47 protein-coding genes and 1 pseudogene (1 of these 48 only partly in view) are annotated in these 57,671 nt (G+C 72.9%); 27 read left to right on the plus strand and 21 right to left on the minus strand.

Going from position 1 to position 57,671, the window contains the following annotated elements; translation table 11 throughout:
* The 5 genes from manD to DVK44_RS02195 form a co-directional block, all read left to right on the plus strand.
* Positions 1-106 carry the 3' end of a D-mannonate dehydratase ManD gene (gene manD / locus DVK44_RS02175; RefSeq protein WP_114658058.1) on the plus strand. The gene continues 1,166 nt to the left of window position 1, outside the view, so 106 of the gene's 1,272 nt are visible here — the last part of the coding sequence; the start codon falls outside the window, past its left edge; its stop codon occupies positions 104-106.
* Positions 107-111: 5 nt separating this feature from the next.
* Positions 112-1,731: a mannitol dehydrogenase family protein gene (locus DVK44_RS02180; RefSeq protein WP_228446956.1), complete on the plus strand. Its 1,620-nt coding sequence runs from the start codon at positions 112-114 to the stop codon at positions 1,729-1,731.
* Between the two features lie 62 nt (positions 1,732-1,793).
* Complete coding sequence (locus DVK44_RS02185) at positions 1,794-2,846, plus strand: NAD(P)-dependent alcohol dehydrogenase (protein ID WP_114658059.1); 1,053 nt, start codon at positions 1,794-1,796, stop codon at positions 2,844-2,846.
* Between the two features lie 109 nt (positions 2,847-2,955).
* Positions 2,956-4,347, plus strand: coding sequence for an MFS transporter (locus DVK44_RS02190; RefSeq protein WP_114658060.1), 1,392 nt, complete (start codon positions 2,956-2,958; stop codon positions 4,345-4,347).
* A 247-nt stretch (positions 4,348-4,594) separates the two neighbouring features.
* Positions 4,595-5,752: an ROK family protein gene (locus tag DVK44_RS02195; protein WP_114658061.1), complete on the plus strand. Its 1,158-nt coding sequence runs from the start codon at positions 4,595-4,597 to the stop codon at positions 5,750-5,752.
* 54 nt (positions 5,753-5,806) lie between these two features.
* On the opposite strand, the gene DVK44_RS02200 is transcribed toward DVK44_RS02195, so the two are convergent.
* The 3 genes from DVK44_RS02200 to DVK44_RS02210 all read right to left on the minus strand — a co-directional run bounded on the left by DVK44_RS02200 (position 5,807) and on the right by DVK44_RS02210 (position 8,589).
* Positions 5,807-6,583 (minus strand): GntR family transcriptional regulator, encoded by a 777-nt coding sequence (locus DVK44_RS02200; RefSeq protein ID WP_114658062.1) that lies wholly within the window; start codon positions 6,581-6,583, stop codon positions 5,807-5,809.
* Positions 6,584-6,734: 151 nt separating this feature from the next.
* Positions 6,735-7,631, minus strand: a complete 897-nt coding sequence (gene sigJ, locus DVK44_RS02205; RefSeq protein ID WP_114658063.1) for an RNA polymerase sigma factor SigJ — start codon at positions 7,629-7,631, stop codon at positions 6,735-6,737.
* A 37-nt stretch (positions 7,632-7,668) separates the two neighbouring features.
* The gene (locus DVK44_RS02210; protein WP_228447556.1) at positions 7,669-8,589 is read right to left on the minus strand and encodes a DMT family transporter; all 921 of its coding nucleotides are present in this window, start codon (positions 8,587-8,589) and stop codon (positions 7,669-7,671) included.
* Between the two features lie 184 nt (positions 8,590-8,773).
* Here DVK44_RS02210 and pdxR point away from each other — a divergent pair, with 184 nt between their 5' ends.
* From pdxR to DVK44_RS02240, 6 genes are all read left to right on the plus strand, one after another.
* Positions 8,774-10,231: a MocR-like pyridoxine biosynthesis transcription factor PdxR gene (gene pdxR / locus DVK44_RS02215; RefSeq protein ID WP_114658065.1), complete on the plus strand. Its 1,458-nt coding sequence runs from the start codon at positions 8,774-8,776 to the stop codon at positions 10,229-10,231.
* Positions 10,232-10,329: 98 nt separating this feature from the next.
* The gene (locus tag DVK44_RS02220) at positions 10,330-11,961 is read left to right on the plus strand and encodes an alkaline phosphatase D family protein (protein ID WP_114658066.1); all 1,632 of its coding nucleotides are present in this window, start codon (positions 10,330-10,332) and stop codon (positions 11,959-11,961) included.
* A gap of 78 nt (positions 11,962-12,039) precedes the next feature.
* Positions 12,040-13,488, plus strand: a complete 1,449-nt coding sequence (locus tag DVK44_RS02225) for an SWIM zinc finger family protein (protein ID WP_114658067.1) — start codon at positions 12,040-12,042, stop codon at positions 13,486-13,488.
* Positions 13,485-16,175 (plus strand): DUF7824 domain-containing protein, encoded by a 2,691-nt coding sequence (locus DVK44_RS02230; RefSeq protein ID WP_114658068.1) that lies wholly within the window; start codon positions 13,485-13,487, stop codon positions 16,173-16,175. Before DVK44_RS02225 ends, DVK44_RS02230 begins: the two co-directional genes overlap by 4 nt.
* 97 nt (positions 16,176-16,272) lie before the next feature.
* A complete protein-coding gene (locus tag DVK44_RS02235) occupies positions 16,273-17,643 on the plus strand; it encodes a GNAT family N-acetyltransferase (RefSeq protein ID WP_114658069.1) in 1,371 nt (456 codons plus the stop codon).
* Between the two features lie 83 nt (positions 17,644-17,726).
* Positions 17,727-19,418 carry a DUF885 domain-containing protein gene (locus DVK44_RS02240; RefSeq protein WP_114658070.1) on the plus strand — a complete coding sequence of 564 codons (1,692 nt, stop codon included), beginning with the start codon at positions 17,727-17,729 and terminating at the stop codon, positions 19,416-19,418.
* Between the two features lie 303 nt (positions 19,419-19,721).
* On the opposite strand, the gene DVK44_RS02245 is transcribed toward DVK44_RS02240, so the two are convergent.
* The 4 genes and pseudogenes from DVK44_RS02245 to DVK44_RS02265 form a co-directional block, all read right to left on the minus strand.
* Positions 19,722-20,393 (minus strand): TetR/AcrR family transcriptional regulator, encoded by a 672-nt coding sequence (locus tag DVK44_RS02245; protein WP_114658071.1) that lies wholly within the window; start codon positions 20,391-20,393, stop codon positions 19,722-19,724.
* Between the two features lie 1,126 nt (positions 20,394-21,519).
* Positions 21,520-24,504 (minus strand): annotated as a pseudogene (locus DVK44_RS02255) (AAA family ATPase); the annotation flags it as partial.
* Positions 24,501-25,694, minus strand: coding sequence for an exonuclease SbcCD subunit D (locus DVK44_RS02260; RefSeq protein WP_114658072.1), 1,194 nt, complete (start codon positions 25,692-25,694; stop codon positions 24,501-24,503). The gene DVK44_RS02260 and the pseudogene DVK44_RS02255, both read right to left, overlap by 4 nt.
* A 374-nt stretch (positions 25,695-26,068) precedes the next feature.
* Complete coding sequence (locus tag DVK44_RS02265) at positions 26,069-26,689, minus strand: YigZ family protein (protein WP_114658073.1); 621 nt, start codon at positions 26,687-26,689, stop codon at positions 26,069-26,071.
* A 62-nt stretch (positions 26,690-26,751) separates the two neighbouring features.
* Here DVK44_RS02265 and DVK44_RS02270 point away from each other — a divergent pair, with 62 nt between their 5' ends.
* Positions 26,752-27,174: a CoA-binding protein gene (locus DVK44_RS02270; RefSeq protein WP_114658074.1), complete on the plus strand. Its 423-nt coding sequence runs from the start codon at positions 26,752-26,754 to the stop codon at positions 27,172-27,174.
* A gap of 30 nt (positions 27,175-27,204) precedes the next feature.
* Here the strand turns inward: DVK44_RS02270 and DVK44_RS02275 are convergent, their stop codons facing one another.
* The 3 genes from DVK44_RS02275 to DVK44_RS02285 all read right to left on the minus strand — a co-directional run bounded on the left by DVK44_RS02275 (position 27,205) and on the right by DVK44_RS02285 (position 29,255).
* Positions 27,205-27,759 carry a YbaK/EbsC family protein gene (locus tag DVK44_RS02275; RefSeq protein WP_114658075.1) on the minus strand — a complete coding sequence of 185 codons (555 nt, stop codon included), beginning with the start codon at positions 27,757-27,759 and terminating at the stop codon, positions 27,205-27,207.
* Positions 27,760-27,802: 43 nt separating this feature from the next.
* Positions 27,803-28,375 (minus strand): helix-turn-helix domain-containing protein, encoded by a 573-nt coding sequence (locus DVK44_RS02280; protein ID WP_114658076.1) that lies wholly within the window; start codon positions 28,373-28,375, stop codon positions 27,803-27,805.
* A gap of 133 nt (positions 28,376-28,508) precedes the next feature.
* Complete coding sequence (locus tag DVK44_RS02285; protein ID WP_114664849.1) at positions 28,509-29,255, minus strand: acyltransferase; 747 nt, start codon at positions 29,253-29,255, stop codon at positions 28,509-28,511.
* A gap of 355 nt (positions 29,256-29,610) precedes the next feature.
* Between DVK44_RS02285 and DVK44_RS02290 the strand changes: the two genes are divergently transcribed.
* From DVK44_RS02290 to DVK44_RS02310, 5 genes are all read left to right on the plus strand, one after another.
* Positions 29,611-31,287 carry an ATP-binding protein gene (locus tag DVK44_RS02290; RefSeq protein WP_408055280.1) on the plus strand — a complete coding sequence of 559 codons (1,677 nt, stop codon included), beginning with the start codon at positions 29,611-29,613 and terminating at the stop codon, positions 31,285-31,287.
* A gap of 132 nt (positions 31,288-31,419) precedes the next feature.
* Positions 31,420-31,839: a roadblock/LC7 domain-containing protein gene (locus tag DVK44_RS02295; protein ID WP_114658078.1), complete on the plus strand. Its 420-nt coding sequence runs from the start codon at positions 31,420-31,422 to the stop codon at positions 31,837-31,839.
* A complete protein-coding gene (locus DVK44_RS02300) occupies positions 31,836-32,195 on the plus strand; it encodes a DUF742 domain-containing protein (protein WP_114658079.1) in 360 nt (119 codons plus the stop codon). The genes DVK44_RS02295 and DVK44_RS02300 overlap by 4 nt, the downstream gene beginning before the upstream one ends.
* Positions 32,176-32,793, plus strand: a complete 618-nt coding sequence (locus tag DVK44_RS02305; RefSeq protein ID WP_114658080.1) for a GTP-binding protein — start codon at positions 32,176-32,178, stop codon at positions 32,791-32,793. Before DVK44_RS02300 ends, DVK44_RS02305 begins: the two co-directional genes overlap by 20 nt.
* Positions 32,790-34,085: a cytochrome P450 gene (locus DVK44_RS02310; RefSeq protein WP_114658081.1), complete on the plus strand. Its 1,296-nt coding sequence runs from the start codon at positions 32,790-32,792 to the stop codon at positions 34,083-34,085. Before DVK44_RS02305 ends, DVK44_RS02310 begins: the two co-directional genes overlap by 4 nt.
* A gap of 16 nt (positions 34,086-34,101) precedes the next feature.
* Here DVK44_RS02310 and DVK44_RS02315 read toward each other — a convergent pair whose 3' ends face one another.
* Complete coding sequence (locus DVK44_RS02315) at positions 34,102-34,851, minus strand: DedA family protein (protein WP_114658082.1); 750 nt, start codon at positions 34,849-34,851, stop codon at positions 34,102-34,104.
* A gap of 87 nt (positions 34,852-34,938) precedes the next feature.
* A complete protein-coding gene (locus tag DVK44_RS02320; RefSeq protein ID WP_114658083.1) occupies positions 34,939-35,391 on the minus strand; it encodes a DUF4442 domain-containing protein in 453 nt (150 codons plus the stop codon).
* 93 nt (positions 35,392-35,484) lie between these two features.
* Between DVK44_RS02320 and DVK44_RS02325 the strand changes: the two genes are divergently transcribed.
* On the plus strand, positions 35,485-36,597 hold the full coding sequence (locus DVK44_RS02325) for a hypothetical protein (protein ID WP_114658084.1): 1,113 nt from the start codon (positions 35,485-35,487) through the stop codon (positions 36,595-36,597).
* A gap of 28 nt (positions 36,598-36,625) precedes the next feature.
* Here DVK44_RS02325 and DVK44_RS02330 read toward each other — a convergent pair whose 3' ends face one another.
* Both DVK44_RS02330 and tuf read right to left on the minus strand, forming a co-directional pair.
* Positions 36,626-37,471, minus strand: a complete 846-nt coding sequence (locus DVK44_RS02330; RefSeq protein WP_114658085.1) for a spermidine synthase — start codon at positions 37,469-37,471, stop codon at positions 36,626-36,628.
* A gap of 76 nt (positions 37,472-37,547) precedes the next feature.
* On the minus strand, positions 37,548-38,717 hold the full coding sequence (gene tuf, locus DVK44_RS02335; RefSeq protein ID WP_114658086.1) for an elongation factor Tu: 1,170 nt from the start codon (positions 38,715-38,717) through the stop codon (positions 37,548-37,550).
* Positions 38,718-39,008: 291 nt separating this feature from the next.
* On the opposite strand from tuf, the gene DVK44_RS02340 reads away from it, so the two are divergent.
* Positions 39,009-39,728 (plus strand): TVP38/TMEM64 family protein, encoded by a 720-nt coding sequence (locus DVK44_RS02340; protein WP_114658087.1) that lies wholly within the window; start codon positions 39,009-39,011, stop codon positions 39,726-39,728.
* Here DVK44_RS02340 and meaB read toward each other — a convergent pair.
* Genes meaB through DVK44_RS02355 form a run of 3 tightly spaced genes read right to left on the minus strand, consistent with a single transcriptional unit; the run spans position 39,639 to position 44,828 of the window.
* Positions 39,639-40,727, minus strand: a complete 1,089-nt coding sequence (gene meaB, locus DVK44_RS02345; RefSeq protein ID WP_114658088.1) for a methylmalonyl Co-A mutase-associated GTPase MeaB — start codon at positions 40,725-40,727, stop codon at positions 39,639-39,641. The genes DVK44_RS02340 and meaB overlap by 90 nt on opposite strands.
* A 4-nt stretch (positions 40,728-40,731) precedes the next feature.
* Positions 40,732-42,942, minus strand: a complete 2,211-nt coding sequence (gene scpA, locus DVK44_RS02350) for a methylmalonyl-CoA mutase (RefSeq protein WP_114658089.1) — start codon at positions 42,940-42,942, stop codon at positions 40,732-40,734.
* Positions 42,942-44,828 carry a methylmalonyl-CoA mutase family protein gene (locus tag DVK44_RS02355; protein ID WP_114658090.1) on the minus strand — a complete coding sequence of 629 codons (1,887 nt, stop codon included), beginning with the start codon at positions 44,826-44,828 and terminating at the stop codon, positions 42,942-42,944. The genes scpA and DVK44_RS02355 overlap by 1 nt, the downstream gene beginning before the upstream one ends.
* A gap of 280 nt (positions 44,829-45,108) precedes the next feature.
* Between DVK44_RS02355 and DVK44_RS02360 the strand changes: the two genes are divergently transcribed.
* From DVK44_RS02360 to DVK44_RS02365, 3 genes are all read left to right on the plus strand, one after another.
* A complete protein-coding gene (locus tag DVK44_RS02360) occupies positions 45,109-45,981 on the plus strand; it encodes an undecaprenyl-diphosphate phosphatase (RefSeq protein ID WP_114658091.1) in 873 nt (290 codons plus the stop codon).
* A gap of 125 nt (positions 45,982-46,106) precedes the next feature.
* Positions 46,107-46,277, plus strand: a complete 171-nt coding sequence (locus tag DVK44_RS36645) for a hypothetical protein (protein ID WP_181957384.1) — start codon at positions 46,107-46,109, stop codon at positions 46,275-46,277.
* Positions 46,278-46,539: 262 nt separating this feature from the next.
* The gene (locus DVK44_RS02365) at positions 46,540-47,421 is read left to right on the plus strand and encodes an eCIS core domain-containing protein (protein ID WP_114658092.1); all 882 of its coding nucleotides are present in this window, start codon (positions 46,540-46,542) and stop codon (positions 47,419-47,421) included.
* 94 nt (positions 47,422-47,515) lie between these two features.
* On the opposite strand, the gene DVK44_RS02370 is transcribed toward DVK44_RS02365, so the two are convergent.
* Positions 47,516-48,877 (minus strand): COG1470 family protein, encoded by a 1,362-nt coding sequence (locus DVK44_RS02370; protein ID WP_114658093.1) that lies wholly within the window; start codon positions 48,875-48,877, stop codon positions 47,516-47,518.
* 226 nt (positions 48,878-49,103) lie between these two features.
* Here DVK44_RS02370 and DVK44_RS02375 point away from each other — a divergent pair, with 226 nt between their 5' ends.
* From DVK44_RS02375 to DVK44_RS02390, 4 genes are all read left to right on the plus strand, one after another.
* Positions 49,104-49,733: a helix-turn-helix transcriptional regulator gene (locus DVK44_RS02375; RefSeq protein ID WP_114658094.1), complete on the plus strand. Its 630-nt coding sequence runs from the start codon at positions 49,104-49,106 to the stop codon at positions 49,731-49,733.
* Positions 49,734-49,997: 264 nt separating this feature from the next.
* Positions 49,998-52,070, plus strand: coding sequence for a VWA domain-containing protein (locus DVK44_RS02380; RefSeq protein ID WP_228446957.1), 2,073 nt, complete (start codon positions 49,998-50,000; stop codon positions 52,068-52,070).
* A gap of 47 nt (positions 52,071-52,117) precedes the next feature.
* Positions 52,118-52,837 carry a DUF4255 domain-containing protein gene (locus DVK44_RS02385; RefSeq protein WP_114658095.1) on the plus strand — a complete coding sequence of 240 codons (720 nt, stop codon included), beginning with the start codon at positions 52,118-52,120 and terminating at the stop codon, positions 52,835-52,837.
* Positions 52,830-54,875: an ATP-binding protein gene (locus tag DVK44_RS02390; protein ID WP_114658096.1), complete on the plus strand. Its 2,046-nt coding sequence runs from the start codon at positions 52,830-52,832 to the stop codon at positions 54,873-54,875. Before DVK44_RS02385 ends, DVK44_RS02390 begins: the two co-directional genes overlap by 8 nt.
* 23 nt (positions 54,876-54,898) lie before the next feature.
* Here the strand turns inward: DVK44_RS02390 and DVK44_RS02395 are convergent, their stop codons facing one another.
* From DVK44_RS02395 to DVK44_RS02405, 3 genes are read right to left on the minus strand one after another with little or no spacing between them, the layout of a single operon-like run.
* Positions 54,899-55,642 (minus strand): class I SAM-dependent methyltransferase, encoded by a 744-nt coding sequence (locus DVK44_RS02395; protein WP_114658097.1) that lies wholly within the window; start codon positions 55,640-55,642, stop codon positions 54,899-54,901.
* Between the two features lie 57 nt (positions 55,643-55,699).
* Positions 55,700-55,948: a DUF397 domain-containing protein gene (locus tag DVK44_RS02400; RefSeq protein ID WP_114658098.1), complete on the minus strand. Its 249-nt coding sequence runs from the start codon at positions 55,946-55,948 to the stop codon at positions 55,700-55,702.
* The gene (locus tag DVK44_RS02405) at positions 55,945-56,820 is read right to left on the minus strand and encodes a helix-turn-helix domain-containing protein (protein WP_162793630.1); all 876 of its coding nucleotides are present in this window, start codon (positions 56,818-56,820) and stop codon (positions 55,945-55,947) included. The genes DVK44_RS02400 and DVK44_RS02405 overlap by 4 nt, the downstream gene beginning before the upstream one ends.
* A gap of 212 nt (positions 56,821-57,032) precedes the next feature.
* On the opposite strand from DVK44_RS02405, the gene DVK44_RS02410 reads away from it, so the two are divergent.
* On the plus strand, positions 57,033-57,476 hold the full coding sequence (locus DVK44_RS02410) for an ATP-binding protein (RefSeq protein WP_181957385.1): 444 nt from the start codon (positions 57,033-57,035) through the stop codon (positions 57,474-57,476).
* Positions 57,477-57,671: the final 195 nt, after the last annotated feature.

Consider the following 57,671-nt stretch of genomic DNA (forward strand, 5'->3'; position numbering starts at 1 on the left):
CGGTATCGGGATCGAGGTCGACGAGAAGCTCGCGGCCCGCTACCCGTACGAGCCCGCCTACCTGCCGGTCGCGCGTCGGCGCGACGGCTCGATGACGGACTGGTGAGCGACGTGTCGACAGCTCTTCCCCGGACCACGGGGACCACGGGAACCACCGCTCCGATTGCCCCCCTCCCCCGGCTCGGTCCCTCGACCGTGCCCGCCGGCGCCGCGCTCAACGCGCGCCCGCCCGCCGAGACCGGCATCGTGCATCTGGGGCTCGGCAACTTCCACCGCGCCCACCAGGCCGTACACACGGCGGCGGCGCTGGCCCACACCGACGGTCCGTGGGGCATCCTCGGGGTGGCCGACCGCTCCACCGGGGTGGCCCGGGCGCTGCGCGAGCAGGAGATGCGGTACGCGGTCGTGGAGATCTCCCCGGAGCGCACCCGGATCACCGTGCCCGCCGTGCACACCGGCGCCCTGGTCGCGGCCGAGCGGCCGGACGCGGTGCTGGACGCCCTCGCGGCGCCGGACACGGCGATCATCACACTGACCGTGACCGAGCACGGCTACACGTTCTCGCCGCGCACCCACGGTCTGGACCTCGACGCGCCCGCCGTACGGGCGGACCTCCGGGGCGACGCGCCGCCGCGTACGACGATCGGCCGGATCGTGCGCGGGCTCCAGCGGCGGCGGCGCGCGCACGCGCGGCCGGTGACCGTGCTGAGCTGCGACAACCTGGTGGGCAACGGCGCGCAGACGCGGCGGCTGGTACGGGAGTTCGCGGAGGCGCTGCCCGCCGCCGAGCGGGACGATCTGGTGCCGTATCTGGAGAGCGCCGTGACGTTCCCCGGTTCGATGGTCGACCGGATCGTGCCCGCGACCACCGATGTCTACCGGGACGCGGTCGCCGCCGGGCTCGGGGTGCGGGACGCCGTACCGGTGCCGGCCGAACCGTTCTCGATGTGGGTCATGGAGGATCGTTTCTGCGCCGGGCGTCCGCGCTGGGAGCACAGCGGCGCGCTCTTCACCGACGACGTCGAACCGTACGAACTGCTCAAGCTCCGGCTGCTCAACGGCACACACTCGCTCATCGCGTATCTCGGCGCGCTGGACGGGCGGGCGACCATTCCGGAGTCGGTCGCCCGGCCGTTCGTCGCGGACGCGGCGCGCGCCGTGCTGTACGGCGACTACCTGCCGAGCCTGACCGTGCCCGCCGGTATCGATCCGGACGCGTACGTCGCCCAGCTCTTCGAGCGGTGGGCCAACACCGCGCTGGGGCACCGTACCCAGCAGGTCGGCTCGGACGGTTCGGTCAAGCTCCGCCAGCGGGTGCCGGAACCGGCGCTGCTGCATCTGCGCGCCGGGCGCATGCCGCACCATCTGGCGCTGACCGTCGCCGCGTACCTCTGCTGTGTGACACCGCCGCCCGGCTTCTCGCCCGGGCCGCACGCCACCGCCATGGTCGATCCGGCCCGCGAACGGCTGGCCGCGCTCGCGCGGCGCGCCCCGGCGGCCTCCGGCGCGTCCCGCGTGGCGGCCGTACTGGACAGCGGGCTGCTCGGGACCGGTCTGACGGAGTTCCCTGCCTTCGCCGCCCGGATCGCCGAGTTCGTCGATGTCATCGTCCGGCACGGACCCGGCGCGGCGGCGGCCGAAGCGGGCCGTGCGGCGGAGTCGGAGCCGAAGTCGGAGGCGAATTCGGATCCGAAGTCGGATCCGAAGTCGGAGCCGCTGCACGCGAGTTGACCCGCCGCTCTCGCTCTCTTCACCCCACCACTCCCGCCACTCGCTCACAAGGACGTGAGAACGTGCTCGCTCCCGAATCGACCCGCGCCGCCGTCCTGCACGGCCCGGACGACCTCCGTGTCGAGGACCGCCCACTGCGGCCCCTCGGCCCCGGCGATGTGCTCGTCGCGGTCGACGCCGTCGGTGTGTGCGGCTCCGACATGCACTACTTCGCCACCGGCCGCAACGGACAGAACGTACTGCGGCAGCCGACCGTCCTCGGTCACGAGGCGTCGGGAACCGTCGTCGCGACGGGCTCCGGCGTACGGCTCGACACCGGCACCCGGGTCGCGGTGGAGCCCGCCGTGGGCTGCGGCGACTGCGACACCTGCCGGTCCGGCCGCTACAACCTCTGCCCGGACGGCACCTGCTTCGGCTCGCCGCCGACCGACGGCACCTTCGCCGAGTACATCGTCGCGACGCGCCGTGCCGTACACCCGCTGCCGGACACACTCCCGCTGGAGACGGGCGCGCTGATCGAGCCGCTGGCCGTCGCGGTGTGGGCGGTACGGCGCGCCGGGGTCGCGTTCGGCGACCGGGTGCTGATCACCGGGGCCGGGCCGATCGGCATCCTCGTCGCGCAGGTGGCACGGGCCGCCGGGGCGACCGAGGTGATCGTCACCGATGTGCACGACGCCCGTCTCGACCGGGCGCGCGCGCTCGGCGCGACCGATGTCCTCAACACGGCGGACGGCGCGCCCCAACTGACCGGGATCGACCGGCTGCTGGAGTGCTCCGGCCATCCGGGCGCGCTGTGGCAGGGGCTGCGGACGCTGCGTCCGGCCGGGCGGGCGATCGTCGTCGGCCAGGCGGCGCCGGAGGTCGACGGGCTGCCGCTCGCGCATCTCCAGCGCTGGGAGATCGAGCTGTCCACGGCGTTCCGCTACGCCCATGCCTTCCCGACGGCGATCGCGCTGGCGGCCGACGGCCGGGTGGACCTCGGCGGTGTGCTCACCGGACGGTTCGCGCTCGACGAGGCGGCCGACGCGCTGCGGGCGCCGGTGAAGGATCCGACGCATCTCAAGGTCGTCGTACGGCCGGGTGACCGGTCGAGCCGGTCCGACCGGTCCGTCTGACGGATCAGTCACCCCCCTCGCCCCAAAAGAAGACCCCACAAGCCCCACCCACCATCCGTTCCACTCCGTCCCGCTCCGGACAACAGATCCGTTCAAGGAGGCATGGATCATGGCCAACACCACCACCCCGGCCGCAGTCCCCGACCCGCGCGCCGTCAAGCGCGCGGCGTGGGCCGGTCTCATCGGCACCGCGCTCGAACAGTACGACTTCGTGATCTACGGAACCGCTTCCGCGCTGATCTTCAGCGAGCTGTTCTTCCCCAATGTGTCGGCGTCGGTCGGCATCCTCGCCAGTTTCAGTACGTACGCGGTCGGGTTCGCCGCGCGCCCGCTCGGCGGGCTCTTCTTCTCCCGGTACGGCGACCGCCTCGGCCGCAAGTGGGTGCTGGTCGCGACGCTGCTGCTGATGGGCGGCTCCACACTGGCCATCGGACTGCTGCCGACCTACGGACAGGTGGGGCTGCTCGCCCCGATCCTGCTGCTGATCTGTCGTATGGGCCAGGGCTTCGGCGCCGGCGCAGAACAGTCGGGAGCCGCCTCCCTGCTCACCGAGACGGCGGCCAAAGGCCGCAGGGGCAGGCTGTCGTCCCTGGTCATGACGGGCGCGGCGCTGGGCACCGCGATGGGCGCGGTGGCCTGGATCCTCGCGCAACGGCTCTCCGACGACGCGCTGATGACCTGGGGCTGGCGGCTGGTCTTCGGCAGCAGCCTGGTGGTGACCGTCGCCGCGATGGTCATCCGGCGCAAGCTCCACGAGAGCCCGGTCTTCCAGGAGTTGAAGGAGAAGCGGGAGCGGCCCTCCTCGCCGGTGAAGGAGGTGCTGACGACAGGCCGGAAGCCGATGCTCCTGGTGCTCTTCATGAACTGGGGTATCAGCACACAGTCGTACACCTACCAGGTCTTCATGGCCTCCTATCTGGTGACGACGGTCGGCGTGGACAAGAAGTTCGTGCCGGAGGTGCTGCTGCTGGGCGCCATCTGCGGCGGTATAGCGGCGATCGCGTTCGGAACGCTCTCGGACCGCTTCGGGCGCAGGCCCGTCTACACGACGATCCTCAGCGCGCTGGTGCTGCTGCCGGTGCCGACCTTCGTCGCGCTCAACTCCGGTTCCAAGGTGGCGATCACCGTGGCGATCGTCATCGGCTTCATCCTGGCCTGTCAGGGCGCGGTCGGCGTCCAGATGAGCTTCTTCCCCGAGCTGTTCGGCAGCCGCTACCGGTACGCGGGGGTCACGCTGGGCCGGGAGTTCTCCTCGGTGATCGGCGGCGGGGTCGCGCCGCTGATCTGCACCGCGCTGGTCACCGCGTTCTCCGGGTCGTGGATTCCGGTCGCCGTCTACATGATGCTGATCACGGCGGTCAGTCTGATCGCCACCCGGATGGCGCCGGAGACGCTCGACCGGGATCTGTCCCTGCCCACCGACGCCACCGACCCCGGCGCGGCCCGCGCCCGGCAGGAACAGGCCCTGCCCGGCGGCCGGTTGGAGAAGGTCGGCGACTGACCCCGCGCCCACGCCACCGCCCGGCGGCCCCCGGTGCTTTCCGGGCGGCGGCCGGGCGGCGGCGCGCCGCATTCGGGCACCCTCCGAGCGTCCTGCGGGCGTTCTCCGGGCAGCCGCCTTCGTACGGCCCTCATCTGACCCTCAGTCAGCTGAGGGCCGTTCGCGGGAAGGCGGTACGAGCCCTCGCCGCCCCGTCGGGCACCGAGTAGCATCCGCCTCACGAGCGTTGCGAGCTGGGAGGACACCCGTGAGCCGGCTGACCGGCGGAGACCCGTCCCTGCTGCGGCGGATCAACTCCGCCGTGGTACTGCGCGCCCTGCGCGACTCCGGATCGCTCACCCTCACGGATCTCACCCACCTCACCGGGCTCTCCCGGCCCACCGTCGAGGGGGTCGTGGAGGGGCTCATCGAGACGGGGCTCGTCGCCGAATCCGCGCCGGAGGAAGGCGAGACCCGTAAACAGGGCCGCCCCGCGCGACGGTTCAGATTCCTGGCCGAGGCCGGGCATCTGCTGGGCATCGAGATCGGCTCGCACCGGGTGGCCGCGCGGGTCTCCGGTCTGGACGGCCGGATCGTCGGCAGTGGCTCGCGCGAGGTCGCGCGGACCGCCGACGCGGACACCCGTCTGGAGCGCGTCGCGCTCCTCGTCGCGGACGTCCTGCGCGACGCCGGGGTGGCGCGCGGCTCCCTGTGGGCCGTCGGCGTCGGCAGCCCCGGCATCGTGGAGGCCGACGGGACCGTACGGCTCGGCACGGCGCTGCCGCAGTGGACCGGGCTCGCGCTCGGCGAACGGCTGCGCCGCTCGTTCAGCTGTCCCGTACTGGTCGAGAACGACGCCAACGCGGCGGCGGTGGCCGAGCAGTGGCAGGGCGCGGCCGTCGACTCCGACGACGTGGTCTTCGTCCTGGCGGGGCTCAGCCCCGGCGCGGGTGCCCTGATCGGCGGACGGCTGCACCGCGGTTTCGGCGGCGCGGCGGGCGAGATCGGGGCGCTGCATCTGCTGGGCCGCGGGGCGACCCCGGAGAAGCTGCTGTCGACGACGGACGAGCCGCTGCATCCGCTCGACGAGCAGGCGGTGGCCGCGGTCTTCGCGCGGGCCAAGGGCGGTGACGTACGCGCCGGGGAGGCCGTGGAGCGCTTCGCGCAGCGGCTGCTGCACGATGTGGCGGCGCTGGTGCTGGCGCTGGATCCGGAGCTGGTGGTGATCGGCGGCTGGGCGGCCGGGCTCGACGGGGTCCTCGATCCGCTCCGCCGCGAGCTGTCGCGCTTCTGTCTGCGTCCGCCGCGCGTGACGCTCTCTCTGCTCGGCGAGGCGGCGGTGGCGACGGGCGCGCTGCGCCTGGCGCTCGACCATGTCGAGGAGCGGCTCTTCACGGTGGAGGGCACGGCGCCGGCCCGCCGCTGAGCGACGGGCCGGGGAGAACGGGCGAGCCGGAAAAAGGCGGGTGGGACCCGGGGCTCAGGAGGCCCGGCGCTCCTGCGGCCCGTCGCGGTCGCTGATCTCCAGGTCGCCGGAGTCCCCGAAGGTGAGCCGGCAGGTGTCCGCGCGGTACGTCGCCACCGAGACGGCGGCGACCCGGCCCGCCACCACATAGCGCGTGGTGACCACCAGGACCGGGGCGCCGGGCAGACGGTCCAGCTCCTTGGCGTCGTCCGCGCGCGCGGAGCCCAGTTCGACCGCGCGGTCCTGGCCGTCGAGCCCGAGCCGCTGGAGTTCGCGCAGAACGCTCCGGGCGCGGGCGGGTCCGGAGGGCGCGTCGATGGCCGACAGCTCGGGCACCGAGGCGTCCGGTACGTAGATCAGCTCGGCGGCGACGGTCTGGCCGTGGGTGATCCGGACCCGGCGGACGGTGTGCACCTCGGCGGGGCCGGTCTCCAGCAGCCGGAGCACGGCGGCGGGCGCGGGGGCGAGGACGCAGTCGCGGGGGCGCCAGGAAGCGGCGTCGTCCTGGTCGTCGCCCGGCCACTCGTGCCGGGGCGTGGAGACGTCGACGCCCACCCGGGGCGGTGCGACGGTCGTACCGACGCCGCGGCGGCGCTGGAGCCTGCCCTCCAGCTCCAGTTGTTCGAGCGCCTGGCGCAGGGTGGCGCGGGCGACTCCGAAGCGGGCGGCGAGTTCACGCTCGTTGGGCAGGATCTCCCCCACCGCGAACTCGGTGTCGAGGGCCTCGGCGAGCACGTTCCTCAGATGCCAGTACTTGGGTTCCGGCACCGTCTCCAGTCGCGTGGTCCCCACCCTGATCCTCCGCAATCGCCGTTCGCCGGCGGGTTTTCCGTGCCCTTGTTTATTAAAGGTTCCTGCACTAAAAAGTGACCATAGGACGACCCAGCGTGTTGGTCAAGACCAATCCGGTGTGATGGCGGCGGCCCCGGCGGGCCCCGCCGCGCTACAGCGCCGGCCGCCCGGGATCCGTTCCGGCGAGCTTGTCCGGGTTGCGCATGAGGTAGACGCACTCCACCAGGCCGGCCACCAGCTCCAGCTGAAGTACGAGATCCGGGCCGCCCTCGCCGAGGACCAGCGCCGCGGGAGCCCCGTTGAACTCCATGAGCCGGACCGAGAAGCGCGCCGCGTCGGCCCCGACGGCGATGACGAACCTGCCCACCTTGTCGGACCCCTCCAGGATCCGCAGGGGCGCCTTGGCCTTGCCGCCGCCGTCACCGATCAGCCGCACGTCCGGCGCGAGCAGGGCGAGCAGCTCGTCGAGATCGCCCCCGCCGGCCGCCGCGAGGAAGCGCTCGGTCACCCCGCGGCGCTCGGCCGGGTCGACGTCGTACCGCGGTCTGCGCTCCCCGACATGGCGGCGGGCCCGGCCCGCGAGCTGCCGTACGGCCGGCTCGGACCGTTCGAGGACGGTGGCGATCTCCGCGTACGGGAAGCCGAACGCCTCCCGGAGCACGAAGACCGCCCGCTCCAGGGGCGAGAGCGACTCCAGGACGACCAGGACGGCGAGCGACACCGAGTCGGCGAGGACGGCGCGTTCGGCGGTGTCGGGCGCGACCGGCCCGTAGTCGGTGACGACCGGCTCGGGCAGCCAGGGACCGACGTACGCCTCGCGGTGGGTGCGCGCCAGGCGCAGCCGGTCGATGGCCAGGCGGGTGGCGATCCGTACGAGATACGCGCGCGGCTCGCGGACGTCCGACGTGTCGTGGGCGCTCCAGCGCAGCCAGGTCTCCTGCACCACGTCCTCGGCGTCGGCGACCCCGCCGAGCATGCGGTAGGCCACGGCGGTCAGCACGCCCCGGTGCGCCTCGAACTCGTCGCTGTCCACGGTGTTGGTCGCCACCCCGCCATCCCAGCGGACGGCGCCCGCGCTGTCCAGATCAGCCGCGCGCCACGGGCGGCCTGTTCCGCACCGTCCGCCGCGCCGCCCGCCGGGCCGCCCGCCGCTGCGTCAGCACTCCGGATCCGACCGCCACCCCCACTCCCACCAGCAGACTTCCGGCCGCCTGCCCAGCGCCGAAGGTTCCGGTACCGACCAGGGGCGCGGTGAGCGCGGCCGAGACGGGGATCAGTCCGGAGCAGAGCGTGGCGCGCTCGGTGCCGATGCGCCGCATCCCCATGTACCAGCAGACGAAACCGATCACGGTCACCACGACCGACTGCCACAGCAGCGCCGCGGCCTCGGGCCGGGTCGGCACCCGCAGCGCGCCGCCGCCGTCCAGGAGGAGCGCGAGGACGAGGGACTCGACGGCCGCGACGGCGCAGACCACGGCGGACAGCAGCCGGGGTCCGAGCGGCCTCAGGACCGGCGCCGCGAGGACAGCGAAGCCGGTCTCCCCGACCAGCGCGCCCACCGACCAGGCGAGTCCCGCCGCGTCCGTGCGCCCCCACCCCTGGACGACGCAGGCGCCGCCGGCCACGAGGAGCGCCCCGTGGACCGCGGGCCGCGCCGGGCGGCGCCCGTTCAGCAGCGGGATGAGTACGGCGACCATGATCGGCGCGCAGCCGACGAGAACGCCGGGCACGGCGGGCTCCGCGCTGCGCTCGGCGGCCAGAACCGCCAGGTTGAAGCCCACCATGCCGATGGCCGCGAGCGCCGCGAGCCGCCCCCACTGGCGGCCGGTCAGCGGGCGCAGCGCGGCCGGGGCGCCGCGGGCCACGAGCGGCAGGAGGAGCAGGGCCGCGATCCCGTAGCGCAGGGCCTGGCCGCCGGCGTGGGGGTAGTCGCCGAGCACGCTGTTGGCGGTGAACGAGGCGCCGACGAGGACACAGGCCAGCCCGGCGAGGAGCGCGCCACGCAGGATCTCGGCGGCGGACGTGGGCGGGGCGGGAACAGGGGCGGAAGCGGAAGCGGGGTGGTGCACGGTCGGAAGGGGCTCGGGCAGGTGGAGCACGGCCGGAGGGGGCTCGGGCAGGTGGGGCTCGGTCGAGTGGTTCACGGACCGACCGTAGAAAGCGGGGCGGTCCGGTTTAAGGTCCACTTCCATGGCGTCTTCAAGGACCAATCCGCCCCCGGGGACCGGACCACCGCCCGGCCGCGCCGCCTGGGAGCTGCTGCTGCCGGCCGCCGCGGCGCCCGCCCGGGGCCGGGGCCGCGCGCTGCGGGCCGCGCTGCGCGAGGCCGTCAGATCCGGCCGGCTCGGCGCCGGGACGCGGCTGCCCGCCAGCCGTGAACTCGCCGCCGATCTCGGGGTGTCGCGCGGTCTGGTCACGGAGGCGTACGAGCAGCTGACCGCCGAGGGCTATCTGCGCAGCGGTCGCGGCGCGGGCACCTGGGTGGGCGACGCGGTACGGGCGGCGGACCGGCCCGCCCGCGATCTGGCCCCGCGGCCGCCCGGCGCGCGGGCCGACTTCCGTCCCGGCACCCCGGATCCGGCGCTCTTCCCGCGCGCCGCCTGGTCCGCCGCGTACCGGTCCGTGCTGGCCACGCTGGAGAACGACGCGCTCGGCTACCCCGACCCGCGCGGGCTGCCCGCGCTCCGTACCGCCCTGGCCGCGCTGCTCACCCGGCGGCGCGGGGTCGCCGCCGATCCGGAGCGGCTGGTGGTCTGCTCCGGGGTGGCGCAGGCGACGACGCTCTTCGGGGCCGTGCTGTACGGGCGCGGGCTGCGCGCGATCGGCGCCGAGGACCCGGGCAGCCCGGAGCACACGGCGCTGTTCCGCGCGGCCGGGCTCGTCTCCGTACCGCTGCCGCTGGACACGGCGGGGCTGGCCCCGGAGCCGCTGGTCCGGTCGGGGGTACGGGCCGTGGCGACCACCCCCGCCCATCAGTTCCCGTCCGGAATCGCCTACTCCGCGGAGCGCCGCGCCGAACTCCTCGCCTGGGCGCGGGCCGTGGACGGCTACATCCTGGAGGACGACTACGACGGCGATTTCCGTTACGACCGGGCGCCCGTCGGCGCGCTTCAGGGGCTGGACCCGGAGCGCGTCGTGTACACGGGCTCGGTCAGCAAGTCGCTCGCCCCCGGGCTGCGGCTCGGCTGGCTGCTGGCCCCCGGGGAGCTGCTGGACGAACTCGTCGAGCGCAAGCGGACGATGGACCTGGGCAACCCCGCGCTCGACCAGGCCGTGCTCGCGGATTTCATCGTACGCGGCGGGTACGACAGCCAGTTGCGACGCTGTCAGCGCGCCTACCGGGAGCGGCGGGACGCCCTGGTCGCGGCCCTGGACACGCACTTCCCCGGCACGGAGGTCAGCGGTATCGCGGCCGGGCTCCATGTCATCGCGCGGCTGCCCTCGCGGTACGGCCCCGAGGAGCGTTTCCTGCGCCGGGCGGCGGAGGCGGGGGTCGCGCTGCGCCCGCTGACGGCCCACGGTGCGGCCGGGCCTCGGGACGGCCGCGTACGGCTGGTACTGGGGTACGCGCAGCTGTCGCCCGCCCGGATCGGGAGCGGGGTGCGGCTGCTGGCCGAGGCGGTCCGGACGGCCGGAAATGACAGGTGACCAGGGGCTGTTCATACGGGGTTCGCGTGATCGTTGTCGCCGGGCGTTAGTCATGGGGGGACACCCCGGCGTTCCGACCCCGCCCAGGAGGTACCCCCATGCCGTACGACCGCAGGACCCCCGCCGACCCCGCCCCCACCGCTCCCTCCGCCGGCGCCCCCGGCGGCCCGGGGCGCCGCAGTGTGCTGCGCGGCTCGGTCGCCGCCTCGGCGGCGCTGGCCCTGCCCGGCGGCGCGCTGGCCGTGGCCGCCGCGCCCGCGCAGGCGCTCTCCGGCCGGCCGCGGGCCGCCTGGGGTGTGCAGGCGGGCGATGTCACCTCGTCGTCCGGGCTGGTGTGGGTACGGTCGGACCGGCCCGCCCGGATGATCGTCGAGACCTCCGCGACCTCCTCGTTCCGCAGTTCCCGCCCCTGGCACGGCCCGCTGCTCGGGGCCGGTACGGACTTCACGGGGACGGTGCCGCTGCACGGTCTGCCGGCCGGTGAGCAGGTGCACTACCGGGTGACGCTGGCCGACCCGGACGACCCGCGCCGTACGGGCGAGCCGGTGTACGGCACCTTCCGTACCGCGCCCGCGAAACGCCGCCAGGACGTCCGCTTCGTCTGGTCGGGCGACATCGCGGGCCAGGGCTGGGGCATCAACCCGGACATCGGCGGCTACCGGGTGTACGACGAGATGCGCCGGCTGAACCCGGACTTCTTCCTCTCCAGCGGCGACAACATCTACGCGGACGGGCCGATCGCGTCGAGCGTGACGCTGCCCGACGGGCGGGTGTGGCGCAACATCACCACGGACGAGAAGGCGAAGGTCGCGGAGACCCTCGCCGAGTACCGGGGCAACTTCCGCTACAACCTGCTCGACGCGAACGTACGGCGCTTCAACGCCGAGGTCCCCTCGATCACCCAGTGGGACGACCACGAGGTGCGCAACAACTGGTACCCGGGCCAGATCCTGGACGACGTCCGGTACACGGAGAAGCGCATCGACGTGCTCGCCCGGCGCGCGAGCCAGGCGTTCCGCGAGTACTACCCCGTTTCGACGCTGCACGCGCGCGGGGCCGACCAGCGCGTCCACCGGGTGATCGGCCACGGTCCGCTGCTCGACGTGTTCGTCCTGGACATGCGGACGTACCGGAACGCCAACTCGCCGGGCCGGCAGAGCGACGACACCACCGGCATCCTGGGCGCGGAGCAGCTCGGCTGGCTGAAGCGGGAGCTGGCGAAGTCGCGCGCCGTGTGGAAGGTGATCGCCGCCGACATGCCGCTGGGGCTGGTCGTGCCGGACGGCGCGACGGACATCGAGGCGGTCGCGCAGGGCGACCCGGGCGCGCCGCTCGGCCGGGAACTCCAGATCGCGGAGCTGCTGCGGTACATCAAGCACCGGCGGATCACCGGCACGCTGTGGCTGACGGCGGACGTCCACCACACCTCGGCGCAGCACTACTCGCCCGAGCGGGCGGCGTTCAAGGACTTCGAGCCGTTCTGGGAGTTCGTCACGGGCCCGCTGGCTGCGGGTCAGTTCCCGGCCAACGAGCTGGACGCCACCTTCGGTCCCGACAGGGTCTTCGTGAAGGCGCCCACGCGGCAGAACGTCTCCCCGCTGGAGGCGCCGCCGCTCTACGGCGAGGTGGCGATCGACGGCGGCAGCGGTGAGCTGACGGTCCGTCTGCGCGAGCAGGGCGGCACGGTGCTGTTCACGAAGGTGCTCCAGCCGGGCAGGGTCGGTCAGTAGAACCGCCGATGAGTCAATAGCCGCAGGTCAGCGCCGTGTTCGGGGTCATTGTCAGTGGTGGGCCCTACCGTATTTTCCATGACGCGATCCGTACAGGCGCTTGCCTATTCCCGTCCGTCCGCTCTGGAGAGTGTCCAGGGCGGACGGCTGCTCGGTCTGGAGACATCCGGTGGGCGCACGCCCCGGGGCGCCGAGGCCAGCCCCCGGTTCTTCTCGGGGTTCCTCGATTCGCCGCGGACCGCCGCCCGGGGGCTGCTGGCGGTGGCCGATGTGGCGGGCGCGCGGTATTACCGGCCGCAGCTCGGCGCGTCGCGCGACCCGGTGGTGACGGGGAACGGAGACCGGCTGCGCTTCGAGTCGTTCTCCGCCTGCTGCGGGGTGTACGCGCGGCTGGACGTCCTGCGGGACGGACTGGGCGGCGCGGAGACCGGACACGGCACGACGAATGTGGATGTGAACAACCCGCTGCGCGAGGCCCTTTCCCGGCTGACCGGTGACGATCCGCTCCATCTGCGGGTGGGCCCGGACGAGTTGGCCGTGACGACACTGGCCGGTGCGGTGGTGGAGAAGAAGGTCCCGCTGCCCGAGCGCTGGCTGCGCGGCTTCGCCGAGGCGCAGGTCGTCTCGGCCGGTTTCGATCTGCGGGCCGAGCTGACCGCCGCCGAGGCGGTGCGCTTCCTGCGGACGCTGCCGCGCGGCGGGGGCAGTGCCTCGCGCGGCGCGACCTGGGTCGTACCGGCGGGGCGGACCCTGCGGCCGACGACGCGGCCGGTGCCGGGGGCGGTCTGTCTGCCGGGCCCCGAGCGGCTGGCGGCGCTGGGCCGGGTGCTGCGGGACGCGACGGCGCTGCGGGTGTACGGGCCGGTGGCCGAGGGCCCGGCGGTGGCGAGCGCCTGGGAGGTGGTGCTGCCGGGGATGCGGCTGACACTCACGCTGTCGCCGGACGCGGCGCGCGGGTTCTCCGGCGAGGGCGGTGTGCTGGAGGCGCTGGCGACGGAGGAGGCCGCGGCGGACGCCGAGCTGGTCTCCGTACTGCTGGCGTGGGAGCCGCGGGTCGATCCGGGCGAGCTGGCGGAGCGGGCGGGGCTGCCGGTGGAGCGGGTGCGGGCGGCGCTGACCCGGCTGGGGACAGCCGGCCGGGTGGGGTACGACATCGCGGACGCGGCGTACTTCCACCGGGAGCTGCCGTACGGCGGGGACCTCGCCGAGCGGCACAATCCGCGGCTGGTCGCGGCGCGCGGCCTGCTCGCGGCCGGGGCGGTGACGCTCGACGGGGACCTGGCGTCGGTGGCCTCGGGCGAACGGCGGTATCAGGTAAGGGAGTCGGCCGGGGTGCTGAGCTGCACCTGCCAGTGGTGGGCGGACTACCGGGGGCGGCGCGGCCCGTGCAAGCACGCGCTGGCGGTGCGGATGGCACGCCGGGGGGTGGTGGTGCCGCCACCTGAGGCTGCTGGGGCCTCTGTTTCTGCTGTACCCGATGTTTCTGCTGTTACCGCTGTGGAGAACGCTGCCGGAGGTGCGCGATGAGTGAACTGCTGACCGCTGTACGGGCGGCGCGTGCCGCGGACATCCCCGGCATCGTCAAGCCGCTGACCGGCGCCGAGCGCAAGACGGAGCTGGCCGCGCTGAAGGCGCTCCGCGCGGAGCTGCGCGACTGGTCGTGGAAGCGGTGGCGGGAGCGGAACCGGGTGGGCCAGGCGCTGGTGGTGGCAGGGGCCGGCTGTATCACGGGGGCGGCGGCCGCGGCCGACTGGATCGGCGCCCGCGAGCTGCGGGAGAACGTCCATGTGTCCCATCCGCTCCTTCTCGACATCCTGGCGGAGCGGGATCCGGCGTGGCTCGGCGATCTGGCCCACCGGCTGGCGCGCCGCCCGGCCACCGGGGAGCTGGACTACCGGCTGATCTCCGGGCTGGTCGCGCTGGCGGGCTGCCCCGCGCCGGCCGACGACTCCTATGTGTACGGCTGGGTGGAGTCGTTGCCGACGCACGGGCGGCTGCTGCCCGCGCTCCGGGCCGATCCCGGGGTGGCGGCCATGGTGCCGCGGCTGTTCGAGGCGGCGGAGACACCGGCGTCGTTCGGCTGGCAGGTGGACACCACCGATCCGCACCACTGGCCGACGGCGCTCACCGTCCTCGCCGAGGAAGGGGTGCTGGAGCGCCGGGTGCTGGTGGACGGCGCCGTCGCGCGGCTGCTGCGCGGGGGCGCCCCGGGGGACGCGGTGTTCTTCCTGAATCTGCTGGTCCGGCTGGAGCTGACGCCGGACGAGGAGCGCGACCGGCTGCCGGACTGGACGGGCATGGCGGCGGACGGGATCTCGACGGTGGCCGGGCACGCGCAGGCGGTTGTCTCCCGGCTGGCGCTCGGCGGCGGGCTGTCCGCCCGGAGTCTCGCGGATGTGTCAGGCGCGCTGCTGTTCCGGCCGGAGAAGAAGCTGGTGCGGGCCCAGCTCATCCTGCTCGGCAAGGTCCTGCGCGCGGACCCGGGCGCGGCCGGTGAGCTGCTGCCCGTGATCGCCGAGACCTTCGGGCACGAGGACACCGCTCTCCAGGAGCGGGCGCTGAAGCTGGTCGCCCGTCATCTGCCCGCCGTGGACGAGGACATACGGTCGGACCTCGCCGCGTCCGCCGGTCTGCTGGCGACGGTGCACCGGGCGCGGGCCGTCGAGGTCTTCGGTGCGGACGCGATGGCGGCCGAGTCCGTTCCGTACGAGGAGATCCTGCCGCCCGTACCGCTCCCGGTGCGGACGGAGCCCGCTCCGGCGGACCTGGCCGAGCTGGTCGAGGAGGTGGCGGCGCTGATCAGTGCCCGCGGTGGCCCGGCGTCGTTCGAGCGGGCGCTGGACGGGCTGGTGCGTCACGCGTACCGGGACCGGACGGCGCTGGCCGACGCCCTGCGCGTGACGCTGGCGGACTGCTGGTGGCTGAACGACCTGCGGGAGTACGACCCGGAAGAGGACTTCGCCCGGGAGACCTACGGGGTGGAGGTGGTGGCCGCCTCGCTCTGCGAGCGGATCTCCCTCACGTCACTGCGGGACGCGGGGAAGCGTGCGGCGGTCCGGCACCCCTGTGCGCACACCGTGCTGGACGGGGTGCTCGACGCGCGGCTCCGGGAGGCCGCGTATCTGGTGCGTACGCGCCCGCTGCCGTTCCTGCTCGCGGCTCCGACCTGGGAGACGGGCGCGCTCGACCCGGAGGTCCTGGTGGAGCGGCTGGCCGAGTACCGCCGGCTGGGCGCCGACCCGGCCCCGGTCGACTTCGCGCAGGCCCTTCTGCGGGTACGGCGCGACGGGCCGCCGGAAGCGGCGCGCGCGGCGGCGGCGCTCGGCACCCCGGAGGGCGACCGGCTCGCGGCCTGGCTCACCGGCGAGGGCCCCGCGCTGCCCGCGCCGGCGTCCGCCGGGGAGCGGGAGCCGCGCAAGGAGGGCGGGTCCCCGGAGCCGGGCCGCTCGTGGCTGGGGTCGCTGGCCGAGCCGGTGCGCCGGCTCGCCGCGCGCCGGGCGCGGCTGGCGGCGGCCCGGGAGTTCCCCCCGGTCTTCCACCCGCTGGGCCACCCCGACCGGCTGTCCTGCTCCAACTGCTACCGCTGGGAGGGGAACCGGAATGTGAACTGGACGGCGGTCCTGCCCGAGGACCGGGACACCCTCGCCGGCTGGCTCGTGTACGACGTGGCGGAGTGCGCGCTGGCGGACCAGCGGGGCGGGGCCTGGTGGCTGCCGCTGGTCGCGGAGAGCGGCGGCCCGGCGGGCGTGTCGCTGCACCGGGCGGTGGCGTACGGGCTGGGCTCGCGGCATCCGCAGGACCGGCTGGCGGCCGTGGACGCGCTGCTGGTGCTGGCGGCCCGGGGCGATCTCGACGGGCGGTCGCTGGGCGAGGAGCTGGCCGCGCTGGTGGCGGCGGGCGACGTCAAGCCCAACCGGCTGGCGGACTCGGCCCGTACGGCAGCCGGGACCGGCGCGTACGCCACGGTCTGGTCCGTGCTGGGCGCGGCGCTCCCGGAGCTGCTGGCGAAGGCGGCGGCCGGGCCGGGTGCGGCCCGCGCCGGGCTGGGCGAGATACTGTCCGTGGCCGCCGACTGCGCGGAGCGGTGCCGGGCGACGGCGGAGATATCCGGCCTGGCGGAGCTGGCGGAGCGGGGCGGCAGCTCACGGGCGGCGACCCAGGCCGTACGGCTACTGGCCACAGTGCGCCATGGAAGCGATCATTCCGCGCCATAAAAGATCGAAGGTGGCTCAAAATGGAACATTTGCATCCTTAACCCATCAGTCACAAACCGTTCGTGATCACGCAACACCATGCGGTCAGAGTGAGGTCATGACCCATGTGACTTCCGCGAAGAGCGCCCGCCGTCCGCACCACTGGCGGCGGGACGTGGTCGAGCTGGCAGCCCTGTTCACCGCGGTGGCTGTCGCCGACGCCCTGGCGAACATGATCGCGCACGGACCCGACGGTACGTTCCTGCTGGTCGCGTCGGCCGTGGCACTCATCGCCACGGCCATGTTCCACACCTGGTGGGCCCGCCGCCACGGCCATGCGCCACCCGCCCCGGGGGCCGGGCCCACCCCCGACGCCCCCACGCCCTCCCCCCTGGAGCAGGACGGCGCCGCCCCCGGGGAGACGGTCCTGTGGCGGATGCGGACCACCGTCCGTGACGAGCCGGGCAGCCTCGCCGCGCTCTGCGCCGCGTTCGCCGCCCACCGGGTAGACATCCTCACCCTCCAGACGCATCCGCTGGCCGACGGCACGGTCGACGAGTTTTTGCTGCGCGCCCCCGCCGCCCTCCAGGCCAAGGACCTGACCCGCCAGGTCGCGGACGCCGGCGGCAGCGACACCTGGATCGAGCGCGCCGACGCCCACGACCTGGTGGACACCCCGACCCGGGTGCTGGGCCTCGCCACCCGCACCGCGCTGGACGCCGCCGAACTCCCGCTCGCACTGCGCCAGTTGCTCGGCCGCTGCACGATCCGCTCCCGGCCCGCCGGATCGTCCGGCGACCACCCCTTCGACGGGACCGCGCCCGTCGAAGGCGTACTGGAAGACACCGAGATGCGGCTGCGCGACCCGAACGGCGGCAGCATCACCGTCGAGCGCCCCTACCTCCCCTTCACCCCCACCGAGTTCGCCCGCGCCCGCGCGCTGGTCGAGCTGGACGCGCGGCTCGGCCCCCGTATCCCCCGCGGCAAGGACACCCTGACCCTCCCCGAGGGCGAGGAGATCACCGTCCGGCGCGCCGACAGCGACGACCTCGAAGCCGCCCTCGCCCTGCACGGCCGCTGCTCCGACCGCACCCTCGGCCTGCGCTACCACGGCCCGGCGGCCGACGCCGACCGCTACCTCGACCATCTGCTGAGCCCGCGCTTCGGACGCACCCTCACGGTCCAGACGGCCTCCGGACGGCTGATCGCCCTCGGCCATCTGCTCTGGGACGGCGACGAGACGGAGGTCGCGCTGATCGTTGAGGACGCCTGGCAGCGCCGGGGCATCGGCTCCGAACTGCTCGGCCGGCTGGTGGCCCTCGCGGTCGAGGCCCGCTGCGGCAGCGTGTACGCCGTCACCCAGGCGTCCAACACGGGCATGGTCGCCACCATGCGCGATCTCGGTCTGCCGCTGGACTACCAGATCGACGAGGGCACGCTCGTCATCACGGCCCGGCTGGAGACGGTGGCCGCACGGTCCCTCCCGTAAGGACCGACCGGATTCGGCCAATGCCGGGCGCCCGGCCCGGAAAACCCGTGTGACGAGGGACTTCCGGTGGGGAAGATGGCCGTATGTCAGACACCAACGGCAGCGCACTGCCCCGCCAGGTCGCCGACGCGTACGTCGACGCACTCATCGAACTCGACCCCATCACCGGCACCTACCTCGGGGTGGCGGAGTCCTCCCGCCGCCTCCCCGACTACTCCCCCGCCGGGCAGCAGGCCCTCGCCGACCTCGGCCGCGCCACCCTCGCGCGGCTCGACGAGGCCGAGACCCTGCCGGGCGCGGACAGCGAGGCCGAGCGGCGCTGCGGCCGGCTGCTGCGCGAGCGCCTGACCGCCGAACTCGCCGTCCACGACGCCGAGGAGGGGCTGCGCGTCGTCAGCAACATCCACTCGCCCGCGCACCACGTCCGCGAGGTGTTCACCGTCACACCGGCCGACACCGAGGACGACTGGGCCGCCCTCGCCGACCGACTGCGCGCGGTGCCCGCGGCACTGGCCGGATACCGCTCCTCGCTCGCCCTCGGGCTGGAGCGCAAACTGCCCGCCGGCCCCCGCCCCACCGCGACCTTCGTCGGACAGCTCACCGAATGGGCGGGCGACGGCGCCGGGGTCCGCGGCTGGTTCGAGGAGTTCGCCTCGGCGGGCCCCGAGTCGCTCCGTACCGAACTCGAGGCGGCGTCCGCCGCCGCCACCGCCGCCGTCGCGGAACTGCGCGACTGGATGCGCGACGTGTACGCCCCGGCCATCGAGGACGCGCCCGACACCGTGGGCCGCGAGCGGTACGCCCGCTGGGCGCGCTACTTCAACGGCACGGACCTCGACCTCGACGAGGCGTACGCGTACGGCTGGTCCGAGTACCACCGGCTGCGCACCGAGATGCGCGCCGAGGCCGAGAAGATCCTGCCCGGCGCGAGCCCCTGGGAGGCGCTCGCCCATCTCGATGTGCACGGCGAGCACATCGAGGGCGTGGAAGAGGTCCGGGTATGGCTCCAGAGCCTGATGGACGAGGCGATCGAGGCCCTGGACGGCACCCACTTCGAACTGGCCGAGCGGGTACGGAAGGTGGAGTCCCGCATCGCCCCGCCCGGCGGCGCCGCCGCCCCCTACTACACCGGCCCCTCCGAGGACTTCTCCCGCCCCGGCCGCACCTGGCTGCCGACCATGGGCGAGACCCGCTTCCCGGTGTACGACCTGGTCTCGACCTGGTACCACGAGGGCGTCCCCGGCCACCACCTCCAGATCGCCCAGTGGACCCACGTCGCCGACCAGCTCTCCCGCTACCAGGCGTCCGTCGGCCAGGTCAGCGCCAACGCGGAGGGCTGGGCGCTGTACGCGGAACGGCTCATGGACGAACTCGGCTTCCTGCCGGACCCGGAGCGCCGGATCGGCTACCTCGACGCGCAGATGATGCGGGCCTGCCGGGTGATCGTGGACATCGGCATGCACCTCGAACTCGACATCCCGGCGGAGTCCCCGTTCCACCCGGGCGAGCGCTGGACGCCCGCGCTGGCCCAGGAGTTCTTCGGCAACCACAGCGGCCGCCCGGCGGACTTCGTCGAAAGCGAACTCACCCGCTACCTGTCGATGCCGGGCCAGGCCATCGGCTACAAGCTGGGCGAACGCGCATGGCTCCTCGGCCGCGAGAACGCCCGCAAGGCGCATGGCGACGCGTTCGACGCGAAGGCGTGGCACATGGCGGCGCTGTCGCAGGGGTCGCTGGGGCTGGACGACTTGGTGGACGAGCTGTCGAAGCTTTAAGCCTCCCGGCGGGGTCGCCTCCCGGCTGGGGGTCGTGGTCTGGAGTGGTTGCGGGGTTCGGCCGGTTGTTTCTGTGCCGGGGGCCGGGGCACTCCGGAGGCGCATCCCCGGATGCATGATTTACGCCGCCGCGCGGGCCGGTTCTTTGACTGCGGACCGTTCAGCGGCACAAATCACGCTCTACATCCGGGGACGTCGCCTCCTGCGACCCCGGCCCCCTCCGGTAGGTGGACAGCCCGCGCTCAGACGTCCTCGGCCGGGCTCGGTGGGTCTGTGCGGGGCACAGACCCACCGGGCCTCCTCTTAGCCGAGCGCCGTGAATGTCGCGGCCATTACCGTCTCGTGCAGGCGTGGTAGCTCCGGGTCGTTCGGTTCCAGGAGTTCCTGGCTGGTCATTCCCTCCCGTACGGCGATCATCGCTCGGGTGACGCGCTCCAGTTGTGCGTCGGCCGGGTCGTGGCCGAGGTTGCGCATTGCCGCGCGGACAACGGGGATCAGCGCCTCGCGGAGGGTGCGCCGGTGGGTGACGAATGCCTCGGCGGCTTCCGGGTGGCGGATCGCGTGGGCGGTGAACTCCAGGTGGAGGAGATGGGCCTCGCGGTTGACGGTGAGTGTGGCGACCACGCGGGTCACGGCCTCGACCAGCTGTGCCGCACCGGCGGGGCCCGGGGCGGCGGTGGATCTCAGCTCGGTGACCGCCTCGTTCGCGGCGGCCTCCACGAGGGCGATCAGCTCCGTGGCGCGGGCCGCGTAGAGCGCGAGGATCAGTTCGTCGAGGGTCTTGAAGTTGGAGTAGAAGGCCCCGCGGGTGTACCCGGCCCGCGCGCACACGTCGTCGATCGAGGCCCGGCCCAGCCCCTTCCGCGCGAACACCTCCGCCGCCGCGGCGAGCAGCTGGGACCGGGTCTCGGCCCGGCGTTTGGTGACGCGCGGGGGCTTTCTCGGGGCTTCGGACTGGTTCGGGACAGCAGGCATCGTCGCACTCCAACTTGCGATTCACTTTTGAATCGGATACATAATCGTATTCGATGACCGAACCCGGCAGGGACGGTCGCCCCATCCCGTACCGGAGGACTCCATCATGAGCACGCCAGACGAACCACTGCCCCAGCCCGCGCCGCGGGGCTTCCGGGCCGAGCTGCGGGACGCCGTACAGCTCCGCACGATACTGCTCATCGTTGGCGTCCTTCTGCTCCAACTCGGCTTCATCCTGTCGTACATAGGCGCCTTCCATGCCCCGAAGCCGCAGGGCATCCCGGTCGCCGTCGTCGCGCCCGCGCAGGTGTCGGCGAGCACCGTCACCGCGCTGAACGGCATCGACGGCGGCCCGGTCACGGCCGAGGCCGTCGCCTCCCGGGCCAACGCCGAGAGCATGCTGCGTACGGGCGAGACCTCGGCGGTGCTCCTCGTCGACGCGGGCGGCACCGAGGACACCCTGCTGGTGGCGTCCGGCGGCGGCAAGGCCGAGGCCGACGCCGTCACAACGGTGATCACCCGGGCCGACGCGACGCGGCAGCGGACCGTGACCACCGAGGACATCGTCCCGCTCCAGTCCGGCGACGGCCGGGGACTCAGCGGCTTCTACCTCGTCACCGGCTGGATCGTCGGCGGCTATCTCGTCGCGGCCGCGCTCAGCATCGCCGCCCCCGGCCGGCCGCTCACCGCGCGGGGCGCGCTCCTGCGGCTCGGCGCTATCACGCCGTACGCGATCCTCTCGGGGCTCGGCGGCGCGCTCTTCGCGGACCAGGTGCTCGGGGCGCTGACCGGGCACTTCCTGGCGCTGTCGGGCATCGGCGCGCTGCTGGTCGTCTCGGCGGCGGCGGTCACCATGGCGTTCCAGGCGCTCTTCGGGGTCATCGGGATCGGGATCACCGTGCTCGTCTTCGTCGTCCTCGGCAATCCGTCGGCGGGCGGCGCGTACCAGTCGACCCTGCTGCCGCCCTTCTGGCGGGCGCTGTCCGACGCGCTGCCGAACGGCGCGGGGACCGACGCCGTGCGGCACATCGTCTACTTCGGCGCCCACGGCATCACCGGCCCGCTGCTCGTGATCAGCGCGTACGCCGCGGCCGGGGCGCTGCTGGCCGTACTCGTGCCCGCTCTCCGCGCGCTGCCGGACCACCGAGCCCCGCCGGTCCTTGACGATCTCCAGCCGGGCCGGGATCCGGCGGCGCAGATCGGCGACATGGCTGACGATGCCGACGCTGCGGTCGCGCTCCCGCAGCGAGTCCAGTACGTCGAGGACCTCGTCCAGCGCCTGTTCGTCCAGGCTGCCGAAGCCCTCGTCAATGAAAAGCGTGTCCAGCCGGACGCCCCCCGCCTCGTCCGTGACCACATCGGCCAGCCCGAGCGCGAGGGCGAGCGACGCGAAGAACGTCTCACCGCCGGAGAGCGTCGCGGTGTCCCGCTCCCGGCCGGTCCACGCGTCGACCACCTGGAGCCCCAGCCCGGACCGCCCGCGGCCACCGGCGCGCGCGGCGGAGTGGACCAGCGTGTAGCGGCCGGAGGACATGCGCCGCAGCCGTACGGAGGCCGCCGCCGCGACCTGTTCGAGCCGGGCCGCCAGCACATACGACTCCAGGCGCATCCGGCGCGCGTTGTCGCTGGAGGTGCCCGCGGTCAGCCCGGCGAGCCGGGCCACCCGGTCGTACTCCGCGCGCACCGGCCCCAGCCCGCGCACCTCCGTCCCGGCCTGCCGGGAGAGTCCGGCCAGCTCGCCCCGGCGCTCACGCGCGGCGGCGACGGCGGAGGCCGCGGCGCGCAGGGCGCGTTCGGCCGTGTCGTGGGCCCGCTGGGCGGCCTCGGTGTCGGCCGGCGGCAGCGCGGCGGCGGCGCGGGCCGCCGGCTCCCGGCGCCGCTCGGCCAGCGCGTGGGCCTCCCGCTGCCACGCGTCGATCAGGTGCTGCGCCGCACTCCGGTCGTTATCGGGGAGGAGGGCCTCGGCGGCGGCCCGGGGAGTGTCGAACCCGGCCCGGAACGCGGCGTTCGCCAGCCGGCCGTCGGCCTCCTTCCGCGCGAGCGCGGTGCTCTCGACGGCGCGTACGGACTCGGCGGCCCCGGCCAGCAGACCGATCCGCTCGGCCAGTTGCCGGGCGCGCTCCGCGACACTGGCCGCCGCTCCTCTGGCCCGGTCCAACTCCCCCCGGTTTCTGGCCTGTTCGGCTTCGAGCGCCTCGCGCGCCGAGGTACGGGCGGCCACCCGGTCCCGCACCTCGCGCTGCGCGTCCAGCCGGTTGCCGTGCTCGCGCTCGGCCTGCGCGAGGGCCTCGCGGGCCGCGTGCGTGCCGGCGGCGAGGCGGTGCGCCTCCGCATAGTCGCGCTCCAACTCCGCCGCGAGCGAGGTGAGTTCGGTGACCGTTTCCGTGCCCGCCCGGCCATGGGCCGCCGCGTGCTCCTCCCGTACGGCCGTGTGCGCGTCCCGTGCCGCGTTCCGCACCTCCTCGGCCGTCCGGTACGCGGCGAGTGCGGCGTCCTCCGCGGCCTGGTCCACCTGCCCCTCGGCGGCCCGGGCGGGCGCGGGATGCTCGGCGGAGCCGCAGACCTCGCAGGGTGCGCCGGCGGCGAGCCGGGCGGCCAGCTCGGCCGCCATCCCCCGCAGCCGCCGTTCCCGGAGGTCGAGCCAGACCTTCTGGGCCTCGTTGGTGCGGGCCTCGGCGCCGTTCTGCCGCTCCCACGCCGCCGCCAGACCCGCTTCGAGCGCGTCGCGTCGACGGGCCGCGTCGAGCCGCTGACGGGCCGGGCCGAGCTGCTCGGCGAGGCGCTCGGCCGCGTCCACGGCTTTCTGAGTCTCCGTCAGATGACTCTGAAGGGCCGCCCGTTGGGTGTCCCAGCCGTTGAGCCACTCCGCGGTCTCCGCGAGGTTCTCCTCGTCGTGCCGGGCCTCCCGGTCCAGCGCGGCCAGCTCCCGGCCGATCTCCCCGTCGCGTTCCTCCATGCGCCGCGCCGCGTCGAGAGCGCCCAGCTCCTGACTCATCGTCCGCTCCAGCGCGATTAGTTGCTCCGCGCCGGCCTCCGCGAAGTCCGCCGGGAGGAGATTCCGGGCCCGCTCACGGTCCCCCTGCGCCGCGCGGTGTGCCCGCTCCGCGTCGTCGCGCAGGGCGAGCGCCGGGGCCACCAACTCCGCCCGGTGGGCGCGCTTCAGCCGCTTCTCGGCCTCCTCGAACGCCGGGCGCCGCTCTTCGAGCGCCTCCTCGCGTCGCAGTGTCTCCGCGAACCGGCGCTGTGCTTCGGCCAGTTCGTGCGCGGTGTCCAGAGCCTGCCGCGCCGCCCACTGCCGCTCCTCCGCCGAGGCCAGTGCCAACTCCGCTATGTCGTAACGCTCCTGGGCCTCGGAACGGGCCACCGCCGCCCACTCCAGCACGGCCGCCGCCAGCCCCGCATCCCCCGGCCGGACCTCCGGAATCGCGTGAGCGCCGCCCGCCGCCTGCGCGATGCGCTGCGCGACCCCGAGCAGCCGCTCGTCCCCGGCCCGTACCCGCTGCTCGGCCGCGCGGCGCAGTTCGGCGAGGCGCTCCTCGACCGCCGCGAACCGGCGGGTGTCGAAGAGCCTGCCGAGAAGCTTGCCGCGCGCCTCCGCGTCGGCCCGCAGGAACCGCGCGAACTCGCCCTGCGGCAGCAGCACCACCTGGCAGAACTGCTCCTGGCTCATCCCCAGCAGCTGGGCGACCTCCTCACCGATCTCCTGGTGGGACCGGCTCACCCCGCGCCAGCCGCCGGCCTCCGCGTCGTACTCCCGCAGCTCGCTCCGCGCCTTCTCCGTGGTGAGCCCGGCGCCCCGCTTCTTCGGGCGCGACTGCGCGGGCCGCCGCGTGAACTCCAACCGCCTTCCGCCGACGGTCAGTTCGAGCGTCACCTCGGTCGCCGTACCGGCCTGCGCGTAGTCGCTGCGCAGCACGACCCCGAGGCTCTGCCGGGCGCCCGGCACCGCGCCGTACAGCGCGTAACACACCGCGTCGAGCACCGAGGTCTTGCCCGCGCCCGTCGGACCGTGCAGCAGGAAGATCCCGGCGGCCGACAGCGCGTCGAAGTCCACCTCCTGCGTCGCCGCGAAGGGCCCGAAGGCCGTCAGCGTCAGCCGGTGCAGCCTCACGGCGTCACCTCGCGCACCGTCGCGTCGACCCGTACCTCGTCGAGGACCCCCCGCAGCACCGCCCGCTCCGGCCCGTCCGCGCCCGCCCCGCCCCGTACATGCGCCACGAAGTCCTCCGCGATCTGCTGGTCCGTACGGCCCGCCAGCCGCCGCGCGTACGAGGCGTGCGGATCGTCCTCGCCGTGCTCCGGCTCGAAGACCAGGCTCAGTGTGTACGGGAACCGCTCCGCCAGCCGCGCCATCGGCTCGTACGGCCGGGCCGCGTCCGTGAGCGTCGCCTCCACCCATGCCTCCTCGTGCCGCGCCAGCCCCGGATCCGCCAGCAGATCGTCCAGCCGCCCCCGGATCCGCGCCAGCGCGCGCGGCACCGGACAGTCGATGCGCTCCGCGCCGACCGCGCCGTCCGGCCCCAGCTCCACCAGCCACACCGTCTTGCGGTGCGTCGCCTCCGAGAACGAGTACGCGAGCGGTGACCCCGAGTAGCGGACGCGCTCGGTGAGCGTCTGCGCGCCGTGCAGATGCCCCAGCGCGACGTAGTCGACTCCGTCGAACACCCCCGCCGGTACGAACGCGACGCCGCCGACCGTGATGTCCCGCTCGCTCTCGCTCGGCACACCCCCGACGACGAACGCGTGCGCGAGCACCACCGACCGGGTGCCGGCCGCGCGCCCGGCGAGGTCCGCCCGTACCCGGTCCATCGCGGCGCCGAGCACGGCCTCGTGCCCCACCGGCTGCCCCGCGCGGTCCGGCCTCGCGGCCAGCTCCTCGAACTCCTCGCGTACCAGCGCCGGTTCCAGATACGGCAGCCCGTAGAACGCCACGTCCCCGTGCCGGTCCGCCAGCACCACGGGCTCACCGCACCCCGCCGGATCCGTCCGCAGATGGATCCCCGCGCGGCCCATGAGCCCGGCGCCGACGCCTAGCCGGCGGGCGCTGTCGTGGTTCCCGGAGATCATCACGGCCGGCACCCCCGCGTCGGCGAGCCGGTGCAGCGTCCGGTCGAACAGCTCCACCGCACCGAGCGACGGCACGGCGCGGTCGTACACGTCCCCGGCGACGACCACGACGTCTACGTCGTGGGTACGGACGGTGGCGACGAGGTGGTCGAGGAAGGCGGCCTGCGCGTCGAGCAGGCCGACGCGGTGGAACGACCGCCCGAGGTGCCAGTCCGACGTGTGCAGAATCCTCACGAGTTCCCCCCGTATCCGAAGCCCCTTACGTTATCTCCTCCCGCCGAGGTCGCCTCCCGGCGGTTGCGCCTCCCGGCTGGGGGTCGTGGTCTGGGGCGGGTGGGGGTACGGCCGGTGCGTTTCGTGACGGGGGCCGGGGCACTCCGGAGGCGCATCCCCGGATGCATGATTTACGCCGCCGCGCGGCGGCGTTCTTCGACTGCGGGCCGTACAGCGGCACAAATCACGCTCTACATCCGGGGACGTCACCTCCTGCGACCCCGGCCCCCTCCGCCCGGTGGACGGCCGGGCCACGAACTCCCCGGGCCGAGCCCGGTGGGGTCCGGGGCTCGCCCCGGATTCGGGAAGGGGCGGGTCGGGGAAGAGCCGCGCGGTCAGACGAACACCTCGTCGCCCGGCTCCAGCGTCGCCGTGCCTGCCGTGGTGTCCGCCAGCCATGTGCTGAACGTCGTCATCTCCGCGTCCGGCAGGCCCACCGTGATCGTCACGTGCTCGCCGTAGCGGACCTCCCGGACCTCGCGGCCCGTCGCGCGGAGGTCGTTCTCCAGGCGGCCCGCGCGGGCGTGGTCGACGGTGATCGTGGCGAGGCGGAAGCGGCGGCGGGTGAGGGTGCCGAGGGTGTCGAGGGCCTCGCCGACCGCTCCGCCGTACGCCCGGATCAGACCGCCCGCGCCGAGTTTGGTCCCGCCGTAGTAGCGGGTGACGACGGCGGCCGTGTAGCGGACCTCGCGGCGCAGCAGCATCTGGAGCATCGGGACGCCCGCCGTGCCGCCGGGCTCGCCGTCGTCGCTGGCCTTCTGTACGGAGGCGTCGGCGCCGAGGACGTAGGCGTAGCAGTGGTGGGTGGCGGCCGGGTGCTCCGCGCGGACGCGGGCGATCAGTGCCTGGGCCTCGGCCTCCGTGGCGACGGGGGCCAGCGCGCACAGGAAGCGGGACCGGTTGACCTCGGTCTCGTGGGTGCCGGCGCGGGCGACGGTGCGGTACTGCTCCTGCATCCGGCCACCCTATGCGGGCCCCGGCCGGGGAATGGCGCGGGTCCCGGAGCCGTTGCCCGGGCATGGACACAGAGACGTACGCGGACGACGAGACGGTCCGTTCGATCCTGACCGGGACCGGGGACACCTGGGCCGTGGTGGGGCTGTCCACCAATCCGTCGCGGGCGGCGTACGGGGTCGCGGCCGTGCTCCAGCGGTTCGGGAAGCGGGTGGTGCCGGTGCATCCGAAGGCGGAGACGGTGCACGGCGAGCGCGGCTACGCCTCGCTCGCGGAGATCCCGTTCCCGGTGGACGTGGTGGATGTGTTCGTGAACAGCGCGCTGGCCGGGGCGGTCGCGGACGAGGCGGTGGCGATCGGCGCGCGGGCCGTCTGGTTCCAGCTGGGGGTGGTCGACGCGCGCGCGTACGAGCGGACGCGCGCCGCCGGGCTGGCGATGGTGATGGACCGCTGCCCCGCCATCGAGATCCCGCGGCTGGGGAGTTGAGCGGCGGCGCCGCTCACCCGGCAGCGCCGTTCAGACGCCCAGGCCCTCCAGCACCACCGCGCCCGGCAGCCCGCCGAGCGCCTTGCCGGGAACGATGAGCTTGCCCCGGCGGCGGCCGCTGCCGATCAGGACCCATTCGGTGTCGAGTACGGCGGAGTCGATGAGCAGCGGCCAGTCGGCGGGCAGCCCGATCGGGGTGATGCCGCCGTACTCCATGCCGGTCTCGCCGACGGCGGTGTCCATCGGCGCGAACGACGCCTTGCGGGCGCCGAGCCACTTGCGGGCGGTTCCGTTGACGTCGACCCGGGCGGCCGAGAGTACGACGCACGCCGCGAGGGTGGTCTCGCCGCCGCGCTTGCCCGCGACGACGACGCAGTTGGCGGACTGGTCGAAGAGATCGGGGCCGTAGTGCGCGGCGAAGACGGCGGTGTCGGCCAGCTCCGGGTCGGTGTCGACGAAGACCAGCTGCTCGGCGGGGACATCGCCGCGCCAGCCGCGTACGGCGTCGGCGACGGGAGCCGTCAGCAGGTCGAGGCACTCAGGTGCGGGTCGGGCATGGTCGAAGTCTCCGAGGGGCGCGCGCATCCCGTCACCGTAACAGCCTGGCGCACCGGTCCTGCCTGGGGTTTCAGCGGGCGGGCGGGATGGCTACGGACATGATCATCTCGGTGGTTTCCGTGCCGTCGTTGCGGTAGCTGTGCGGGACGTTCGCCTCGAAGGTGGCGGAGGCTCCGGCGGGTACGGAGTGGGCGGCGCCGTCGACGACGAGCGTCAGCTCGCCCGCGGTGACCCGGAGCAGTTCGGTCGTGCCGGGCGGGTGCGGGTCGGAGGTGAAGCCGTCGCCCGGCGCCAGTGTCCAGGACCACAGCTCGACCGGGCCCCGGGCGTCGGTGCCGATGAGCATCATGGCGCGGCTGCCGGCCTCGGTGGACCACAGCCGTACGGCCTCGGACTCGGGCACGATCCTGACCTGGGGGCCCTGCTCGAAGTCGAGGAGGGTGGCGAGGGAGACACCGAGCGCGTCGGCGAGCTTGACCGTGGTGCCGACGCTGGGGTTGGTGCGGGCCTGCTCGATCTGGATGATCATGCCGCGGCTGACCCCCGCGCGGGTGGCGAGGGCATCGAGGGTGAAGCCCCGTTCACCGCGCCAGCGCTTCAGGTTGCGGGCGAGTGACTGGGTGAGCTGGTCGAGATCCGACACATTCCGTCCATGTTCGCGAGGTTCAACATATTCAATTGGGCGGGCCGGGGAGCTACGGCGTGCCGCACCCGGCCGTTCAGCGCACTGTACTGCGCAGGCCGTCGCCGTGTGGCGGTCGCGAGATGTCCTGGCGTCAGGCGTCCGGGCTCAACTCCCGCAGGGCCAGGAGCTGTTCGTGGGTGATCCCCTCCGGGATGGGTACCGGCGCCGGGGTGCGCAGCGGTGGCTGCCAGCCCCGCTCGCCGTCCCAGCTGCGGACGATCCGGGCGGGCGCGCCGGCCACCACCGCGTGGTCGGGGACGGCGCCCCGGACGACGGATCCGGCGGCGACCACCACGTTCCGGCCGAGCCGGGCGCCGGGGAGGATCACCGCGCCGGTGCCGAGCCAGCAGCCGGGGCCTATCTCCACCGGTTCCGTGCGCGGCCACTGCTTGCCGACGGGGGTCTTCGGATCGTCGTAACTGTGATTGGTCGACGTGATGTAGACGTACGGGCCGCAGTACGTATCGGGGCCTATGGTCACCGTCGTATCGGCGATGACATGGCTGCCGCGGCCGAGCACCACGCCGTCGCCCAGGGTGAGGACCTTCTCGGGGCCGAGGTCGAGTCCGGGCATCATGCCGGCGGTGAGGGTGACCTGTTCGCCGATGACGCAGTGGTCGCCCAGCTCGATCCACGGTTCACCGAAGACCGTGCCCTGGGGGAAGGCGAGCCGGGTGCCGGTGCCGATCCGCCGGAAGCGCAGCCGGCCCGGCCGCTCGGCGCTGACCGCGCCGGTCTCCTGGACCCAGCGCCAGCCGCGCTGGACGGCCCGTGAGGCGAGCGAGCGCCGCCAGGTGGTCAGCGAGTCGAACGCGTTGCTTCTCGGCTTCTTCGGCACGCGGACACCGTAGTCGGCGGGGCCCCCGGCAACCGCGCCCACCTGCTGTGACGTTCACCCTACGAGTCCGGAATCAGCTGGTATGACCGGCGGTCGAAGGCGGCCGCGCTTACCACGTCACCGGGCGCCGGTGGGTTACTTCGGGGCGAAATCCCCCGTTGTGTGGGCTCCGGCCGTCAAGAGGCTTCCGGCACGTTCTCGCGTGGCAGCATGAGCGCCTCATGAGGTGCGGCGGACCCGCCAGGTCGGTCGCGCGCCCGCAGTCGAGACTCCCCCACCGCACTCAAGTACGAGGGACCGCGGAATGTCAGTGCCTGTCGCCCCCCGCCCGCGCCGCATACGCGAAGCACGGCCGTTGTCACTCGCCCTCCCCCTGGCCCTGCTGGTCGTGGCGGGCGCCGCCGGGGCCGCGGCGGCGGTGACCGCGCCCGTGGCGGCGCGCACCTGGGTCGCGGCCACCGCCGCCGTCGCCTGGGGCGCCCTGGTGGTCGCCGTCGTCACCGCCACGCTGCTGCTGCGGCGCGGCCGGCGCGGCGCGGTCGTGACGGAGAGCCGGAGCAGGACCGCGCAGACGCTGCTGACCCAGGTCGGCGCGGACTCCGCGCAGCTGCTCAACGTCACACTGCCCGCGGTGGTCAAGCGGCTGCGGGACGGCGCGAGCCATCAGGAGGCGCTGGCCGCGGCCCCCTCGCCGTACGACGACGGGCTCCGCCGGGTCCTGGAGGTCTTCGCCACCGAGGTGGCCCTCTCCGAGACCCGCGCGACCCGGGCGGAGGAGGAGCGGGAAGCCGCCGTGGAGCGGCTGAGGAAGGCGGCCGACGACCTGGATCTGCTGACCACCAGGACGCTCCCCGGCGCGCTCGACGGGCTGCGCTCCGGCGGCTCCGCCGATACGGTGCTCGCGACCGTCGACCCGCCCGCGGATCCGCGGCTGCGGGTGCTGGTGGACACGGTGGTCAGGGACTTCGCGCTCAGCGAGCGGCGGGCGGTCGCCGCGCAGATGGCCAGCGCCAAGGCGCTCAGCCGGGTGCAGGCGAAGGCCGTCAGCATGCTGGCCGATCTGCGGGAGATGCAGGACCGGCACGGCGAGGAGGTCTTCGGCGACCTCCTGCGGCTCGACCACAACACCTCCCAGCTCGGGCTGCTCACCGACCGGCTGGCGCTGCTGATGGGCGGCCGGCCCAGCCGGTCCTGGAACAAGCCGATCCGGATGGAGTCCATCCTGCGCGGCGCCGTGGGCCGGATCGCCGCGTACCAGCGGGTCCGGCTGCACTGCTCCAGCACCGCGGCCATCGCCGGGTTCGCCGCCGAACCCGTGATGCACCTGCTGGCCGAACTCATGGACAACGCGGCGAACTTCTCGCCGCCGATCGACGAGGTCCATGTGTATGTGGAGGAGCGCACCGCGGGCATCGTGGTGACCATCGAGGACAGCGGCCTCAAGATGGCCACCGCCGCCATGCGCCGGGCCGAGGAGTCCGTGTCGGGCCGCGTCACCGACCTGGCGTATCTCCGCAGCACCCGGCTCGGTCTCGCCGTGGTCGGCCGGCTGGCCGCCAAGTACCACATCAGCGTCAACTACCGGCCCTCGTCCCGCGGCGGTACGGGCGTGGTCGTGCTCGTCCCGCCCCCGCTCCTCGCCCAGCAGCGCGGGATGCCTCCGGAGCAGTCCCTGCGGCGGCCGGATCCGGAGACGACGATGCCCTCACCGCCCGTGCCCCGGGTCGCTCCCGCCGCGTACCGGGCCCCGGCGTCCGAGGCCCCCGCGGTCCCGCCGGTCCCGGTGGCCGACCGGTGGCCGGCCGCCCCGGTCGCGCGGGGCGGCGGTCCCCGGGTGGCCACGCCCAACGGCCTGCCGGTGCGCCCGCCCGGCCGGACCATGGCGGCGGCCGACCGGGACCGGCCGCTGCCCGGCACCCGGTCGGAGGACGACGGTACGGGGGCCGGCCGCGACGCGGGCTCGCAGTTCGGCGCCTTCCACCGGAGCCGGGCGCGCCGGTCCGCCGACGGGCCGTCCGGGACGGAGTCATGACCGCCGTACGGGAGGGAGCCACGACCGGCGGCGGTGCCCCCGCCGCGGCGGGACGCCCCCACTCACCGAGAACGCCAGATTGGAGAAAAGGGCAGGTGACCTGCTTACCCGGGGCCACCCGCCCCACCCACCATGCAGACCACTGACAACAGCCTGACCTGGCTCCTGGAGAGCCTGCTGGAACGCACCCCCGGCACCCGGCACGCGCTGGTCCTCTCCCGCGACGGGCTCAAGCTCTGCTGGAGCCGCCATCTCACCCTCGACCAGGCCGACCAGCTGGCGGCCATCTGCTCGGGCATCCAGGCGCTCGCGCAGGGCGCCTCGGTCGAATTCGGCAACGGCAGCGGCGGGGTACGGCACTCGATGACCGAATTCCACGGCGGGCTGCTCTTCATCGTCGAGGCGGGCATCGGCGCGCATCTCGCCGTCGTCGCCGAGGACGGCGCCGACCCCGGGGTGGTGGGGCATCAGATGACGGAGCTGATCGAGCAGATCGGTGAACATCTGCGGGCCGCGCCGCGCAACGCGGTCCCGGAGAGTTCCCCGTCATGACCCGGCGGCCCGTCGACACCGGGGATCCCGATCGGCTGTACACCGTCACCGCCGGCCGCAGCCGGGTCGACGACACCTCGTTCGACCTGGTGACCCTGATCGTCGGCGAGTGCGAACCGACGCCGGGGATGCAGTCGGAGCATGTCCGGATCCTGGAACTGTGCCGTCATCCCACCGCGGTGGTCGAGATCTCCGCGGAGCTGAACCTGCCGGTGACGGTCGTCCGGATCCTCCTCGGCGATCTGCTCGCGACCGGCCGGATCACCGCCCGGCATCCGCGCGCCGCGCGCTCCGTCGCCGACATGCCCGATTCCGCCCTCTTGAAGGAGGTGCTCCATGGACTCCGCAACCTCTGAACTCCCCGCCCGCCGAACCCCGTTGCCCGCCGCCGCGGAGACCGGTCTGAAGATCGTCATCGTGGGCGGGTTCGGGGTCGGCAAGACCACCCTCGTCCGTTCGGTCAGCGAGATCAGGCCCCTCAACACCGAGGAGGTGATGACCCAGGCCGGCATCGGCGTGGACGAGACGGCCGGGCTGACCACCAAGACCACCACCACGGTGGCCTTCGACTTCGGCCGGATCAGCCTCAACGACCGGATGGTCCTCTATCTCTTCGGGGCGCCCGGGCAGGAGCGGTTCTGGTTCCTGTGGAACCGGCTCTTCTCGGGGACGCTGGGCGCGGTCGTGCTGGTCGACACCCGGCGGATGAGCGAGTCGTGGTACGCGGTCGACCGGCTCGAACACCACCGGACGCCCTTCGTGGTCGCGGTCAACCGGTTCGACGACGATGTCTCGGCCTTCTCGCTGGCGGAGATCCGGCAGGCGCTCTCGCTGCCCGCGCACGTACCGCTGATCGACTGCGACGCGCGGGTGCGCGCGTCGGGCAAGAACGTACTGATCACCCTCGTGGACCACCTCTACGAACTGGCCGTGGCCAGGGAGCTGACACCATGACCGACCCAGCAGACCCTGCGGAACCCACCACATCCGCCCCCGGCGCCGCCGGGCCGGCGGCCGCTCCCCCGGAGTGTCCGGCGCATACGCGGGCACCGCTGCTGAGCGGTCTCGACCATCAGCAGACCCCCACCCAGCTGTACCGGACGCTGCGGGCGGAGCACGGCGCGATCGCCCCCGTCGTGCTGGACGGGGGCATCCCGGCCTGGCTGGTGCTCGGCTACACCGAGGTCACGTATGTCACCAGCCACGACGAGCTGTTCGCCCGGGACTCCCGGCGGTGGAACCAGTGGGAGACCATCCCCGAGGACTGGCCGATGAAGCCGTTCCTGGCACATCAGCCCTCGGTGCTGTTCGCGGAGGGCGCGGAGCACCAGCGGCGGGCCGGGGTGATCACCGAGGCGCTGGAGACGGTCGACCAGTTCGAGCTGGCGCAGCTCTGCCGGGAGCTGGCCGAGGGGCTCATCGACACCTTCGCGGGCAGCGGCCGGGCCGAGCTGATGGACACGTACGCGCACGCGCTGCCGATGCGGGCGGTGGTCCAGCTCTGCGGGATGTCGCCCGACAGCCAGGACACCGAGGATCTCGTACGGGATCTGCGGATCTCGCTGGACGCGGCGGAGACCGACGACCCGGTCGCCGCGTATCTGCGGGCGCAGGAGCGGATCGAGCGGCTGGTGAAGGACAAGCGGAACGCGCCGGGCCCGGATCTCGCGTCGCGGATACTGGCGCATCCGGCCGGGCTGACGGACGAGGAGACCGTCCAGGACCTGATCACCCTGATCGCCGCCGCGCAGCAGCCGACCACGAACTGGATCTGCAACACCCTGCGGCTGCTGCTGACCGACGACCGGTTCGCGCTCAATGTGTCCGGCGGCCGGCTCAGTGTGGGCCAGGCGCTCAACGAGGTGCTGTGGCTGGACACCCCGATGCAGAACTACATCGGCCGGTGGGCGGTGCGCGACACCCGGCTCGGCGGTCAGCACATCAGGGCGGGCGACTGTCTGGTGCTGGGGCTGGCGGCGGCCAACACCGATCCGCAGATCTGGCCGGAGGGGCATATCGGCGCGGAGAACTCGGCGCATCTGTCGTTCGGCAACGGGGAGCACCGCTGTCCGTACCCCGGCCCGCTGCTGGCGGACGTGATCGCCCGTACGGCGGTGGAGACGCTGCTGGAGCGGCTGCCGGACGTGGTGCTGGCGGTGGAGCCGTACGAGCTGACGTGGCGCCCGTCCATTCTGATGCGGGGGCTGACCTCGCTGCCGGTGATGTTCACGCCCGTCGTGCAGTGATCTGCCGGCGGGATGGTCAGTCGGCGGACGTACCGGCGGGAGCGGCGGCGGAGACGGGGACGGGTTCGGCATCGGCCGGATCCGCCACCGTCGCCGTCTTTCCGCCGGCCGCGGCTTCCTCGCCCGCCGCCGCCTTCTCGGCCTTCTCGCGCTCCGCCTGCTCGCCCGCCTTCTTCGCGCGGTTCTTCACGACGAGCGTCGAGGCGATACCGATCACCACGGCGAGCAGCAGTCCCAGCCAGGAGAAGCGCTTCAGCCATGCCTCGGCCACCACACCCAGTGTGTAGATGACGGCCGTGGTGCCACCGGCCCAGACGATGCCGCCGAGCACATTGGCGATCAGGAACTTCCAGTACGGCATGCGCAGCACACCGGCGAGCGGCCCGGCGAAGATCCGCAGCAGCGCGACAAACCGGCCGAAGAAGACCGCCCACATGCCCCACTTCTCGAACGACCGCTCGGCCAGGGCCACTTGCGACTCGCCGAAGTGCTTGGGGAACTTGGCGCCCGCCCACGCGAGCAGCGGCCTGCCGCCCTTGCGGCCGATGGCGTAACCGATCGAGTCACCGATGATCGCACCGGCCGTGGCGCAGGCGCCGAGGATGTACGGATCGATGTGGCCCTGCTGGGAGGCGAGCAGCGCCGAGCTGACGAGGACGATCTCACCCGGCAGCGGGATACCGAGGCTCTCCAGCCCGATGACCACCCCCACCAGGAGATAGACACTGACCGCGGGGATGGTCGCGAGCCACTCCTCGACGTGCAACGCCGGTTCCTTCCGATCACGGGACTGCCCGGACGATGTCACTCACGGGCGCATGGTCCGGGCAGCCTACCCGCTTGATCGGCGCGATCAGGAATGCGGGCGCAGCGTCCAGACGACGGTCATCTCGCCCGTGACCGCGCCGTCCGTGCGGGTGAGGACGACGGCGACGGGGAATTCGGGCCGGGCGCCGCTGTCCAACTCCGCGACGACCTCGGCGGCGGGGCGGCCGAGCGTGGCGGTGGCCGTGACCGGGCCCATCGCCAGTTTCCTGTAGCCGATCTCCGCCCGGACAGCCAGCGGTACGGCCCGGCCGAGCTGGTCGCCGAAGGCGGCGAGCACGATCGCGCCGCTGGCGGACTCGGCGAGGGTGAACATCGCGCCGGCGTGCGGTCCGCCGACATGGTTGTGGAAGCCGGGCCGGTCGGGGAGGCGGAGCACGGCCCGTTCGGCGGTGGTCTCCAGGAACTCCAGGCCGAGGGTCTTGACCATGGGAACGGTGTCGGCGAGCTGCTCACCGAGGGTCTGCTGTTCAGTGCTCATGGGCCGCCAGGTTACCCGCGAGTAGGAGATATTCGCCATCCCCTGACAGGGCAGCGTCACAACCGCGGGCCGTCCCCTCTATCGTTACGGGCCATGTGGCCAGGACAGCAGCCGCCCGGGGGCGAGCAGAACCCGCAGGACCCGAACCAGAACCCGTACCAGCAGCCGGGGTACCCACCGCCGAATCCGTACCAGCAGCCCGGCTACCAGCAGCCGGGCTATCCGCCGCAGCCGGACTACCAGCAGCAGCCGGTCCCTCCCCAGCAGCCCGGGTACCCGCAGCAGCCGGGTTACCCGGGGCCCAATCCGTACCAGCAGCCGACCGTGCCGCAGTACGCCGTGCCGGGCCCGCCCGGCGGACCCATACCCGGCAAGGACGACGGAAAGAAGAAGACGGCCATCGTCGCCGTCGCCGCGGCCGCCGCGGTGGTGCTCGCCGCCGCGGGCACCGTGTACTTCGTGAACAAGGACGACGGTACGGACGACACGGCCGGCGGTGCCAAGTCCTCCGCGTCCGCCTCCGGTTCCGAGGAGCCGAGCGACTCGGCCTCCCTCGCGAACCCCCGGGACGGCTCGACCGCCGCCAAGCCGCAGATCGCGGGCTGGAAGGTGGTCACCAACCCCAAGCACGGCACCCAGTTCGACGTGCCGCCGGAGTGGGAGGTCAGCTCACCGGGCACCATCTCGGGCTACGAGGACGAGGCCAAGGGCGACGGTTCGCCCATCGTGTCCTTCTCCGCGCCCGCCTCCTACAAGTCCAAGTGGTGCTCCCAGGACACCGACAAGGACGGCAAGCTGGAGTACACCAGCCTCGCCGGTACGGGTACGAAGGGCGCCCGGGGCGCCAAGACCACCGCCGAGGCCGCGTCCAACGAGGCGGGCAACTGGGCCTGGGCCCCGTACGCGCAGCACGAGCCGAAGAGCGCCCTCAAGGAGAAGATCACGGTCACGCCCGCCACGGACTACACGACCACGTCCGGGCTCAAGGGCAGTCTCTCGGAGGCCACCGCGACCGGGATCACCAAGCGGAACAAGTGCGACTCGGACGGCAAGGCGTTCGCCTTCTCCTTCGCCAACGCCAACGGGGACTACTCGACCTGGATCCTGCACAGCGGCATGAACGTGCCCGACGAGCTGCCGGACGCGACGATCAAGAAGATCCTGAGCACCGTACGGCTGACGGGCGAGTCCCAGGGCACCTCCTGACCGGCCCCGGCTCCGGGCCCCGGCTCTGTCAGCCGATACCGAACGCGCCGTCGGGCGGCCGGGGCGACGGCACCGCTCCGCTGTCCCGTACGGGCGCGGCGTCCCCGGTGAACCGCCGGAGCGCGGCGCCGTGTTCGACCCGCGCCGGAAAGGCGTCGGCGGCGGTGCGCCGGGCCAGCGCCGCGGTGTCGAACGGGGTCTGCGAGGCGAGCAGCACGGCGTTGCCGAAGCGCCGGCCGCGCAGCACACCCGGCTCCGCGACAAGCGCCAGCTCCGCGAAGACCGCCGCGAAGGTGGCCAGTTGGGAGCGGAGGAAGGCGAAGGGCGCCCCGTCGGCGAGATTGGCCGCGTAGACCCCGCCGGGGCGCAGCACCCGCGCGGTCTGCCGGGCGTACTCGACGGTGGTGAGATGGGCCGGCACCCGCGAGCCGCCGAACACGTCCCCGATCAGCACATCCACGGACCGGTCCGGGGCCGCCTCCAGCCACCGCCGGGCGTCCGCCGTGTGCACGGCGATTCCGGTCTCCTCCGGTATCGGCAGCAGCTCCGCCACCAGCGCCCGCAGCGCCGCGTCCGCCTCCACCACGTCCTGCGCCGATCCCGGCCGGGTCGCGGCGGTGTAGCGGGGCAGGGTGCAGCCCCCGCCGCCGAGATGGAGCACGGTGAGCGGCTCGCCCGCCCCGGCGGCGAGATCGACGACATGCGCCAGCCGCCGTACGTACTCGAACTCCAGATGCGCCGGCTCGTCCAGATCGACGTACGACTGCGGCGCCCCGTCCACCGTCAGCAGCCACGCCCGCTCCCGGTCCACATCGGGCAGCAGCTTCGCGGTGCCGTGGTCCACGGCGCGGATGACGGGGATCGGCTCGTTCACCGCTCCATTGTGCGCCCCGGACAGCGGTGCGCCCGCCTCCCCGGGGGAAGGCGGGCGCACGCCCGGTCCGTGACGTTCAGAGCAGCTCCGTGACCGTGCCGGCGCCGACCGTACGGCCGCCCTCGCGGATCGCGAAGCCGAGTCCGGCCTCCAGCGGGATGTCACGTCCCAGCTCGACGGTGAGGTCCACCGTGTCGCCGGGGCGCGCGACCGCCACCTCGCCCAGGTCGACGTCACCGACGACATCGGCCGTACGGATATAGAACTGCGGCCGGTAGCCGCTGGTCAGCGGGGTGGTACGGCCGCCCTCGCGCGCCGAGAGCACATACACCCGCGCGGTGAAGCGCCGGCTGGGCACAACGCTGCCGGGCGCCGCCACCACATGGCCGCGGCGGACCGCGTCGCGCGGCATGCCACGCAGCAGCAGCGCGACGTTGTCACCGGCCTCGGCGGACTCCATCGGCTTGCCGAAGGTCTCCAGACCGGTCACCACCGTCTCCTGGTCGGCGCCCAGCACCATGACCCGGTCCCCGACCCGTACCGTGCCGCGCTCCACGGCGCCGGTGACGACCGTGCCGCGCCCGGTGATCGTCAGGACGTTCTCCACGGACAGCAGGAACGGCGCGTCCGTGTACCTGACGGGCATCGGCACATAGGTGTCGACGGCGTCGAGCAGCGCCTCCACGGACGCGGTCCAGCGCGGGTCGCCCTCCAGCGCCCGCAGGCCCGACACCCGTACGACGGGGGCCGCGTCGCCTCCGTACCCGTTGGCGGTGAGCAGCTCGCGCACCTCCAGCTCCACCAGATCCGTCAGCTCGTCGTCGCCCGCGTCGGCCTTGTTGATCGCCACGACGATGTGGTCGACGCCGACCTGACGGGCGAGCAGTACGTGCTCGGCCGTCTGCGGCATGATCCCGTCGAGCGCGGAGACGACCAGGATCGCCCCGTCGAGCTGGGCGGCGCCGGTCACCATGTTCTTGATGTAGTCGGCGTGTCCGGGCATGTCGACATGCGCGTAGTGCCGGGTGTCCGTCTCGTACTCGACGTGCGAGATGTTGATGGTGATCCCGCGCGCGGCCTCCTCCGGCGCCCGGTCGATCCGGTCGAAGGGCACGTAGGTGCCGGTCCCCCGGTCGCTGAGGACCTTGGTGATGGCGGCGGTCAGTGTGGTCTTGCCATGGTCCACATGTCCCATGGTGCCGATGTTGAGATGCGGCTTGGTGCGGACGTATGCCGTCTTGGGCATGATCGTTGTCCCTGTGCTCGAAGCGGTGAGCGGGACCCCTGAGCCTTGCCGACCCTCCCCCTGCGGGGTCCGCCGGACGATCCGGGAAGGGTCAGCTTCGGGCGCCGCCGAGGGGCGCCGATGCGGTTGCGTCCACCGCGGCAGCCTTCGGCGCGTCCGCGACTGCGGACGGCGCTGCGAGGAAGGCGTACCGGGACATGCCCCTGATCCTGACGCATCGTCGGCGGCGCGTCGAATGGTTTTCGCGTGGCCGTGGCGTCCCGGTTCATCCGCGTCGGCTAGTCTCCCGGGATGCTCGACACCGCCACCGGGCCCGCCCCCGGCACCGTCGCCGGGCCTCCCCCCGGCCGCGCCGTCCGCTGGTCCCGGGCGCTGCTCTCCCCCTGGTCACGGCTGGCCCTGCTGGTGGCCCTGCTGGCCTCCGCGCTCTCGGTCGTCCTGCTGTACGAGCCGCAGCGGCTCCTCGCCGACGGCTGGCCGCCCCGGGTCGCGGGCGGCGCGGCGGTGCTGCTGTTCGCCGTGGCGTACGGCCTGTGCGCGGTCGCGTTCGTCCCCCGCCCGCTGCTGAATCTCGCCGCGGGCGCGCTGTTCGGCTCGGGGTACGGTCTGGCCGCCGCCCTGGCCGGCACCGTGCTCGCCGCGGGTCTCTCCTTCGGCCTCGGCCGCCTCCTGGGCCAGGACGCGCTGCGGCCCCTGCTGCGGGGGCGCTGGCTGAAGGCTGCGGACGGCCAGCTGAGCGGCCACGGCTTCCGCTCGATGCTCGCGATCCGGCTCTTCCCCGGTGTCCCCTTCGCCGCGGCGAACTACGGCGCCGCCGTCTCCACGATGCGCTGGACGCCGTTCCTGACCGCGACGGCGCTCGGTTCGATCCCCAACACCGCGGCGTATGTCATCGCGGGCAGCCGCGCGTCCTCCCCGATGTCACCGCTGTTCCTGTGCGCGATGGGGTTCATCGTGGTGACGGGGGTGGGGGCGGCGGTCGTGGCGTGGCGCCGCGTCTCCGCCCGTTGACGCCTCCCCCTGTCCGGGCGGCGAGAGCGCCTCGATCAGCCGCTCCGCGGCGAGCGTCGCCGTCAGACGGCCCTCCCGGACCTCCCGTTCCAGCTCCGGGGCCAGCGCCCGTACCCCCGGGTCCTCCCGGAGCCGGTCCAGCAGATGGTCGCGGACCATGGTCCAGGTCCAGTCGACCTGCTGGTCGCTGCGTTTACGGGCGAGACGGCCGTCCGCCGCGAGGATCTCGCGGTGCTGTTCCAGCCGGGACCAGACCGTGTCGAGGCCGGTGGACTCGCGCGCGCTGCACGTGAGGACCGGTGGTGTCCAGGCCGCGTCGACGGGGTGCATCAGCCGCAGCGCGCCGGCGAGTTCACGGGCCGCGGCGCGGGCATCGCGTTCGAAGGGGCCGTCGGCCTTGTTGACGGCGATGACGTCGGCGAGTTCGAGGACGCCCTTCTTGATGCCCTGGAGCTGGTCGCCGGTGCGGGCGAGGGTGAGCAGGAGGAAGGTGTCGACCATGTTGGCGACGGTGGTCTCGGACTGGCCGACGCCGACGGTTTCGACGAGGACGACGTCGTATCCGGCGGCCTCCATCACGATGATGGTCTCGCGGGTGGCCTTGGCGACACCGCCGAGCGTACCGGCGGTGGGTGAGGGCCGGACGAACGCGGCGGGATCTACGGCGAGGCGCTCCATACGGGTCTTGTCGCCGAGGATCGAGCCGCCGGTACGGGTGGAGGAGGGGTCGACGGCGAGAACGGCGACGCGGTGGCCGAGGCCGGTGAGCAGGGTGCCGAGCGCGTCGATGAAGGTGGATTTGCCGACGCCGGGGACGCCGCTGATACCGATCCGGCGGGCGTTGCCGGAGTGCGGGAGGAGCTGGGTCAGCAGCCGCTGGGCGAGGCGGCGGTGGTCGGGGCGGGTGGACTCCACGAGGGTGATGGCGCGGGCGATGTACGCGCGGGAGCCGTCGAGGACGCCTTTGGCGTACGTGTCGACGTCGATCGGGGGCGGCACGCGGTCACCTCTCGTGGCCGAGCGCCGCCGAGAGCGCGTCGAGCAGGTCGAGGGCGGCGTCGGGGATGACCGTACCGGGCGGGAAGACGGCGGCGGCGCCCATCTCCAGGAGGGTGGGGACATCGGCGGGCGGGATCACCCCGCCGACGACGATCATGATGTCGTCCCGGCCCTCGGCGGCGAGCCGCTCGCGCAGCGCCGGTACGAGGGTGAGGTGGCCGGCGGCGAGGGAGGAGACGCCGACGATGTGCGCGTCGGCCTCGACGGCCTGCCGGGCGACCTCGTCGGGCGTCTGGAAGAGCGGGCCGACATCGACGTCGAAGCCGAGGTCCGCGAAGGCGGTGGCGATGACCTTCTGGCCGCGGTCGTGGCCGTCCTGGCCCATCTTGGCCACGAGGATGCGCGGCCGGCGGCCCTCGGCGCGTTCGAAGGCGTCGACGGCGGTACGGGCGCGTTCGACGGCCGGGGAGGCGCCTGCTTCGTGGCGGTACACACCGGAGATGGTACGGATCTGGCCGGAGTGGCGCCCGTACACGCGCTCCAGGGCGTCGGAGATCTCACCGACGGTGGCCTTGGCTCGGGCGGCGGCGACGGCGAGGCCGAGCAGATTGCCGTCGAGGCCGCCGGGCCCCGGGCGGGCGCCGTCGCCCGCGGCGGCGGTGAGCGCGCGCAGGGCGTCCTGGGTGACGTTCTCGTCGCGTTCGGCGCGCAGCCGGCGGAGTTTCTCGATCTGCTGGGTGCGGACGGAGGAGTTGTCGACCTTGAGCACGTCGATCTTCTCGTCGGTCTCGACGCGGTACTTGTTGACGCCGATGACGGGCTGGCGGCCGGAGTCGATCCGCGCCTGGGTGCGGGCGGCGGCCTCCTCGACGCGGAGTTTGGGGATACCGGCGTCGATGGCCTGGGCCATGCCGCCGGCCGCCTCGACCTCCTCGATGTGCTGCCAGGCGCGCCGGGCGAGGTCGTAGGTGAGCCGCTCGACGTAGGCGCTGCCGCCCCAGGGGTCGGTGACCCGGCAGGTGCCGGACTCCTGCTGGAGGAGGAGCTGGGTGTTGCGGGCGATCCGGGCGGAGAAGTCGGTGGGGAGGGCGAGGGCCTCGTCGAGGGCGTTGGTGTGCAGGGACTGGGTGTGGCCCTGGGTGGCGGCCATGGCCTCGACGCAGGTGCGGGTGACGTTGTTGAAGACGTCCTGCGCGGTGAGGGACCAGCCGGAGGTCTGTGAATGGGTGCGCAGGGAGAGGGACTTGGCGTTCTGCGGGTCGAACTTCTTGACGAGCTTGGCCCAGAGCAGCCGGGCGGCGCGGAGTTTGGCGATCTCCATGAAGAAGTTCATGCCGATGGCCCAGAAGAAGGAGAGCCGGGGGGCGAAGGCGTCGACGTCGAGTCCGGCGCCGAGTCCGGCCCGCAGATACTCGACTCCGTCTGCGAGGGTGTAGGCGAGTTCCAGATCGGCCGTCGCGCCGGCTTCCTGGATGTGGTAGCCGGAGATGGAGATGGAGTTGTAGCGGGGCATCTTCCGCGAGGTGTAGGCGAAGATGTCGGAGATGATCCGCATCGAGGGTTTCGGCGGATAGATGTAGGTGTTGCGGACCATGAACTCCTTGAGGATGTCGTTCTGGATGGTCCCGGCCAGCTTCTCGGGCGGTACGCCCTGTTCCTCGGCGGCCACGATGTAGAGGGCGAGGACGGGGAGCACGGCGCCGTTCATCGTCATCGACACGCTCATCCGGTCGAGCGGGATGCCGTCGAAGAGCTGGCGCATGTCGTAGATCGAGTCGATGGCCACGCCCGCCATGCCGACGTCGCCGGTCACCCGGGGGTGGTCGCTGTCGTACCCCCGGTGGGTGGGCAGGTCGAAGGCGACGGAGAGGCCCTTCTGCCCGGCGGCGAGATTGCGCCGGTAGAAGGCATTGGACTCCTCGGCGGTGGAGAAGCCCGCGTACTGCCGGATCGTCCAGGGCTGGTTGACGTACATCGTCGGGTAGGGGCCGCGCAGATACGGGGCGATCCCGGGGTACGTGCCGAGGAAGTCGAGGCCCGCCAGGTCGCGTTCGGTGTAGAGGGGTTTGACGGCGATGCCCTCGGGGGTGTCCCAGTACAGCTCGTGGTCGGCCGCGCCGGTGTGTTCCTTGACGGCGGTCCGCCACTGGTCTTCGGTGGCCGCGGCGCCCGCGCCGGAGCCCAGCCCGATCTCGGAGAAGTCCGGAATCCGCATCACGCCACTCCCATCCGGTCGAGGACGGAGGTGAGGACGGCGACCGCGTCGCCGCCCGCGACGACGAACTCGTCGACTCCGGCCTGAAGATATGTCTCGCGCAGGTCGCCGGGGCGTCCGGCGAGGAACACCCGTTGCGCGCCCGCGGACTTGAGCGCCTCGGCGACGGGCGCGGCGCCCTCGGCGTACAGCGCGTCGCTGGAGCAGAGGCAGGCGACGGCGGCGCCGCTGCGGGTGAAGGCGTCGGCGGCGGTGGCCGCGTCGACGGACACCGGGTCGTGTACGGGTTCGATACCGCCGGCCTGGAAGAGTCCGGCGGCGAAGGCGGCGCGGGCCGTGTGGGCGGCGGCGGGCCCGAGGGCGGCGAGAAAGACCCGGGGGCGGGCGCCGGTCGCGGCGAGGTGCGCGTCGGAGCGGGCGCGCAGCGCCTCGTACGCGTCGTCGCGGTGGACGGAGGGCAGCCCGCCGGCGGGGGCGGGCGGCGCTGTCTCGCGTACGACGGGGACCTGGCCGAGCTGGGGGAACTCGCTGACGCCGGTGATGGGTTCGCGCCGGGTGGCCAGCTTCGCGGAGCGCTCCCGCCAGGTGGCGGCAAGCCGTTCGCCGATGAGGCCGGAGCGCAGGGCGGCGCGCTGGCCGCCGGCGCGTTCGATCTCCTGGAACCAGTCCCAGGCGGCGTGGGCGAGCGCGTCGGTGAGCGACTCGACGTACCAGGAGCCGCCCGCCGGGTCGATGACCCGGCCGAGGTGGGACTCCTCCAGCAGGATGGTGGAGGTGTTCCGGGCGATCCGGCGGGCGAAGGCGTCGGAGAGTCCGAGGGGGTGGTCGAAGGGCAGGACGGTGACGGAGTCGGCGCCGCCCAGACCGGCGGCCAGGGAGGCGACCGTGGTGCGGAGCATGTTCACCCAGGGGTCGCGGCGGGTCATCATCACCGATGAGGTGACGGCGTGCTGGCGCTGCGCGGCGGCGGGCGCGGGGGCGCCGCACACCTCGGCGACGCGGGCCCAGAGCCGGCGCGCGGCCCGGAGCTTGGCGATGGTGAGGAACTGGTCGGCGGTGGCCGCGTAACGGAATTCGAGCTGGCCGCAGGCTTCTTCGACGGAGAGCCCGGCGGCGGTCAGATCGCGCAGCCAGCCGACGCCGGTGGCGAGCGAGCAGCCCAGCTCCTGGGCGTCGGAGGCGCCGGCCTCGTGGTACGGCAGGGCGTCCACGGCGACGGCGCGCAGCCCGGGGTACTCCCGGGCGCAGAGCGCGGCCAGCTCGGCGGCGGTCCCGGTGGCGCCGGCCTCCTCCCGTCCCGTACGGGCGAGGACGCCGACCGGGTCGGCGCCGAGGGTGCCGCGCACCGCGTCGCGGGCCACCCCGCGCTCGTCGTGGAGCCGGAGCAGCGCGCGGGCGGCGGGGCCGAACTCCTCGCCGGCGTCGAGGGCGAGGGGCGCGAGGTCGAGATACACGCCGTCGAGGACGGCGGGCAGCGCCTCGACCGGCACCCCGGATCCGCCCAGGGCCAGCCAGAGGGAGGTGACCCCGTTCTCCAGGTCGGCGAGGACGGCCTCGTTGACGCGCGCGGGGTCGGTGCCGGTGTGCCGCTGCCGTACGTCCCAGCCGGAGACCGCGCCGCCCTCGGCCCTGCCTCCCCGGGTGTACGGCGCGAAGCCGGGGTATCCGGCGCCGGGGGCGCTCGCGGGCGCGTCGTCGGCGGTGTAGAGGGGACGGGTGACCAGCCCGTCCTGGAGCGCGGTGGCGAGCGCGTCCTCGGCGGCCGGCCCGGTGAGATCCCGGCCCGACTTGCGCAGGACACCCGCCACCAGGCCCTGCCACTGCTCTCGGGTGGGGTCGGGGAACTCCGCTGCCAGGGATAGCCCGTCTTCAGGCAGGACCGTCATGGGCCAGATCGTAGGGCAGCGCGCCGGAGCCGCAGCAGAGCGCCTCACTGTGATCTATCCCTCCCCTCCGAACGGCAGGTCAGGTGATTTCACGGACCGTCAGATGCAAGACGCGGCACGGGTCGGCGGAGTCGGCGCTCCGTGGCGTTCAGGTACATGCCACTGTCCCGTAACCCTTGAGCGTTAAGCTGGCGGAGACCGGAACGTAAGCCTCATTTCGCCACTGCGCCGCGCTTCGACCGGTCAGTGCATATACCTTTCTTGGATGGCGTAGTACCTCATGTCTTGGTTCGAATCATTCGTCCTCGGGCTTGTCCAGGGACTGACCGAGTTCCTGCCCATCTCGTCCAGCGCGCATCTGCGGCTGACCGCGGCGTTCGCCGGCTGGCAGGATCCGGGGGCGGCGTTCACCGCGATCTCCCAGATCGGCACGGAGGCGGCCGTCCTGATCTATTTCAGGAAGGACATCGCGCGGATCCTCTCCGCCTGGTTCCGTTCCCTGACGGACAAGGAGATGCGCCGGGACCAGGACGCGCGGATGGGGTGGCTGGTCATCGTCGGGTCGATCCCGATCGGGGTCCTCGGTGTCACCCTCAAGGACCAGATCAACGGCCCGTTCCGGGATCTGCGGCTGATCGCGGTCACGCTGATCGTGATGGGGCTCGTCCTCGGCTTCGCGGACCGGCTGGCGGCGCGCGACGAGACGGGCGCGCGGCACCGGGTCGCCAAGGAGCGCAAGTCGCTGAAGGAGCTGAGCGTCCGGGACGGTCTGATCTTCGGCTTCTGCCAGGCCATGGCGCTGGTCCCGGGCGTGTCCCGCTCCGGCGCGACGATCAGCGGCGGTCTGCTGATGGGCTACACGCGTGAGGCGGCGGCGCGCTACTCGTTCCTGCTGGCGATTCCGGCGGTGCTGGCCTCGGGCGCGTACGAACTGAAGGACGTGGGCGAAGGGCATGTGGAGTGGGGGCCGACGATCTTCGCGACGGTGATCGCGTTCGCGGTGGGATACGCGGTCATCGCGTGGTTCATGAAATACATCACCACCAAGAGCTTCATGCCGTTCGTGATCTACCGCGTGCTGCTGGGCATCGCCCTGTTCGTGCTGGTCGGGACGGACACGCTGAGCCCGCACGCGGGCGAGTCGGCGGGCTGACGCCCGGCCGATTCCCGGGGTTGCGCGCTCCCGGCGTGTTCTGTGTCACGCGGGGAGCGCGGAGTGTGACCAAGAACGCGCCCCGAACGGCCACCGGCGCACGCCCCCGGCTCTAGGGTTGTCGTATGTCCTCTTCTTCCGCACCCGCTTCCCGGGCCTCCGGCGCCGCCGCGGCCAACGAGCGCATTCGCGCGCTTGTCGACGCGGCCGACGGAACATGGCCCGCGGAGGCGTACGAGGTACTCCTCCTGGAGTGGGCCGAGGCCCTGCACGCCGAGGTCGACGCGGCGGCGTAGCGCGCTCCTGCCGCCGCCGTCCCCCCGTCCCTCGCGCTCCCACTGCACCACCCCGCACCGCACACCCGCATCACCACCGCACCGCCCGCCGCACCCGTGAGGGAGCGCCGGGCGGTGTCCGCTGCCCCATGGGGCAGCGCGGAGTGCCCGGTTCCCGCGGGGCGGCGGGCTGGACGGTCCGCGGACCGTGGCGCCAGGGTGGGACGGTGGACAGGTCCGCCGTCCCGCGGCGCGGCCACGGCACCGGCCGGAGGAGACGGAGATGCCCGGACACGAACGGCGGCACGGCTCGGGAAGCGGCCCGGAACACAACCATGAGCACGAGCACGACGAGTCCGTACGGCCCCGGGGCGACACGGACGCCCACGACGGCGGCGGAACGGCGCGGCTGTTCCGGGCGGCGGTCGCCGGACGGTCCGATGTCGTCGGTACGGCGGGGATGACGAGCCTGCAACGCGCGGTGGGCAACAGAGCGGCCGGGGCGGTGCTCAGCAGGAACGCTACGGCAGCGGGGTCCGGGGCGGCGCACGCGCCCGAGGAGACGGCGGACGAGACGGCGGAGGAGCGTTCGCCCGTCCATGACGTGATCTCCACCGGCGGCTCGCCGCTGGACACCGACACCCGTACGGACATGGAGAGCCGGATGGGCGCCGACTTCTCCGACGTACGGGTACACACGGACTCGGCGGCGCACGAGTCGGCGAAGGCGGTCGGGGCGCACGCGTACACCGTCGGCCACCATGTCGTCTTCCAGCGCGACAGCTACGACCCGTCCTCGTCCGCCGGGCGCACCACGCTGGCGCACGAGCTGACGCATGTGGTGCAGCAGCGCAACGGCCCGGTCGAGGGCGCGGCGGCGCCGGGCGGTATCCGGGTGAGCGATCCGTCCGACCGCTTCGAGCGGGAGGCCACGGCGAACGCCGAGCGGGTCATGTCGTCCGCCCCCGACCCGGCGCCGGTGGCCGGCCCCGCGCCGGCGGCGCCCGCTCCGTCCGTACAGTCCCTGGCGGCCGGGCCGTCGGTGCCGTCCGTGCAGCGGGAGGCGGCGGAGGACGAGGACGAGGAACCGGCGGATGTGCAGGGCTCGTTCGTGCAGCGGGAGGCGGAGGGGGCCGAGGAGGAGGAAGAGGAGCCACCGGCCTGACGGGCGTCTTCACCGCGCGGCGGAGGGGTACGGCGACGGGCGCGCGGCCCGTACCGTACCCCTCCGCCGTTCTCCTGTGGGCGGGCGGTGCTTCCTAGTCGGCCGCCTCGATGGTGGGCCGCAGTGTGCCGCCCACCAGCAGCGACTGCGAGCAGCTCGCCGGCGTCGGGGCCTTCACCGGCCTGCCGACCTGCCGGCAGTCGACCGTCATCGTGACCTCCTCGCCGGACGCCACGAGGATCGGGGTGACGAAGTGGTAGTCGGAGTCGCGGAAGTTCTCCAGCGCGAGCCGGAGGATGGGCGCGTCGCCGCTGAGGACGGTGAGCGTACCCGCGTCGCCCTGCGGGTTCTGGACGACGATGTCGGTGAGCGCGAAGACACTGCCGCCCGGCACCTTGTAGGCCGAGCCGGTGCTCGGCGCGCCGCCGACGGCGTCCTTGACCTCGACGCGGGCGCTGGTGGGGGTGCCGGGGGCGTTCGCGGCCCCCGCGCCCGCGCCGCCGCCGCCCGTACCCGTACCTGAGCCTGTGCTGGGAGACGGGGACGGACCGGCGGCCCCGCCCTCGTTCCCGGCGCCGCCACCGTCGGGATCGCCGGTCCCGTCCACGCCGTTGCCCGAACCACCGCTCGCGGACGGGGACTTCGCCACGGCCGACGCGACGACCTCCGGGGTGATCGCCTCCCTGGCCGCCGACTTCACGGCCGGCCGCAGCAGCGCGTACCAGAGCCCGACCAGCGCGATCAGCACGGCCGCCGCGAGGATGAGGGCGCGCGGCAGCCAGCGCGGCAGGATCGCCTGCTGCTCGTACGAACCGTCCAGCGTCAGCGGCTCGGGCGCCTCCCGGCCCTCCGCCACCACCGGTGTCACGAACGCCTGGAACGTGTGGGTGACCGGGGTCCCGCGCCAGATCCGGCCGGCCGGGCGCACCGACAGCTTCGCGAAGTCGGCGCGCCCGGAGGGGATCAGCAGCTCGGCGGTGGCGAGTTCGACCGTGGCGCGCTCGGTGCCGGTCGTGCCGGTCAGCCGTACGGTCACGGGCGCGTTGCCGCGGTTGTCGACGGCGAGCTGGTGGCGGCCCCGGTACGCGCCGCTCGAACCGCGCGGCACCAGCTCCGAGGTGACCTCGGTGAACGGCGCGACGCTCACCGTGCCCTCGGGCACCACCGCCGCGCCCGGGTCGCTCGTCGGGGTCACCCGTACCCCGAAGGGCGTCTCCCCCGCCGGCACCGACGGGTCGCGCGGCAAGCTCAGCCGGAGAGAGACCGTACCGGTGGCGCCCGGATAGAGCGAGAGAGCGGGGGGTTCCACCGTCGCCCAGGCCGCACACGCTCCGATCACCTCGAAGCGGTACTCCTCGACCGTGCTGCCGGAATTGAGGATCTGTAGGGGGACATCCGTCCGACCGCCCGGCTCTGCGGTGACGGACGCTGCGTCGAGGCTGGCCGTAACACTCATACGGGCACGGTAGATCCACGAATTCCCGCGAACAGCGGTCGGACAGGAACACTTTCGGGCAGAAACGCTGCCCGGCGGTCGGGACCGGATTTCATATCCTCTTGGGATGGGAAAGGAGTAACTGCCGATGCGTAAGGCGACTACGGCCGCACCCGCGGTTGACCGCCGCCTGGTCCCATACGGCCCGAGATGACGCATCGGCTCGCATGTGCGGAGGGGGAATTTCATGACAGAACGCACGATCGTCGGTTTGCGGGCGCAGGATCCGATCTCCCAGGCGGGAGTGGCCAGCCAATTGCGGACCAGACCGGAGGTGACACTGACCGGCTTCGATGACGAGGAACCCGCGCCCCAGGTGATTGTCGTCGTGGTGGATGTGATCGACGAGGAAGCCCTGCGCATGCTGCGCGCCATTCAGCGCGGCGGCACCGCGCGCGGAGTGCTGGTGGCCACCGAGATCGACGAACAGAAGCTGGTCAGCGCGGCGGAGTGCGGGGTGGCCGGGGTGATCCGGCGCGCGGAGGCGACGCCGGATCATCTGGTCCGGGTGATCGTGTCCGTGGCAAAGGGCGAAGGGCATGTGCCCGCCGATCTTCTCGGCCGGCTGCTGGAGCAGGTGGGGCGGTTGCAGGGCCAGGTACTCGGACCGCGCGGCCTGCACTTCACCGGCCTTTCTTCGCGGGAGATGGATGTACTGCGGCTGATCGCCGAGGGGTACGACACCGCGGAGATCGCGACGAAGCTCGCGTACTCCGAACGCACGATAAAGAACGTCCTGCACGCGGTCATGACCAGGCTGCAATTACGTAATCGATCTCATGCGGTCGCCTACGCGTTGCGCCAGGGGCTGATCTGAGGGCTGTCCCTGGATTCATCCGTAATGATCAGTGGAGATCCGATGGAGAGCGGCCGAATCCGCATCAATCGGCCTCCCGGTACGGGTGCACGAAAGGGCAGTATCCGATTCCCGCGGAACTGGCTCGCGCTCCCCTGACCGGGGAGCGCGAGGCGTGGAGGGTAGGAGCCCGCGGATCCGCCACCGGTGGCCGGTGCCCGGACGCGGGTGGGGGAGGGTTCCGTGCGGCGATCCCGGAAGAGGGCGGGCGCGACTGCCTTGCGTGTGCTGCCCTTCGCACTGCTGCTGCTGGTCGCGGGGAGTGTGACCGGCTCGGCGGCCGAGCCGCCCGATCCCGCGAACCCGGTCACACCGGCGGTGGTGGCGGAGCGGCTCGACCCGGGCGGATCGCTCGCGGTGGAGAAGCGGGTGCTGACACCGGAGATCCCGCCGAAGCCGGACATCGTGCTACTGGTGGACGGCACAGGCAGTATGGGGGACGCGATCGGGCGGATTCAGGACGATCTCTCCGACATCACCGAGAAGGTACGGGCGGCGCAGCCCGACTCCCGCTTCGCCGTCACCGCCTTCGGCGACCAACAGGTGGACGGCGACCGGGTGTTCACCCTGCATCAGGGGCTGACGTACGACCTCGACGCGGTGAAGCGCGGTGTCGACGACCTCACCTTCGACCGCGGCGCCAACAGCATGGGCCCGGCGGAGGACTGGATCAACGGTCTGTGGCAGATCGCGCACGGCAGTGGTGGCGGGACCGTGTTCCGCGAGGACGCGAGCCCCATCATCGTCCTGATCGGTGACGCCTCCAGTCACAACCCGAGCATGGGGCACTACCTCGACGACACGATCCCCGCGCTCCAGAACGCCGGCATCCGGGTGGTGGGCGTCGACATCGACACCCCGATCGGTGACGGTCTCAACGGCACGGGCTTCGCCAACAACCCGAATTTCCCGAACCAGCGGGACATCCCGCCGATCGACCCCGGCCAGGCCGACCGTGTCATCCGGGAGACCAACGGCAAGATGATCGAGGGTGTGGACTCGGACGCGGTCGTGGAGGCGATCGTGGAGGGCCTCAGCAATCTCCCCACCGCCGTCGGCCATCAACTGGACGCCTGCGACTCCGCGTTGACGGTGACCCTCACTCCGCCCGTACGGACCGTGACCAGTGGGGGCGTCGCCGACTTCGCCGAGACGGTCGAGGTCGCCGCGGACGCCCCGCAGGGGACACGGCTCACCTGCACGGTCCAGTTCGTGGTGGGCGCGGGCGGCGCGCCGGGCACGGAGAGTGTGGGCGCGAACGCCGTGGCCGACCCGGAGCTGATCCAGACGATCACCATCGATGTGAACGACGTCGGGGCGCCCGTCGTCACCGTCGACAACCGTACGGTCAGGACGACCAATCCCGGCGGTGTCCGCGTCGAGTTCACCGCCACCGCCGAGGACGCCGTGGACGGCCCGCTGCCGGTCGTGTGCGTCCCCGCGTCCGGCTCGCTCTTCCCGGTCGGCCGTACGGGGGTGACCTGCTCGGCCACCGACGCGGCCGGCAACACCGGCACGGCGGAGGCGACCGTCGAGGTGCTCCAGGACCCGCTCCCGCCGCCCCCGCCCACCACACCGCCCCCGACCCCGGCGCCGCCCACGCCCGTACCGCCGGCGCCGCCCGCGCCAACTCCCGTACCGCCGACGGCCGATGTGTCCGTACGGGTCGGGATCACACCCGCCACCACCTACGCGGGCCGCGTGGCCACCGCCCGCTTCACACTCGCCAACGCGGGTCCGGAGACGGCCACCGGGGTCGTCCTGACCACCGCCTGGCCGAAGACACCGAACGCGGCGGACCGTACGCTCGCGCGGCTGACACGCTGCACCACCGCCGCGCCCTGCATCATCCCGGCGGGCGGCCGGATCGAGGTCACCCAGCGGGCCAGATACCGGACGGCCGTCAACGCCGAGGTCCACGGGACGGCCATCGCGACACTGCCCGACCGCAGACCGGAGAACAACACCGCGCGGGCCCGCCTCCGGGTCCTCCAGCCGAGGCTGACGGTCGTGCCGGCCGTCGTCGAGCCGGGGCAGGTGGTGGTGGCGCGGGGCACGGACTTCCCGCCGGGCGTACGCGTGGGGCTGTCCTGGAGCGCGGGGATCACCGCGGCGGCCGGCCAACCGGTGGTGACGGGCCGGGACGGGACGTTCGAGGCGCAGGTGCTGGTGCTGCGCAAGGACGTGCTGGGCCCGCGGCGGCTCCGTACGGGCGTCAGCGACCTGGACCGGCTGGAGCGACCGGTGCTGGTGGTCCCGCGCACACTCCAGCCGCCGGACTTCGCGGGCCGCGGATGACCGTAGGGGCGGATAACCGCGTACGTACGATCTGAAGGGACAGGCCCGTGATTCACGAGGTGGACGACGCCCTGCGGACCCTGCTGCGGGCGGAGGTGCTGGAGGGCGCGCAGATCTCCGTGGTGTTCGACGCGCCGACGCGCGACTGGGCGGCCAAGGTGAACGCGCCGACGGTCAATCTGTATCTCTACGACATCCGCGAGGACATCCGGCGGCGCGAGCGCGGGCTGCACAACGAGTACGAAGGAGCCGCGGTCGTGGCCCGCCGCCGCCCGCCGCGCTTCTTCAAGCTGTCCTATCTGATCACCGCCTGGACCAAGCGCCCGGAGGACGAACACCGGCTGCTGTCCTCGCTCCTGATCTGCCTGCTGCGGTACGAGGCGCTGCCGCCGGAGCGGGTGACGGGCACACTGGCGGACATCGGGGCGGCCGTACCGATGTCGATCGCGCTGCCGCCGCCGGAGGACCGCTCCTTCGCGGATGTGTGGAGCGCGCTGGGCGGCGAGTTGAAGCCGTCGCTGGACCTGGTGGTCAGTGTGCCGGTGACGGCGTCGCCGACGTATCCGGCGGGCCCGCCGGTACGGGACGAGGGGCTGCGCGTGGTGTTCGGGGACCACACGCCGGAGGGGCGCGGCGGCGGGGGCGGGCTGCCGGTGTACGGAGGGGGCAGGGGCGGCGGGCCGGGGGAGAAGGAGACCCCGGCCGCACCCGCCGGAAGGCCGGGGCTGTCGGTACGCATCACGGAAACACACGGCACCGATGGCTGAACACACCTCTGCCGACGGCCAGTTGCGGGACCTCCTGGCCGCCGCCGTACGGATCGAGCAGCGCGTCCGCCGGGCGGTGGAGGCGCGGCGGCGGACCGATCCGCAGCCCGACGACGAGTTCCGGGGGCTGTATCTGACACAGGAGACGGTCCGGCGACTGTTGGAGGAGGGCAGACCCTTCCCGGCGCCGGAACCGGAACCGGTCCCGGGCGAGGCTCTTCCGGACATCCCGCTGGCTGAGCTGCGGCGGGAGTTCGGACTGACCGCGCTGGACGTGGAGATCCTGCTGATCGCGCTCGTACCGGATCTGGACGACCGGTTCGAGGCGTTCTACGGCTATCTCAACGACGATGTCACCCGGCGCCGCCCGAGCATCGGCCTGGCGCTCGGCCTGTGCGGTCTGACCCCGGCGGACGCGGCGGCCCGCGCCCGGCTGGGCCCGTACGCGCCGCTGCGGGCGGGCGGGCTGCTGCTGGTGGAGGAGGCGGACCGGCCGTTCCTGAGCCGCGCGCTGCGCGTCCCCGACCGGGTCACGGCGCATCTGCTGGGCGACCGTACGACGGACCCGAGGCTGGCCGATCTGCTGGCGCCGTGGCACCCGGTGGAGGGGGTGGGCGACGCGAAGGCGCTGGCCGGGGCGGTGGATTCCGGCGTACTCCTGGCGTATCTGCGGGAGGACCAGGGGGGCGCGGGCACGGCGCTGGCCGCGACGGCGCTGGCCCTGACGGGCCGGGGTGTGCTGGGTCTGGACCTGGCGCGGCTGGCCGCGGACCCCACGCCGGTGGAGGCGGTGCGGGCGCTCGTACGGGAGGGCAGGCTGACGGGCGCGGGGCTGGTGTGCGCGCCGGTGGACGCGCTGGCCCGCGAACACCCGGCGCTGCTGCGGCTGCTGACGGACAGTCCGCTCCCGACGGTGCTGGTGGGCCGGGTCCCGTGGGACGCCGGGTGGTCGGCGGCGGGCCCGCCGCTGCCGCTGCGGGCGCCCCGGGTGGAACCGGCCGTACGGGCGAGGCTCTGGCGCGAGGCGTACCCGGGCCCGGCGCCGCTCCCGCCGGACCTGGACATCAGCCTGCTGCTCTCCCCCTTCCTGCTGACCCCGGACCAGATCGAGGGCGCGGCCCGGGGGGCGGCCCAGACGGCGGCGCTGTCGGACGGCCCGGTGGCCGCGGCGGATGTCCGCCGGGGCGCCCGCGCGCAGAACGCGGCGGGCCTGGACCGGCTGGCGCGCCGTATCGAACCGTCGGTCGGCTGGTCCGACCTGGTCCTGCCCGCCGATGCCCACGCCCAGCTCCGCGAGCTGACGGCTCGCGCCCGCTACCGCGATCAGGTCCTCGGTACGTGGGGCATGCGCCCGGGCGGCGGCCGGGGCCGGGGCGTCTCGGCGCTGTTCGCGGGCGATTCGGGTACGGGGAAGACGATGTCGGCGGAGGTCATCGCGGCGGACCTGGGGCTGGACCTGTACACCGTCGATCTGGCGACGGTCATCGACAAGTACGTGGGCGAGACGGAGAAAAACCTCGAACGCATCTTCTCCGAGGCGGCCGGGGTCAACGGTGTCCTCCTCTTCGACGAGGCCGACGCCATCTTCGGCAAACGCTCCGACGTCAAGGACGCCCACGACCGCTACGCGAATGTTGAGAGCGCGTATCTGCTCCAGCGCATGGAGTCCTTCGACGGTCTGGCCATCCTCGCCACCAACCTCCGCGCCAACCTGGACGACGCCTTCACCCGCCGGCTGGACCTGGTGATCGACTTCCCGATCCCGGACGCGGACCACCGCCGCCTGCTGTGGGACCGCGCCCTGGGCAGCACCCTCCCCCGGTCCCCCTCCCTGGACCTGGACTTCTGCGCGGACTCCTTCGAACTGGCGGGCGGCAATATCCGCTCGATCGCGATCACGGCCGCGTATCTGTCGGCGGCGTCGGGCACTCCGGTGACGATGCCGACCTTGATCCACGCGATCCAGCGGGAGTACCAGAAGCTGGGCCGGCTGACGCTGGCGTCGGAGTTCGGCGAGTACCTGAGCCTGCTGACGTAGACCCGCGGGCCAGGGCCCGGGCACTACACGGACGGCAGCCGATAGACAGAGACATGCGAGCGCGACTCGGCGGTGAACTCGGACCGGTCCCAGTCGGCATGCCGGGACTCCAGCTCGAATCCGGCGAGCTGCCCCATGAGATCCAGCTCGGCCAGCCAGATATACCGGTGCGGACTGCGGAACAGCCGCGCCTCCCGGCTGCCCGCACCGAACCGGAAGTGGTGCGACACGACCTGCTGCCGCAGCACGTCATACGTATCCAGCCCGATGTAACCGGCCTGCGCCTCCCACACCACGGCCGGCTGCCCGGGCGGCAGCTTCCGCAGCTCAGGAACCCACAGCTCGACGACGAAACGCCCGCCGGGCGCGAGATGACGGGCGGCGTTACGGAAGCAGGCGACCTGCTCGGCCTGGGTGAGGAGGTTGGAGATGGTGTTGTAGACGAGATAGACGAGCTGGAACACCCCGGGGACGCGCGCGGTCGCCATATCCCCCACAACAACCGGAAGCGCCGCCTCGTCCACCTTGGTACGCAGCTGGTCGATCATGGCCGCAGACATCTCCACCCCAGCAACGTCCACCCCACGCCGCACGAGCGGCACGGCGACCCGCCCCGTACCAACAGCGAACTCCAACACCTTCCCTTCCCCGGCAAGTTCAACCAGCCGATCCACAGTGGGCCCCAGCACCTCGTCCGAGAAGACACCGACGCCGGGCGTGTCGTATCGGTCGGCGGTCTCACGGTCCCAGAGTTCGTCCTGTGTCATACGGCACAGGATTCCCGGACGGAGCCCCCATGTCGAAGGCTTTCCCGGGTGCCCCTCTCATGGCCTTGGTGGGGCCTGCACCGACTGATCGAACGCGCCGGCCTCGACCGCGAGGAGAAAGGCGCGCATCTGGGCGTGGGTGTAGCGCAGGGGCGGCCGGTCGGGACTCTTGGAGTCATCGACGGCGAAGCCGCCCGCTATCTTCATGACGCGAACGCAGGCGTCGCCGTTGGGACCGCTCAGGCTGGACGTCACCCACTGGCCGTCGAGCGAGGCGGTGAAGAGGTCTTCTCTCTCCCGATTCACAGTTCCTTCTCGATCCCTTCCAGCAGTTGCACGGATTCCTCCGGGCTACAGGCGGCCGCCGCCAGCTCCACAAACCGACGGCGCATCTGTTCGACCACGCCCTCCTCGTCGGTCACCTCGTCACTGCGCGAGGTCTCACGAACGGTGACGCTGCGGCGGTCCGCCCCCGGAAAGTCGTAGACCTGGAACGGGGCTCCGAGCGTCGCGGCGGCACCGGCCGAGAAGGGGACCACCCGAAGCGTGACATGGGGCCGCTGCACCGCGGCCCGCAGGCTGCCGAGCTGCTCCCGCATGACGTCGCGACCGCCGACGACCACGCGCAGCGCGGCCTCAAGGACGAAAGCGTGGAGCGTGGGCGGGTGTTGCCGTGCCAGCACATGCTGCCGCTTGAGCCTCGCCTCGACGAAGAGACGACGGTGGGCCGCGCTCTCCTCGCGCTGGCCGAACTCGACGAGCGCCTCGATATAGGCCCGGGTCTGAAGCAGTCCGGGCACGTAGTTGCCGGAGTGCACCCACATCGTCTCGGCGACGTCCTCCAGCGCGAAGAACTGCATGCTCGTACCGGGGAAGACCTCCCGGGACTCCGCCGTGTCCCACCACGGCCGCCCGAGAGACTGCCCGGCCCGGACGGAGGCCCTGATATCGGCCTGGGTGGACGCGTCCACCCCGTACACACGGAACATCTTCCTGAGCAGGTCATCGTCCGGCCACCGCTTGCCGGCCTCGACGTAACTGACTTTGCTCTGCGAACACTTGAGCTTCGCCGCAGCCGACTCCTGAGTCCGGAATCCGGCCCCGGTCCGCAGCCGCCGCAGCTCGTCACCGAAAGCCCGGAGGGCGGTAAGAGCGTTGGTGTTGCCGCTCGCTGACACTTCGCTCCCTCGCATCGCGGCCCGAATCCTTGCCCGCAAGCAAGGTTAGCGCGACGACACCCCCTCACCCGCCACGCGAGAGTGAATCCCAAAGCAGCTGCTTGCATAGTGACGTGAGTATGCACAAAGCTCGCTTACACGCACCGCGAACACGAACAACTCCGGCGCGTAGCCCCGACGTCCCGCACGCCTGAGAGGCATGGGTCATGGTCATGGATGAACGTGCATACGTCCTGGCAGTGGAGCGCTACCCCGCCACACCGGCAGCAGTCCCCCAGGCCAGAGCCATAGCGGCCCGCGCCTACGCCCCGTACCCCTGGGTCGACGGGGACACCGTCAAACTCCTGGTGAGCGAGACCGCGACAAACGCCGTCCTGCACCCCGGCAACGGCGGCTTCGACCTGATCTGCCACGCCCCGCGCAACGATTCGATCCAGATCGAAGTACACGACCGAAGCAAGACCCACCCCCAACACCGCACCCCCACCGAGTGGGACCAGCACGGCCGGGGCCTGGAACTCCTGGACCTACTGGCCCCCGGCTGGTCCGTAGCCCCCACCCTCACCGGCAAGGCCCTGATCTTCACGGTGAAGACGGCACAGTCCGCCGGGAGCGGTTCGGGAGCGGCTGAAGACCGGACAGAAGGCCGTACATAACAACGGGTTTTGCCAACAACATCCATTCCACGTAACACACTTGACTCAACATCACCTGATATCACAGCTTCCGGCGAAAGTCCTGGATGCGACATTGCCCGATGCGAATAGCCGTGGCACTCTCGAAAAACTATTCGGCTCGATGGCAGTGAGGTGTTCATGAAACGCACACGACGCCTGATGGTTCACCTGGTG

This window comes from Streptomyces paludis, assembly GCF_003344965.1.
In the GTDB taxonomy this organism is placed as follows: Bacteria; Actinomycetota; Actinomycetes; order Streptomycetales; family Streptomycetaceae; genus Streptomyces; species Streptomyces paludis.

Excerpts from the sequence above, each read along its gene's own strand:
- DVK44_RS02295 (WP_114658078.1), top strand. The coding sequence starts at position 31,420 with ATGCAGACCACTGACAACAGCCTGACCTGGCTCCTGGAGAGCCTGCTG.
- DVK44_RS02245 (WP_114658071.1), bottom strand. The coding sequence starts at position 20,393 with ATGCCTGCTGTCCCGAACCAGTCCGAAGCCCCGAGAAAGCCCCCGCGC.
- DVK44_RS02270 (WP_114658074.1), top strand. The coding sequence starts at position 26,752 with ATGGACACAGAGACGTACGCGGACGACGAGACGGTCCGTTCGATCCTG.
- DVK44_RS02410 (WP_181957385.1), top strand. The coding sequence starts at position 57,033 with ATGGATGAACGTGCATACGTCCTGGCAGTGGAGCGCTACCCCGCCACA.
- pdxR (WP_114658065.1), top strand. The coding sequence starts at position 8,774 with ATGGCGTCTTCAAGGACCAATCCGCCCCCGGGGACCGGACCACCGCCC.
- DVK44_RS02395 (WP_114658097.1), bottom strand. The coding sequence starts at position 55,642 with ATGACACAGGACGAACTCTGGGACCGTGAGACCGCCGACCGATACGAC.
- DVK44_RS02325 (WP_114658084.1), top strand. The coding sequence starts at position 35,485 with ATGTGGCCAGGACAGCAGCCGCCCGGGGGCGAGCAGAACCCGCAGGAC.
- DVK44_RS02275 (WP_114658075.1), bottom strand. The coding sequence starts at position 27,759 with ATGCGCGCGCCCCTCGGAGACTTCGACCATGCCCGACCCGCACCTGAG.
- DVK44_RS02225 (WP_114658067.1), top strand. The coding sequence starts at position 12,040 with ATGACGCGATCCGTACAGGCGCTTGCCTATTCCCGTCCGTCCGCTCTG.
- DVK44_RS02305 (WP_114658080.1), top strand. The coding sequence starts at position 32,176 with ATGGACTCCGCAACCTCTGAACTCCCCGCCCGCCGAACCCCGTTGCCC.
- DVK44_RS02230 (WP_114658068.1), top strand. The coding sequence starts at position 13,485 with ATGAGTGAACTGCTGACCGCTGTACGGGCGGCGCGTGCCGCGGACATC.
- DVK44_RS36645 (WP_181957384.1), top strand. The coding sequence starts at position 46,107 with ATGTCCTCTTCTTCCGCACCCGCTTCCCGGGCCTCCGGCGCCGCCGCG.
- DVK44_RS02340 (WP_114658087.1), top strand. The coding sequence starts at position 39,009 with ATGCTCGACACCGCCACCGGGCCCGCCCCCGGCACCGTCGCCGGGCCT.
- DVK44_RS02355 (WP_114658090.1), bottom strand. The coding sequence starts at position 44,828 with ATGACGGTCCTGCCTGAAGACGGGCTATCCCTGGCAGCGGAGTTCCCC.
- DVK44_RS02390 (WP_114658096.1), top strand. The coding sequence starts at position 52,830 with ATGGCTGAACACACCTCTGCCGACGGCCAGTTGCGGGACCTCCTGGCC.
- DVK44_RS02220 (WP_114658066.1), top strand. The coding sequence starts at position 10,330 with ATGCCGTACGACCGCAGGACCCCCGCCGACCCCGCCCCCACCGCTCCC.
- DVK44_RS02265 (WP_114658073.1), bottom strand. The coding sequence starts at position 26,689 with ATGCAGGAGCAGTACCGCACCGTCGCCCGCGCCGGCACCCACGAGACC.
- DVK44_RS02365 (WP_114658092.1), top strand. The coding sequence starts at position 46,540 with ATGCCCGGACACGAACGGCGGCACGGCTCGGGAAGCGGCCCGGAACAC.
- DVK44_RS02235 (WP_114658069.1), top strand. The coding sequence starts at position 16,273 with ATGACCCATGTGACTTCCGCGAAGAGCGCCCGCCGTCCGCACCACTGG.
- DVK44_RS02375 (WP_114658094.1), top strand. The coding sequence starts at position 49,104 with ATGACAGAACGCACGATCGTCGGTTTGCGGGCGCAGGATCCGATCTCC.
- DVK44_RS02370 (WP_114658093.1), bottom strand. The coding sequence starts at position 48,877 with ATGAGTGTTACGGCCAGCCTCGACGCAGCGTCCGTCACCGCAGAGCCG.
- DVK44_RS02360 (WP_114658091.1), top strand. The coding sequence starts at position 45,109 with ATGTCTTGGTTCGAATCATTCGTCCTCGGGCTTGTCCAGGGACTGACC.
- DVK44_RS02320 (WP_114658083.1), bottom strand. The coding sequence starts at position 35,391 with ATGAGCACTGAACAGCAGACCCTCGGTGAGCAGCTCGCCGACACCGTT.
- scpA (WP_114658089.1), bottom strand. The coding sequence starts at position 42,942 with ATGCGGATTCCGGACTTCTCCGAGATCGGGCTGGGCTCCGGCGCGGGC.
- DVK44_RS02310 (WP_114658081.1), top strand. The coding sequence starts at position 32,790 with ATGACCGACCCAGCAGACCCTGCGGAACCCACCACATCCGCCCCCGGC.
- DVK44_RS02190 (WP_114658060.1), top strand. The coding sequence starts at position 2,956 with ATGGCCAACACCACCACCCCGGCCGCAGTCCCCGACCCGCGCGCCGTC.
- DVK44_RS02300 (WP_114658079.1), top strand. The coding sequence starts at position 31,836 with ATGACCCGGCGGCCCGTCGACACCGGGGATCCCGATCGGCTGTACACC.
- tuf (WP_114658086.1), bottom strand. The coding sequence starts at position 38,717 with ATGCCCAAGACGGCATACGTCCGCACCAAGCCGCATCTCAACATCGGC.
- DVK44_RS02240 (WP_114658070.1), top strand. The coding sequence starts at position 17,727 with ATGTCAGACACCAACGGCAGCGCACTGCCCCGCCAGGTCGCCGACGCG.